This window comes from Halioglobus maricola, from assembly GCF_009388985.1.
GTDB classification, from domain to species: domain Bacteria; phylum Pseudomonadota; class Gammaproteobacteria; order Pseudomonadales; family Halieaceae; genus Halioglobus; species Halioglobus maricola.
Genome location: NZ_CP036422.1, coordinates 4,159,242 through 4,216,707 on the forward strand (window position 1 = coordinate 4,159,242; position 57,466 = coordinate 4,216,707).

Sequence of the window (57,466 nt, forward strand, 5' to 3'; positions counted from 1 at the left end):
GTAGCATTGGCAGCCGCGCGCTCGAGGATAGCCATATCGAAGCGCTCCTCTTGTGCCCTGATCCGACCAAGTCGCGCCTTGGTCGTGGGGTTCACCGAGATGACACCGCAGTACTCGGGCATGTTAGCGGCGAATTCTCCAGTACCGATCTCGTCAGCGAGGCGCACGATATCGCCCTTGTCGCTCGCCACCAGCGGGCGCAACACCAGGCGCTCACTGACTTCGTCAATCACCGACAGATTACGCAGGGTCTGGCTACTCACCTGCGCTACAGCCTCGCCGGTCACAAGCGCGTCGATTTCGAGCTCAGCTGCGATTTCATTGGCGACTCGCAGCATCATCCGCTTAAGAATCACCCCCATCTGGCTGTCTTCGACACGGGTCAGCAATTCGGCGACAACCTCCTCAAAGGGCACGCTGATGAACAGTACGCGCTGGTGACAGCCATATTTTTGCCACAGGTAGAGCGCTACTTCTTTCACCCCCACCTCGTGATCACGACCCCCGAGATTGAAGAACAGGAAGTGGCTGCGCATACCGCGCTTCATGGTCAGATAGGTGGCGACAGGTGAATCGAAGCCGCCGGAAATCAACGACAGAACCGGATCAACGCTAGCTACCGGAAAGCCCCCCAGGCCCCTATGTCGCTGCACAATCACGAACAGGGTATTGCGGCTGATCTCCATCTCTACCTGCACATCAGGCGCCTTGAGCTTGACCCCCGCTGCCTCGGTTCGAGCCAGGAGTGCGCCGCCCACCTCGCGTTCGACCTCCACCGATTTGAAGCTGTGGTCACCGTTACGCTTACAGCGCACCGCAAAGGTTTTGCCGGCAAGCCTCTCGGCATATATGGGGAGCACGAGCTCGACGATTTGGTCTTTCTCAGGCAGGGCGAATTCCGCGACCTCCAGGATGTAGGAAATTCCGGCCACATTGCGCATGGCTTCGATCATCGCTGCCAACAGGCCAGCATCCTCCACCGCAGTGTGAATCTGCAGTTTGTCCCAACCGTGCTTGATCTGGACTTCGGGGTCGTACTCCCGCAGTACGGCATTCAGGTTCGAATGCAGCTTGGCCACCAGGCGCTTGCGCACCGGCCGGCTCTTGATCGTAATTTCGGAGAAAAACTTGACAACAAATTTCATCGGGGCGATAACGCTATGGCCTGTTCGGGCGCGTATTATACGGCTATCGACGATTTTTTGATGCAGCGTAGACATATCCGCGGCCACACCCCCAGAATGGCGCACCATATTAGTGCGCTAACGCACCAAAATAGAGCGCAAACTCTCGATCAACAATGGTTGAACGTAGAAACTCACTATTTTTCAACAGGTTATATTAGGCACCTTTTTGGCACAGCTCTTGCTATCCTTGTCTTTGCCAATTATTCGGGGCCCCTGCTAAGGCTGGGCCCGGAAAAACATGCACGCTGGCCAGCCCGCTGGCCAAACACAATCCCATGGAGGAAATGAGATGTCAGAGAACACTCTGAACCTGATCAAAGAAAACGAAGTACGCTGGGTAGACCTGCGCTTCACTGACACACGCGGCAAAGAACAGCACGTAACCATCCCCACCTCTGAAGTCAGCGAAGACTTCTTCGAGGGCGGCAAGATGTTCGACGGCTCTTCCATTTCCGGCTGGAAAGGCATTAACGAATCCGACATGATCCTCATGCCTGACGACTCGGCCTCTGTTCTGGATCCCTTCACCGACGAAGCGACTGTCATAGTACGCTGCGACATCGTTGAACCCACCACCATGCAGGGCTACGAACGCGATCCCCGCTCCGTGGCCAAGCGCGCTGAAGAGTTCCTGAAGTCCACCGGCATTGGCGATACTGCATTCTTCGGTAACGAGCCCGAGTTCTTCGTATTCGACGATGTGAAGTGGAAGGTCGACATGTCCGGCGCCACTTACGCCATCTCCTCCGAAGAGGCCGCATGGTCTTCCGCAGAGCACTACGACGACGGCAACATCGGTCACCGTCCAGGCGTCAAAGGCGGCTACTTCCCCGTACCTCCTGTCGACTCCCTGCATGACATCCGCGCCGCCATGTGTGGTGCAATGGAACAGATGGGCCTGGAAATCGAAGTGCATCACCACGAAGTTGGCACCGCCGGCCAGTGTGAGATCGGCATCCGCTTCAACACCCTGGTGAAGAAAGCAGACGACACCCAGATCCTCAAGTACTGCGTACACAACGTTGCTCACGCCTACGGCAAAACAGCGACCTTCATGCCCAAGCCCCTGGTTGGCGACAATGGTTCCGGCATGCACGTGCACCAGTCCATCGCTAAAGACGGCGAGAACACCTTCGCTGGCGACGGCTATGCCGGGCTGTCCGATACCGCTCTGTACTACATCGGCGGCATCATCAAGCACGCTCGCGCACTGAACGCCTTTACCAACGCGTCTACCAACTCCTACAAGCGCCTGGTTCCCGGTTTTGAAGCTCCAGTCATGCTGGCTTACTCAGCTCGCAACCGCTCTGCTTCCATTCGTATCCCTTACGAGCCAAGCCCTCGCGGCAAGCGCATCGAAGTTCGCTTCCCGGATCCCACTGGCAACCCTTACCTCGCCTTCGCTGCAATGCTGATGGCCGGTATCGACGGTATCCAGAACAAGATCCACCCTGGCGATGCGGCGGACAAGGACTTGTACGACCTGCCTGCTGAAGAAGCCCTGGCGATCCCAACCGTAGCCTCCAGCCTGAACATGGCTCTGGAAGCTCTGGACGCGGACCGCGAATTCCTGACTTCTGGCGGCGTTTTCACCAACGACATGATCGATGGCTACATCGAACTGAAGTCCGAGGAAATTGAGAAACTGGACATGACCACTCACCCGGTCGAGTTCGAGATGTACTACTCCCTGTAAACAGGCAGTAATACCGGAAAAGGCCCGCTATATGCGGGCCTTTTTTATTTCTGCTAGGGTAGGTGTATCGCAATCAAAACGGGGCAACCCTGTGAAGAGATCAACCATTACACTACTGGCGCTGGCACTGGCCTCCAGTCAGGCCTGGTCGCAGATCTACAAAACGACCGACGAGAACGGCAACGTCAGCTTTACCGACACCCCACAGCCCGACTCCAATACCGAGCAGGTCCAGCTGCAGCAGACCAACAGCACCGCGCCACCACCCGTCATTCCCAGCTACACCGGCCAACCGGAACCGGCTGACGAAGACGAAACCTCAGCCGGCAGCGTCCCCACAGCTGCAATTACTTCTCCGGAGCCTGAGACCACCATCCCCATGGGGCCCGGCAACTTCAGTGTCAGCGCCTCCGCTGCACCAGGCCTCGGCAAGGGACAGGCGCTGCAACTGTTGATCGATGGTGAACCCCAGGGCGAGCCGCAGGTCAGTGGCTTCTGGGACCTGACCAATGTGTTCCGCGGTGCACACGACCTGGTCGTAGAAGTCGTTAGTGCCGAGGGTGCAACGCTCTCCTCCTCAGCCCCGGTACGCGTGTACGTCCTCAGGCCGTCCATTAACTAGGCACGGCCAACGCCCCGAAGTAGACATCTCCCTAATTTGCATGCACCATAATGGTGCATGCTCGCTTTTGCCTGCGCCTCCCACTGAACGAGGAAAAGGCGCCCTGACCGCAGAAGCGCTAAAACCCCCAAGATAGTGAGCACTTACATACCCGCAGCGCACTATTTTCTAGCATTGCAGAAAGAATATGCGAAAGTGACCCAAAGTGGCGTCATTTTTGCTTTCGGTATATCGAATGACGGCCGCAAATTTGGGCGAGCCGGGCCAGGATGCGGAATGCAAGCCACCCAAGACATACTCGACAATCTCAGCACCTCAATCATCGCCCTGGACGGGGAGATGAGAGTGGTCTCGCTCAACAGCTCGTGCCAGGATTTGCTCGAATCTTCCGAGGGCCGCGCCTTGGGGCAGCCCATGGGCAAACTCGTGGCTAACCCGGAGCCGCTGCTGGAGGCGTTGCAACAAGTCCGCGCGACCCGCAGCCCGACCTCCCGCCGCAGCATGCCACTGGAGTTACTCAGCGGCAGAGAGCTACAAGCTGATCTGATCATGACACCGGTAGGCGACGGTAGCGGCGCTGTAGACCTGCTGCTGGAACTACAAGCAGTAGACAGACTGCTAAAAATCAGTCGGGACGAAAATCTGATTCACAGCCAGGAGACAACCCAGGAAATGATTCGCGGCCTCGCCCACGAGATCAAGAATCCTCTGGGGGGCGTCCGCGGCGCAGCCCAGTTGTTAGCCCGGGAATTACCCGATGATGGCTTGACCGAATACACCAATATTATTATCCGCGAGGCAGATCGCTTGCGCGACCTGGTGGACCGCCTACTCGGCCCCAATCAGCAACTGAAAAACCAGGCCCTGAATATCCACGAAGTCTTCGAATATGTGCGGAACCTGATCATTGCCGAGGCCGACAACCGGGTAGAATTTGTTCGGGATTACGACCCCAGCCTGCCCGACATCTACGGCGACCGGGGCCAGTTGATCCAGGCCGTGCTCAACATTGTCCGCAATGCCCTGCAGGCCTGTGAAGGAAGAGACGACAGCGTAATCACACTGCGTACCCGCCCGCAGCGACAGTTCACAATCGGGACAACGCGCCATCGCCTGGTTTGCCGGATGGACATCGACGACAACGGTCCCGGGATTCCCGAGGACATGTTGCACACCATTTTCATGCCCATGGTGACCGGGCGTGCCGAAGGCACGGGCCTGGGACTCACCATCGCCCAGTCTATTGTCACCCGACACGGCGGCCTGCTCGAGTGCACCAGCGAGTCAGGCACAACACGTTTTAGCATTTACCTACCAATGGAAACCAAACATGTATAAGCAGGCGAAAGTCTGGGTTGTTGACGACGACAGCTCGATACGCTGGGTCCTTGAACGCGCCCTCAATCAAGCCGGCATCGACAACGAGAGCTTCGTCGACGGCGACCAGCTACTCAGCCGCCTGGCCAGCGAACAACCCGAGGTCATCATCAGTGATATCCGCATGCCAGGTATCGATGGCATCGAACTGCTGGGCCGCATCAACAGCGCTCATCCCGAGCTGCCCGTCATCATCACAACAGCCCACTCAGACCTGGACAGCGCAGTAGCCTCCTACCAGCAGGGGGCATTCGAATACCTGCCAAAGCCCTTCGATCTTGACGAAGTTGTCGCCATTACCGAGCGCGCCCTGGCGCACGCGCGGGAGACCAGTCACGAACCCGCCCCGACGGAAGAGCTGCCTCAAACTGAAATCATTGGTGAGGCGCCTGCGATGCAGGAGGTGTTCCGCGCCATCGGCCGTCTCGCCCACAGCAATATCACCGTATTGATCAACGGCGAGTCGGGTACCGGCAAGGAACTGGTTGCCCATGCGCTGCATCGCCACAGCCCGCGCGCTACCAACCCCTTTATCGCCTTGAACATGGCGGCCATCCCCCGCGACCTGATGGAATCCGAGCTGTTCGGCCACGAGAAGGGCGCTTTCACCGGGGCGAACAACAAACGCGAGGGCCGGTTTGAGCAGGCCAACGGCGGCACACTGTTCCTCGACGAAATCGGCGATATGCCCGCCGAGACGCAAACCCGCCTGCTGCGTGTGCTGGCGGACGGCGAGTTCTACCGCGTAGGTGGCCACACCCCGGTAAAGGTGGACGTACGAATCATCGCCGCCACACACCAGGATCTTGAAGCCCTGGTGCGCAAGGGCGATTTTCGCGAGGACCTGTTCCACCGCCTCAACGTCATCCGAATCCACATTCCCAAGCTGGCAGAACGCCGCGAGGATATCCCGCGCCTCATGCAACACTTTTTCACCAAGGCCGCCGAGGAACTTGGCGGAGAAACCAAGGTGTTGCTGGCGGAAACCGAACAGTACCTGAGTTCGCTGGACTGGCCTGGCAACGTACGCCAGCTGGAGAATACATGCCGTTGGATCACGGTGATGGCCTCCGGTCGTGAGGTCCACCTGTCAGACCTTCCCCCGGAATTGAGCAAGGACGAAGTGGCGCAGGCCACTGACCGCGGCGAGGCAGACTGGAAGGATCTCCTGCAGCGCTGGGCTCGCAATGAATTGATCCAGGGTAAGGATCATATCCTGCAGCAAGCGACACCTGCCTTCGAACGAGTGATGATTGAGGTAGCGCTGCAGCACTCTCAGGGCCGCAAACGGGATGCTGCAGAGCTGCTGGGCTGGGGGCGAAACACCCTCACCCGCAAGATGAAAGACCTGCAGATGTAGCCTGAGCAGCTGGCCGCAGGTAGTATGCGGTCATGCTGCACATCGTCCTTTACCAGCCTGAAATACCGCCCAATACCGGCAATATCATGCGCCTGTGTGCAAACACGGGCTGTTCATTGCACCTGATAGAACCGCTGGGTTTTGATCTGGAAGAGAAAAAACTGCGCCGGGCGGGGCTGGACTACCGCGAATTTGCGGATGTGAACACCTACGCCGATTTGGATGCGCTGCAAGAGGCTCACCCCGCAATGAGACTGATGGGAATGACCACCAAAGGCTCAACGCCCTACCACGAGGTGACCTACCGGGAGGGCGACGCCCTGCTATTCGGCCCGGAAACCCGCGGCCTGCCGGCAAGCATTCGAGACAACCTCCCCGCAGAACAACGCATCCGTATTCCGATGCGGGAAAACAGCCGCAGCCTGAATCTGAGCAACGCCGCGGCTATTGTCACCTATGAGGCACTGCGGCAATTGGGCTTCCCCTCACTAGGCTAGACATCATTTAACTGCGCCCACAAAAAAGGGGGCCGCAGCCCCCTTTCCATCACGCTTTCACCGGCGCTTAGTGAGCCGCCGGGGCCTCGCCTTCGCCAGCCTGCTGCTGAGCCTGGGCCAGCGCCTGCTGGTACAGGGCATCAAAGTTGACCGGCGCCAGCATCACGGGTGGGAAGCCGCCTTTCACGCACAGAGTATCGATAGTCTCGCGAGCGTAAGGGAACAGGATGTTGGGCGCAGCGGTGCCCATCACACGACGCAGGTCTTCGCCCTCGAAGCCCTGAATATTGAAAATACCGGCCTGCTGTACTTCAGCCAGGAACGCGGTTTCTTCTTCGATTTTGGCCGTGACAGTAATAGAGAGAACAACTTCAAAGTTGCCTTCGTCATCGACCTTGTCACTTTTAGTATTCAGATCAACGCTGACCTTTGGCTGCCACTGCTTGCGGAACACTTCCGGTGTTGAAGGAGACTCGAAAGAGATGTCCTTGGTGTAGATGCGCTGCATCTGAAATTGGGGTTGAACCTGTTCGTCGGCCATGTTGCCGTCCTCCTTGGGTTTATTTGTAAACGGCGCTTATGACACCAATTTAAGTAAATCGTCGAGCTTCCCCTGCCGCTCAAGCAGGGCCAGATCGTCGTAGCCACCCACGTGGCGCTCGCCGATCCAGATTTGCGGCACCGTATGGCGGCCGCTCTTTTCCATCATTTCCCGCCGTAAACCGGGCTCTGCGTCTACGCCAATATCGGTGTAGGCCACATTTTTGCTATCGAGCAGAAAGCGAGCGCGAATGCAGTATGGGCAGAACCGGGTCGAGTACATGGTCACCTGAGTGCTCATGCCACGTTACCCGTTGTTGACCACGGGTAACTGAAGATTCTTCCATTCCATCATGCCGCCAGTCATCACATTGACCCGGGCAAAGCCATCGGCGTTGAGCTTCTTGCCCACAGCGCCGGCGGATTGACCCATCTTGCATACCAATACAATGGGTTTGTCTCGGTAGTTTTCAAGGAGGCCGGTGTTATTCATCAGCTTGGTGGTGGGGATATGCATCGCATCCACAATATGGCCGGAGCGGAATTCTGCCGTGTCGCGCAAATCAACAAACACACCTTCTTCGCTGTTCACCACATTGATAGCCTGCTGCGGCGAGAGCGAGGTACCCGATTTGCGGGTTTCATGCAGGAACAGCATGACCATGACAACCAACAGGGCCGCCACCAACATCCACTGCTGGGCAAGAAATTCAAAAAATAGAGCCATGACTTAACTTCAATAAATGAGCTGGGAACCCGCGCCGGACAAGGCCTGCGGGGGAATGCCGAAAGGGCGCAAGTATACAGCTTCATCACCGCTGCAACCAGCCCCGGTAATCCTTGGCAAAACCAGCGTCTACGCGGCTCCCGGCGGTGCGCACAGCGGGCGGACAGGGTAAAATGCCCGGCTCCAATTATCTTGTTGCCGGACCACCCATGAGCGATACCCAGAAACTGCCCACTGTACTGATCATTCTCGACGGCTGGGGCCATCGAGAAGAGACCAAAGACAACGCGATCGCCCATGGCGATACCCCGGTATGGGACCGTCTGTGGCGCGAGGCCCCGCATACCCTGGTCTCAGGGTCTGGCCTGGATGTCGGTTTGCCTGAGGGCCAAATGGGCAACTCCGAGGTGGGTCACATGAGCCTGGGGTCAGGCCGCGTGATCTACCAGAACATCACCCGTATCGACCAGGCCATCGCCGACGGCAGTTTCGATGAGAACCCGGTATTCACTGCGGGTATCGACAAGGCCGTCGCAGGCGACGGCGCCGTTCACCTGTTCGGCCTGCTCTCCCCCGGCGGTGTCCACAGCCACGAAGAGCAGATCTTCGCGGCCGCGCGATTGGCCGCCAAACGCGGCGCGAAAAAAGTGTATCTGCACGCCTTCCTGGACGGCCGCGACACGCCACCACGCAGCGCCGGCCCCTCGCTGGAAAAGGCCGACGCCGTATTTGCAGAGATTGGCTGCGGCCGGGTTGCCAGCGTCACTGGTCGCTACTACGCCATGGACCGGGACAATCGCTGGGACCGCATGGAGCCAGCGTATCGCTTACTGACTGAGGGCGTAGCAGAGCACACTGCCGCCTCCTCAGCAGAGGCTCTCAACGCAGCCTACGAGCGCGACGAGAACGACGAATTCGTGCTCCCGACGGTTATCCGCGCAGAGGGAGAGGAATCTGCCGCCATCGTCGATGGCGACTGCGTTATGTTTATGAATTTCCGCGCCGACCGCGCCCGCCAAATGACCCGCGCCTTTGTCGACGCTGACTTTGCCGGTTTCGAACGCGCTGTGGTGCCGCAACTGGCCGCCTTCGTGACGACCACAGAGTATGCAGCCGATATCGATGCCCCTGCCGCCTTCCCCCCGGAAGCGCTGCAAAATGTGCTGGGTGACTATCTCGCCCAGCGCGACATGACCCAACTGCGCATCGCTGAAACGGAAAAATACGCCCACGTCACATTCTTTTTCAGTGGCGGCCGCGAAGAGAAGTTCGCGGGCGAAGATCGTGAATTGATCCCTTCACCTGATGTCGCCACCTATGACCTCAAGCCAGAGATGAGTGCCTTCGAGGTGACTGACAAGTTGGTGGCCGCCATCCGTTCCGGCAAATATGACCTTATCGTCTGCAACTACGCCAATGGCGATATGGTGGGACATACCGGCGATTTCGCCGCCGCGGTCAAGGCCGTGGAGACCTTGGACCACTGTCTGGGTCAGGTTGAGGCAGCCCTCGTAGACGTGGGTGGCCAGGCACTGGTCACGGCCGACCACGGCAATTGCGAGCAAATGATCGACTACGATTCGGGCCAGAACCATACCCAGCACACCACCGAACGGGTGCCGCTGATCTACATTGGCCAGAGGGACCTCAAACTGGACAGCGCGGGCGGCATTCTCGCCGATATTGCCCCCACCCTGCTGGACTTGATGGACCAGCCCCAGCCACCCCAGATGTCTGGTCGCAGTCTGGCCTCCGCTGCGGCGAGTGACGCCCGCTGAAACCTTCGGCCGCAATAACTCTGCTCTACAGCGGCCTGCTGGGCCTTGCGCTGGTCATTGCCACAAGCAGTTGGGCGCAGTCAGACGAGGAGCGCGCCAGGGCTGAGATGAAGCAGCTCAAAACTGACATCTCGCGTATCAATCGCGAGATTAGTTCCGCCAGCTCCCGCCGCAGCAAGCTGCAGAGCCAGCTGAAAAAGGCGGAAACTGAACAGGCCAGTATCCAGAAAAGCCTGGACACCACCCGAAGCGACATCCGCCAGCAGGAAAGCGAACTGGCGACCCTGCAACAAGAACAGAAAGGCCTGCGCAGCGCCCTTTCCGAACAGCAATCGCACATCGCGGTTGAACTGCGGACCGCCTGGCAGATGGGCCAGCAAGGCCAGATTAAAGTGCTGCTCAACCAGGAGAGCCCCGACACAGTGGCCCGGGCAATGGGCTACTACCGTTATTTTTTCCGTGCCCGTAATGAATTGCTGGAGCAGTACCGCCAGACTCTGGAACAACTGGTGGCGAACGAAAAGCTTATCGACGAGGCCATCGCCTCACTTGAGCAACAATCCGCAAACCTACAACGCCAGCAACAGCGGCTCGCCGCGGCGCAGGAGACCCGGCAACAGGCCGTTGCCCAGCTGAATAGCAGCATCGCCGACAAGGGCGCCGAGCTTAAACAGCTCGAACAGGACCAGAAAGAACTGCAACAGCTGATAGAAGCCATCGAGAAGGCGGTGGTCAATCTGGAAGTGCCCGACAACTATCAGGCATTCAAAGAGGCCAAAGGCAAGATGCCCTGGCCCGTGTCCGGTCGCGCCAGCCACCGCTTCGGCAACTCTCGTAATCAGGGCAAGATGACGTGGCAGGGCGTAAAAATTCCGGGCAAAGCCGGTACAGAAGTCAAAGCGATTCACCACGGTCGCGTCGTCTATGCCGACTGGCTGCGCGGCATGGGGCTGCTGCTAATTATCGACCACGGCGACGGGTACATGAGCCTGTACGCGCACAATCAGACTCTGCTCAGAGAGGTCGGTGAGTGGGTGACGGCCGGCACCACCATCAGCACCCTGGGTGACAGTGGCGGCCTCGAGCGGCCGGCTCTGTACTTCGAAATTCGCCAGAACGGCAAGCCCACCAACCCTGCTAAATGGTGCCGCCGCTAGGCTCCACAAGATCAGGCAATGGGTTACACTAGCCAGCCAAGAGCATTCGTGGCCCCGGAGCCACTGGCGGTATCAATGGCCTTCGCAAAATTATTCAAAATCCTGATTGGCTCAGCGGCCATCGCACACCTGGCGCTTCCCGCCCAGGCAGCCGTGGAAGAAAACGCGGTGCTTCCGCTGGAGGACCTGCGCACATTTGCCGACGTCTACAACCAGATTCGTGTCGGCTACGTTGAAGACATTGATGACAGTACTCTGCTGGAATACGCCATCCAGGGCATGCTTATGGGCCTGGACCCACACTCGGTGTACCTCACCAAAGACGCTTTCCAGGATCTCCAGGATGCCACCACCGGCGAATTCACCGGCCTCGGCCTGGAAGTCGGCATGGAAGACGGCTACGTCAAGATAATCGCCCCCATCGACGGTTCGCCCGCCGCAGAAGCCGGCCTCCAAAGCGGCGATGTCATCCTCAAACTCGGCACCGCACCGGTTAAAGGAATGAGCCTGCAGGAAGCCATCGAACTTATGCGCGGCCCGGCGGGCACGGATATCGAGCTGAGCATTGGACGTCCGGGAGAAAGCCAGCCCTTCGAAGTCACCCTGATTCGCGACGTCATCAAAGTCGCAAGTGTGCGCCAGCGCTGGCTGGAACCCGGCTTCGGATACATTCGCATTGCCCAGTTCCAGAGCGCTACTGGCAAGGACGTAGCCAAGTCGCTGGATACACTCATGTCTGAACAGCCACTCAAAGGCCTCGTGCTTGATCTGCGCAATAACCCCGGCGGCGTACTCCGTTCCAGCGTTGAAGTTGCGAGTTTGTTCATGGACGGCGGCACAGTCGTGTATACCGAGGGTCGCCTGCCCAACTCTGACCACAGCTTTGATGCCAAAGCCACAGACACCACCGCAGGGACACCACTTGTCGTACTGATCAACGCCGGCTCAGCCTCCGCCTCGGAGATCGTCGCTGGTGCTCTGCAAGACCACAGCCGCGCTGTCATCATGGGTACCCGCAGTTTCGGTAAAGGTTCCGTGCAAACAGTGCTGCCTATTTCTGAATCTCGCGCGGTAAAGCTCACCACTGCGCTTTACTTCACCCCTAACGGCCGCTCGATTCAGGCCGAGGGCATCGAACCGGATATCGAAATCGAGAGAGCGCGGGTAACCGCCTACGACAACTCTCGTCGCGTGTCCGAAGCAGATTTATCCGGCCACCTGAACAATGCGAACGGTGACGGTCAGAAGAAGAAAGAGAAGAAGCCCGCCAATGAGTTGCTGGCTCGAGACAACCAGCTTTACGAGGCGCTGACGCTGCTCAAAGGCATCAATATCCTCGGGATGCGCGAGCGCAACAGCGCTGAAACTGACTCGGAGCAGGGTGAATCCTGACCGATCGGCTGACAATTCTGCCAGCACTGCTGTGCTTGCTGCTGGCATACCCCGCACACACCGCTGAACACTGGACCCAGGCCTGCCTGGAACCACCCCCCTCCTCTCTCGCCGCCCGCGATCCTCGCGCCACCGTAGTATTGATCATCGACGACCTGGGCCATCAACTGCGCAACGGCATGGCGATGGTCGAGCTACCGGGCAAGCTGAACCTGGCTGTGCTGCCGCACACACCGCACGGTCGCCACCTGGCCGAGGCGGGATACGCCGCCGGTAAGGAAATCATGTTGCACGCCCCGATGAGCAATCACGGCGGGATTGCGCTGGGACAAGGGGGGCTGACCGCCTCGCTCTCGCGAGAGGAATTTGACCACGCGCTGAGCGCAGCTATTGAAGACATTCCCCACCTGCGCGGCATCAACAATCACATGGGCTCAGAGCTCACGGAAATGCCCCTGCAAATGGGCTGGGTGATGCAGCAATTGTTGATGCGCGAACTGTATTTTGTGGATTCGCGCACCACCGTCAACACCGTGGCCGCAAAAACCGCTGCACAGTTCAGTGTCCCCCACCTGTCCCGGACAGTGTTCCTGGACAATGAACGCAACGCCGAGGCTATCGGCAGACACTTCGACAAATTGCTTGCGCTGGCTGAAGAGCGCGGCCTGGCGGTGGGCATCGGCCACCCCTACCTGGAAACCTCAGATTTTTTGCGCGAAGCGATACCCGCTATGGCCTGCCGCGGAGTCGCCCTGGCCCTGGTATCCGAAGTTTTGCAAGAGGCGGAGCCGGACGGCCTGCCCCCTCAGAATAGGTACGACCCGGCCTCAGAGCCTGACGTCGATGCCGCGCTCGGCCATATAGGCCTTGGCCTGGGGCACGCTGTATTCCCCAAAGTGAAAAATGCTGGCCGCGAGCACCGCGTCGGCGCCGCCAAGCGTGATGCCCTCAACCAGGTGGTCGAGGTTCCCAACGCCACCTGATGCAACCACCGGGATCTCCACCGCGTCAGTAATAGCGCGCGTGACCCCCAGCTCGAAACCATTTTTGGTGCCGTCGCGATCCATGCTGGTAAGCAGGATTTCGCCGGCACCAAGCTCAGCCATTTTGCGCGCCCATGCTACCGCATCGATACCTGTAGGCTTGCGACCACCGTGGGTAAAAATCTCGTAGCGCGGTTCGCCGCCCACATCGTCAACGCGCTTGGCGTCGATCGCGACAACAATACATTGAGACCCGAAGCGCTCGGCAGACTCACGCACCAGTTCCGGGTTGTGAATGGCGGCCGTGTTGATACTGACCTTGTCGGCACCCGCGTTGAGCATGGTGCGGATGTCGTCCACCGAGCGGATGCCACCACCCACAGTGAGCGGGATAAAAACATTCTCGGCAATCTGTTCCACCGTGTGCACAGTGGTGTCCCGGCCCTCGTGGCTCGCCGTGATATCGAGAAAGGTAATTTCGTCAGCGCCCTGTTCGTTATAGCGAATAGCGACCTCAACCGGGTCGCCGGCGTCGCGGATATCAACGAAGTTGACGCCCTTGACCACGCGGCCATTTTCGACGTCCAGACAGGGAATAATACGTTTCGCCAGGCCCATTGCCGCTCCCTCAGCTCTGGCCGTCCCAGGCCAGAAAATTTTTCAATAATTTGAGACCCGCGGTATGGCTCTTCTCCGGGTGGAATTGGGTGGCAAACAGATTGTCGCGCGCCAGCGCTGCGTCTGCGGCCACGCCATAGTCGAGTGCACCTGCTACCAGCGCACGATCTTCCGCATGTACATAGTAACTGTGGACAAAATAGAACCGCGTGCCATCGTCAATGCCGTGCCACAGCGGGTGGTCACGTGTCTGGCGCACACTGTTCCATCCCATATGAGGCACCTTCAGGCGCTCGCCCGCGGCACCCGTCAGCGGGTTGCCAAAATAACGAACATCCCCCGGGATGAGGTTCAGGCAGTCGACGCCATCATTTTCCTCGGAACGGGCCATCAACGCTTGCATGCCCACGCAGATCGCCAGCACCGGCTTGTGCTGTTCCACCAGTGCATCGGCCAACAGGCTGTCGCACTCCAGGCGTCTGATTTCAGCCATACAGTCGCGCATTGCGCCCACGCCAGGGAACACCACGCGATCGGCCTGACGAATCTGCTCGGCGTCATGGGTGACCACTACCTTCTCTGCCCCCACATGCTCAAGCGCACTGGCTACCGAGTGCAGGTTGCCCATGCCGTAATCAATGACCGCGACAACACCACTCATGGGCTCAGAGCACACCTTTGGTGGACGGTGTCACGCCCGCCATACGAGCGTCTTCCGCCAGCGCCATACGCATGGCGCGGCCGAAGGCCTTGAAGATCGTCTCCGCCTGGTGGTGGGTATTGTCGCCGCGCAGGTTGTCCACATGCAGAGTGACTGCAGCGTGGTTCACAAAGCCCTGGAAAAACTCCATGAACAGGTCCACGTCAAAGCCGCCCACAGATGCGCGGGTGAATTCGACGTTGAAGGTAATTCCCGGCCTGCCGGAGAAATCGATCACCACGCGAGACAAGGCTTCGTCCAATGGGCAGTAGGCATGGCCATAGCGCATGATCCCTTTCTTGTCGCCAACCGCTTGGGCGAAGGCCTGGCCCAGGGTGATGCCAATGTCTTCCACCGTGTGGTGATCATCGATGTGCAGGTCGCCCTTGGCTTCGATCTCAAGATCGATCAGTCCGTGGCGCGCAATCTGGTCGAGCATGTGTTCGAGGAACGGAATACCGGTATCCAGTTTGGCCACACCTGTGCCGTCCAGGTTCACCGCGGCGGTGATCTGGGTCTCTAGTGTGTTGCGTTCTACAGCGGCCTTGCGCTCAGCCATGGTCCTCTCCCAAGCGTTTCTTCGGAGCCTGCCCCCGAAACGGCCGCCATTATAAGGGAACAAGTCCTTGAATTCACTGGCAGAAATACCCCTCTCCCGGTACCCTTTCGGCCATCATGCCCACAGTAAACTTCGCCACCCGCCTCCTCGATTGGTTCGACCAATATGGCCGTCATGACCTCCCCTGGCAGGAGAACACCACCCCCTACCGGGTCTGGGTCTCAGAGATCATGCTGCAGCAGACACAGGTCAAAACGGTGATTCCCTATTTTCACCGCTTTATGGAAACCTTCCCGTCGGTCGAGAAGTTGGCAGCAGCGCCAGAAGACGAGGTCCTGCACCTGTGGACGGGGTTGGGCTACTACGCTCGCGCCCGCAATCTTCACAAGGCGGCAAAGAAAGTTGCACAGGAACTGGACGGCGACTTCCCCAGCTCGGTGGAGGGCCTGGAGCAACTACCCGGGATTGGGCGCTCTACTGCAGGCGCGATTGTCAGCATCGCCAACGGCCAGCGAGCGACCATTCTCGACGGCAATGTTAAACGGGTGCTCGCCCGCTACGCCGCAGTTGAGGGCTGGCCTGGAAAGACGGCGGTGCACGAGAAATTGTGGAAGATCGCCGACGGATTCACACCGAATGCACGAAGCGCCGACTATACCCAGGCGATCATGGACCTGGGGGCCACGCTATGCACGCGCAGCAAGCCCCGCTGCCAAGATTGCCCACTGCAACACGATTGTCAGGCTCATGAGCAGGGTCGACAGGCGGATTTCCCGGGGAAAAAACCGAAAAAAACACTCCCGGTAAGAACGACCCGTTTCCTCATGATCCGCGACAACTCGGGCGACCTCTGGCTGGAAAAACGCCCCGCGCCCGGTATCTGGGGGGGGCTCTGGTGCTTTCCGGAAGCGCCAGACCTGGATCCAGTGGCAGCCAGTTGCGACCTCACCGGCCAGAATCCCGCCTCAGCGGAGACGTGGCCCGTCTTTCGCCACACCTTCAGCCATTATCATCTGGACATCGAGCCAATACTGGTTGAACTCGGCACCGCGCCGAGCGCAGTGATGGAAGCCAACCGACAGCTCTGGTATAACGTGCGCCATCCGCCCCAGATTGGGCTCGCGGCTCCCGTTGTCGGGCTGCTGCAACAATTAGCTGTTGAGGAGTAAGCCATGTCTCGCACTGTATTCTGCAAGAAATACCAGGAAGAACTGGAAGGTCTGGACGCGCCACCTTACCCCGGCCCGAAGGGTCAGGAAATTTTCGAATCCGTCTCCAGGAAAGCCTGGCAGGACTGGCAGGCGCACCAGACCATGCTGATCAACGAAAAACACCTATCGCTGGTCGACCCCGAAGCCCGTAAGTACCTCCAGCAGGAAATGGACAAGTTCTTTGCCGGCGACGAATACGACCTCGCAGAGGGCTATGTACCCCCCTCAGAATGACTCTTGACTCCAGCAAGTCATACAGGTTTAATACGCGCCTCTCGCGTTCCGCGACTTGGCCCGGATAGCTCAGTTGGTAGAGCAGGGGATTGAAAATCCCCGTGTCGGCAGTTCGATTCTGTCTCCGGGCACCATATTTAGAAAAGGCCTCGTCAGTAATGACGGGGCCTTTTTATTTACAGCGCTGGAAATTTTGACCACCGTCCTGTCACCGGGATAGCGACTCCCCGATCACACTATTCGCTTCGACAAAAAGCTCTCGCAACTGACGCCGGTTTTGTGCAATTTGGGAATGCGTCCTCCGGGCATTGGCAAGCACACCCAGCGCCCCGCGGGTGTCCAGAATGGCTCCGAAATCTACCTCTATCGCAATCCCCTTGCCCGAGGGGTGAGGGACGGTTCGCGAAATATCAAACATTTCTTCATCGCTGAAACCCAGGCTATCGCCCAGATTACGCCAATAAGCGTTTTGATCGAACTCAATCTCAGCTTCAATAGACACCAGTAACGATCGAAGATCGCTGTCACTGAGTAGAGAGAAATCGCCCGCCGCCACAAGCGCCCGGTAGCCCGCCATATTGAGTGACATCGGCGGCACCTGTTGCATCGTCATCACGGCCCACTTGAACCGCTCTTCATCTTCAGGCGCCAGAGCCTCAGACTTGACAGCACCAATAGCGAACATGAGGTCTCCTGCCATCTCTTCATGCCGCTCTGCCATCATTGTCAGTATGTCGATGTTCCTGTTGAAATCAGTTTGCAGCTGTTCGAGGTATTCTCGCTCCCTGATCGCGTCCTTTCGATTTTCGTTCCATCCATCGATTTGCAGACCCATAAACAAGCCGAGAACAACAACGAAGAAATCGAGGACGACGGCTGTCCAATTCTGGCTGGAGACATGTTGTTGAAATCGCCTGAGCAACATTGGGCTGTGTGTCCATTTTATTTTTGCGCGTGATGAATGACGCTGCAGATAGAGGGTAATTCTAAATCGGGATTTTCGCCACAGGCTTCAAAAGTGTCCATGGGGACATATTGTCCGCTTTGGGGCCAAGAGCTGCCATTCACCAAGCGAGAACGATCCAAATCATAAGGGCGATGACGAGAAATGCCCAAATTGACCTTTCAAGCTTATCATCTGGGTGTTCCAGTCTCTTGATGTAGATATAAAACGGCTCCCTGAGCGCAAAAGATCTCAATATGGCTATTAAGTAAATGAGGGCCAGGCTAACACCCAAAAACCGTGTAGTGGGCACATTTGAGGAGTAACTCCAGAGCAGCGCCATCACTCCTGCCCAAGCGATAGCGGCAAGAATGTAACTAAGGTTTCGACTAGACAACATTGGGGCCATTACCCGACATTGTATGCTGGCTCGAAACTACGAAGCCAGACGCTCATCACAATGGTCAGCCATATGCCCGACATGACGAACAACAGCAGATTTCTAAGTAACCTGTGGCCTGGATGTACGAGTGACGATAAATAGATGCGCATTGGCTCCCTCGTTACATACGAGGCCACAAGGTATATCCAGAACCACCACCCGACCCACGAAGTGATGAAGAAGCCAGTAGTGAAGTACTCTGGCCTTGCTGCACGCAACAGTACGGTAAGAATCAGCGCACCAATGACTGATATTCCAAGAAATAGGTTACTACTAACAGTGACTGGGCTGTTCGACATGCTTCCTTGCGCCGATATTTGTGAATGTCCGCTTTGTGGACGTTTGCAGCCTGCAATGTATCACAGGCTACCCAGGGCAGCTAAGGGGCCAAAAGCGGACGCACGTTAACGCCGAGGCACCGAGTGCGGAGAAATCCTTGACTGGACTTACTATGTTGTTTTCTTTCGCCGTACATTTTTAACCAGATAGGAGTTACCTGGGCCTCGCTTTAACTCAAACAGGTCTATGGCCTTAACTAGAGTACTCAAGTTTTTGTAACCGTAGTTTCTAGTATCGAAAGAGGTCTTGTTGGATATATGTGAACCGACAGGACCTAGGGCCGCCCAACCGTTCTCATCCTCCGTCGCTTCAATTGCCTGGCGCAATAGATTTATTAGCTTCGTGTCGGATTTGATGCTTTTCGTTTTCGTGGTCTTTGTCTCGCCACTTTTTGATTCCTGATCAAGGAACAAAAACTTGGAGCACGCATTAACAAATGGTGCTGGGGCTTTTCTCTCACCAAAACCGAGAACTACCTTACCCTCAGCTAATGCACGAGTGACCATTGGGGTGAAGTCACAATCAGAAGAGACGAAGCACATTACGTCAATATTCTTTGTATACATTACATCCATCGCATCAATCACGAGTGCGATATCTGATGCATTCTTGCCTTTTGAAAGATCATACTGTTGTACAGGTTGGATAGCGTACTCATGCAATAGATCTTCCCAGCCCTTGATCGATGATTTTTTCCAATTCCCATACGCCTTTCTTATTGTTACGACACCGTACTTCGCAACCTCACTAAGAACATCTTCAAACTTGCTAGCAGGCGCGTTGTCTGCATCAATGAACAGTGCAATCTTCTGTTTGGTTTCATCCATCTAAGCAGGCCTCTCTGTCGCTTGCGTAAAAGGTGGGGTCGGTGAAAGAGTCAGTGTGCATCGAAAATCCTTTTCAATGTGAAGGGCAGCTTTGTGGACGAAAGCGGACGTTCCCAAATAGTGACAACATCAAATCATTCAATCAATTATTCAGTGCTACTCGGTTACAGTGATACTCGGGCAATCAGCTTAATTAGCTGATTTTCAATAGTATTTAAATTGGCCAGAAAAATTGAAAACCTCCGTGGCATTAGCTCGATTCAGTCTCCGGGGACCATGAATTAAGAAGGCCTCGTCTATTATGACGGGACCCTTCTATTTTCTGCTCTAGCCCAGCTACTGAACCTCCAGATAAATCGTAGTGGAGCCAAATCCATCACGAACAAAGCGTACATCAAGGTTTTCATCCGGCATGTTCTGCGAAATCTCATTCAGTATTCGCCCGCCTCGGTTACTTTGTATCATAGAATCCGAGGTTTCCTGCTGGTACGTGACCTTACAAACAGAGCCCTTGCAATAAACATCATCCAGCGTTACATCTAACTCTGTTGATTCAAAAGTCTCGTGGATAGACTCTGTATACCCGTAATCCCCCCCCCGCTTGCTGACGCAAACCTTTCCTCTGCCTCGTAACCCGCATGGTAACTATTGTCGAGACTTGAGGAAAAATGCTCAGCCAAAACGCCGATGCCGTTGCCCTCAACGGAATCAACACGCACTACGTCGACAGACAATGCCTGAACCACATTCTCCAACCCTACCAACCTCGATTCGAGAGAATCAATGTCAAGCGCGGCAGGAACAGAGGGCTCTACAATATTATTGTTGGCCACAGGCAGAGAGAGGCGAGTCTCGAGATCTCGTATAGCTTCGGCATTGCTGTGCACTCGTTCGAGAATAGAGTCTGCTGGTATCGAGGGAGCATCGCTCTCCCCGCCAACCAGCCCAACCGCTAGCCAGGCGGAGGTCACCGAACAAGCAACGGCTACACAGAAGTATTTCAAGTAATTCATGTTCATTACTCCATAGCAATGAGGCCGATAGTCGTCCGGGGTGGCATGGTACATACAAGGTCGAATCTGTTAGCTGAATTAGATCGACGAAGCCCCATCCATTCCAGCGAATTCGAGATTCCTGGTGGAAAGCTCTTACTCTTACGAACATTGCGCTGAACCCAGTCTCCTTTATCTAACTCACGCAGATCGCAGTAGATTGTTTGGCTAAAATTGGCTGCATTAGTCGGCCTTACGATGAGATTGAACGTAGGCGCTGTCATATCGGTTTGAATGGGACACGACACTTTAATTTCCTTGTCATAAGATACATTTTGGATTCCCCCATCTTTGAATCTCAAATACCGATCCTGATTGTGAGGCGCGAATCCTTTACATATATGCCCACTCATAGCTACCACATCTGCTGAGGCCATTGGAGAGAAGCTGGCAATAGCCGCGCATCCAAGAAGCCCAGAAAGTAACCCAAGAATACCTTTATTCATTTTTACTCCTTAAAAAAAGAAATTTTTGATGTAAGGCTCGACACAGAGCCAATAGAGGCCTCTTCTCACAAGCCTATATTCTTCAATATGACTACGACTGTTTCACATAGCATTCGCTGTCGAAACAGCGAACTGTTAGTGTCTCTTCATCACCACATGCCAACTGCCAAACCTCACTTTCTGCAGTAACTTCCAGCAATGAAACTGCTTCTTGACACTCCATACCCTGAGCAAGCGCCTTTACGTCTTTGCGGTGCTTTGCTCCAGAATCACGAACGTCTTGGCGAGCTTCTTTCTTCGCAACTGTGTCTGCACCTTGGACTATCTCTTCTGGAGACATCGATTCGATACCGCAGTTTTTTGCTACCGAATTTTGACGCAAGGACTCGTAATCACCCTTTAGCTGTGCATACTCTCCTGCTTCAGGACCATCTCCACCCTCTAAAGCAAATAGTGCCGGCCAGAATAGAACCAAACCAACTCCCATTTGCCAGTTGTCAGCTGTTCGCTCCGATTTCAGCCGGTTATAGAGTTTTGTCGTTCGCTGACCGACATAGCCCATTTCTTGTGAGATCTGGGAGCAGCTGTATCCTTGGTATTTGAGTGGGGACACATAAGCAGAGTCAATCTTGTCAGGGTGGCTCGCACAACCAGTCGTCAATGCGGCTACAGTAATTCCGAATGCTGCTATTGCAGATTTCATAACCTACCTCCTTTTTGGTTAACAGCAGAATCGCTGCCATGCGAGCAATATATGGGCTAAAAGGGGTAGAAGATGTGATCAAGAACGACAGTGGATTGACTCCCTGCGCCATAAGGAACAGGGTTAACCGAAGTAAGGCCAGCTATCAGAAAGAGCCTAGTGCTGAACTATTACGGACAATAGAAAATCAGGCGATACCAAGGGCCTCGTCAGCTATGACGGGGCCTTTTTTTCATGCCCCCGAATGCTCAATTTTTTCCAACACGGATGCCAACACAGCTTCAGGCGCCTCCACCTGAGGATAGTGTCCCACCCCCTCAAGACGGACAGTATCGGGGTTGGGAATCAGTGCTTCATAGCGGTCCACCAAATGCCCCCCCGAAACGGGATCCAACACGCCGTCCGTAAGGCGAATAGGAATCTCCGCCTGTTGCAGTGCACCCACCCAACGTTCGCGGTTGGCGCGACGCTCGGTAATGTAGTGAATAAGGCGATGCATGACCTTGTGCCCGTCGTTGTACTGGATCAGTTCCCAGAACTCATCAATTTCCTGCTCACTAGGGGGAGTGTCAGGGCCAAATACTTTTTTCAAATTCTTCGAAAGAGTGCCTCGCTTCATTAACTTGACCAGCAATCCACCGATCGGGCTACGCAACACTTTCTGCATAAACACAGCGTGATGCGTTTCGGGGAAAAGCCCTCCGTTGAGCAGGTTGAGCGTTTTCATGTGGAAACCGAGTGAACCCTCGTTTTGCCGCGCCAACAGTTCCTGGGCCACAGTGTCACCGTAATCGTGTGCCAGAACGTGGCACTCGCCGACACCCAGCCTCTCCAATAAGCGGCAATAAAGATCTGCCTGAAAATAAAGGCTGTACGGTTGCTGGGGTTTATCGCTGTAACCGAAACCCAGCATGTCCAGAGTGATACAGCGATAACGCGCGACCAGTTCTGGCCAGATCTTGATCCAGTCCCAACTCGAGGTGGGGTAGCCGTGGATAAGCAGCAAGGGCTCACCCTCGCCCTCCACTCGATAGAAGATTCGGTGCCCTTCGTGCTCGAAATACTCGCCGGTGTCGCGCCACTGTTGCAACTTCATGAAACTATACCTGTCAGCCCTGTTAATTTATTCTGTTGGTCAGTCACTACTTCGCCTAGCCAATATGCCCAGATTCATTAGAAGAATAGCAGCTCTCTGCCTGGCAACGATGTTCGCCCAGCCTCTCTGGTCGAAGGAATCTCCTGAACCCACATTCGAAGAGCGCCCCATCCGCAATAGCAGCACCTATCCCTCCCTTGAGGAACGGGAACTGGGCAATCCGGTGATCAAGAAAACTGGCGAACCTGCTATCTGGGAACACCCCCTGCCGTTTTTTGCCCAGGACGTCATCGATCTCGGCTTCGAACTGCCAAAACCGTTCGGCCTCGCGGTAATACCCAACCGGATAGTACAGGAGCTCAGCCTCTCGGATCTCTCGATACGCTTCAATGACCAACCTTGGGAAGACATCGATTTTGTTACCTTCGACACTCCTGAGGCAAGCAACAACAATGTCCAGCTCAAGTTCGACGCATGGGTCTTCCCCTTCATGAATCTATATGCCGTGTATGGCAAGATGCGCGGCGAAGGCGACATACCCATCGAAGTGGAAGGCCGCGGGCTGCTGGAATATATCGGCATTAATTGCGACGGCATATTAGCACCCGCTGCTTGTCAGAGAACCATTCGCGGCACTGCCGAACCGGACTACGATGGCGAGAGCTTCAGCCTGGGCATGAACCTGGCTATGGGCTGGGAGCGTTTCTTTGTCACCCTGCCTCTTACCTACACCTGGAGCGACGTCAATATATTCCCGGAAAAGGTCGAGACCATCTTCATATCACCACGCTTTGGCGTGACCGGCGATGTCGAGGAGATGGGCACGCTAGCCGTTTTCATCGGCGCCAGTTATCTCAAGGCTGACGTGGATGTCACCGGCAGCCTGGAATTCGACACCAGCGGGATTCCCGGCCTCGGGGACCAGACCACCCTCGATTTCGAAATCACCCAGAAAACAGCCGATCGCTGGAACTACCTGCTTGGCTTCAACTGGGACATCACTCGCAGTTGGTCGGTCATGGGCGAGATCGGCGCCGGTGGAAGTCGGCAAAACTTCCTTGCGTCGGTCACCTGGCGTTTCTAACATTCTGACGGAATACACCTATGCAGCTCCTTCGTACCGCGTTGATCGCGTCCAGCTTTGCCTTAGCCCTGCCTGGGCAGGCCGCCCCATTGAGCAACGAAGCACTGTTGACCCACTACCATCATCTCCATCGGAACCCTGAGCTATCGCTGCAGGAAAAGGAGACCTCCGCCTACCTGGCACGTGAACTAAAAGAGTTGGGATACGAAGTCACCACCGACATCGGCGGCCACGGCATCGTCGCGATACTCGAGAACGGCAGCGGCCCAACCCTTATGTTCAGAGCGGACATGGATGGCCTCCCCATCCCCGAAGCGACCGGGTTGCCCTACGCCAGCCAGGCCACCGGCATTATCCCCTCGGGTGATGAAGTTCCAGTCATGCACGGCTGTGGTCACGACGTCCACATGACGGTACTGCTTGGCGTTGCCAGCCAACTTGCCGCCCGGCGCGACGAATGGCAGGGCACGCTGATGCTCGTAGGTCAGCCCGCAGAAGAAGTGGGCAAAGGCGCCAAGGCCATGCTGGAGGATGGTCTGTTCACTCGCTTCCCCAGGCCTGAATACAATATGACCTTGCATGTGAGCGCGAGCCTTCCCGCTGGCCAGATAGCCTGGGTGAGCGGTTTCGCTATGGCCAACGTCGACTCGGTGGATGTGACTGTTTACGGCCAAGGGGGCCACGGCGCCTATCCACACAAAACCAAAGACCCCGTGGTTATGGCCGCCCAGATTGTCACCTCGCTGCAAACCATCGTCAGCCGTGAACTATCACCACTGGATTCGGCAGTGGTCACTGTGGGTTCAATCCATGGCGGTACCAAACACAACATCATCTCAGACGAAGTGAAACTGCAACTGACCGTGCGCAGCTACTCCGACAAGTCTCGCGCTCTTTTGCTACGTCGAATAAAGGAAATAAGCCAGGGCGTTGCGCGCACTGCAGGTATGCCCGAGGATCGTCTACCAGTGGTGGAAGTAAAAGATGAATACACGCCAGCCGTTTACAACAACCCGGCGCTGGTCGCCAAAATTGCGCCGCTATTGGAGCGGAGCCTGGGCGAAGATGCTGTCGTGGAAACAAGCCCTGTGATGGGCGGGGAGGATTTCTCACGCTACGGCCGCACCGAACACAAAATTCCCGGCAGCCTTATGTGGCTGGGAGCAGTAAAGCCGACAGATTACGCGGCATCAGAACGCGGTGAGCACTCACTCCCGAGCCTGCATTCAGCCAAATTTGCGCCAGACGCGGCGCCCGCGATTGAAACCGGCGTGAAAGCCGTCAGTGCAACATTGTTGGGGTTGTTCAAGCCCTGAGGGAGAATGGAGGCCCTGGAAGCGGGCCTCCCAGATCATCCTAGCCCTGGCCCATGGCCTTGCTCGCTTCATCAGCGGCATCGGAGGCTGCATCAGAGGCATCATTGGCGGCGCCTTCTACGGCATCTGCCGCGTCATCGGCCATGTCACCGGCTGCGTCGACAGCATCTTCAGCCATTGCCTGAGCGGTGTCCGCCGCTTCATCGATCGCTTCGCCAGTCGCCTCGGCCGCATCGCCAATCGCGTCACCAGCATCGGACATTGCCTCTCCGGTAGCTTCTACTGCGTCGTCGGCAGCTTCTTCTACAGCATCGACAGCATCAGAGGCAGATTCGACAACAGTATCAGCAGCTTCTTGAACAGAGGAAGTTGCGGATTCAACGTCTTCTTTACTGCACGCGGAAATGGATACTGCGAGAACAGCCGCAAATCCAGCGGCAAACAATTTGTTGATATTCATATCTATCCCTAAGCTTTGTGCGCCGGACTCCGGCACATTTTGATTTATAGTGTCAGCCTGCATTTACTTACTACCGCACAGGAGAGAACGAGCCTATAGCCCCGCTCTGCACATGTAAAGCGGTCAGAATACGCTTGCACACCATCCCAAACCCGAGGAATAACCCATGGCTAACATCCAAATCCGCCCTGCAAAGCCCGAAGACAGCGGCCTCATTTACCGCTTTGTCCGGGAATTGGCGATTTACGAGAAAGCGCTGGAAGAAGTCGCTACAGACGAGGCTGGCCTGCGCGAGGCACTGTTTGGTGCCAAGCCTCTGGCCCACGGCTTGATCAGCGAAATTGACGCGCAGCCAGTAGGGTTTGCGATTTACTTCTACAATTTCTCAACCTGGCTGGGTAAGTACGGCATTTTCCTGGAGGACTTGTATGTCTCCCCTGAGTACCGCGGCCATGGCGCGGGCAAGGCATTGCTGCAACACCTGGCAAAGCAGGCGGTCGCTGAAGGCTGTGGCAGGTTCGAGTGGAACGTACTGGACTGGAACGAACCGTCAATCAAGTTCTATGAAGCCTGTGGGGCCGTGGCCATGAGCGAGTGGATAGGCTATCGACTCAGTGGTGACGCACTTACAGCATTTGCGACAAGCGAATAAAGCCTGTTTAGCTCAGGCGAATGGAAGCCGCTCCTCTTGCTTCAATCTTGCCAATAGCAATTGCCTGTGTGTAGCCAGCTTCGTGCAGTGAATGACAATAGGCCTCGGCGCGCTCTGCCGGCAGTGCTACCAGAAGGCCGCCACTGGTCTGGGGGTCGAGTAACAAACTCACCCCGTCCGCCCTCTTCGCGGCGGGATCCGGGAGCACCTCAGCCGTCATCATCTCAGCATTAGCCGCGTGCATTGAGCTGCGCACGCCGCCGGCGAGATGGTCGCGGGCGCCAGGCAAGGAGGGAACATGTTCAGCGCATAATTGGGCACTCACCGTTTCATCCAGCATCTCAAGCAAGTGCCCAAGTAGGCCGAAACCGGTGATATCAGTGCAGGCCCGCGCACCATGGGCGAGGGCCAGCTCAGCAGCCCGACCATTGCCCTGCAACATCATATCGATGGCGCCGCGAATCTGACGGCCATCCGCCAGTAAACTCATCTGGGCAGCAAACAGCACACCTGTTCCCAATGGCTTCGTCAGCACCAGCTCATCGCCGGGCTGTACGCCACGCTTGGGTAATAGCCCGCGGCTGGGATCCATCGGTTGGCCATTCACCGTGAAACCAAGCTGGAGCTCCGACCCCTGCATACTGTGTCCGCCCGACAACAGACAATCGACCCGACTGAATTCGTGCAGTGCACCGCCGAGAATTTGTTCCAGTTCCCGTTGCAGCAAGCTGCTGCGAGCGAAAGGCAAGGTCATAGCCGCCAGCGCAGAGATTGGGCGAGCACCGCAGGCATAGAGATCGCTGAGCGCATGATTGGCTGCTATACGGCCCATCAGCCAGGGGTCGCTGACCATTTGCCGCAGCAAGTCAATGCTCTGCACCAGTGGCTGATCGCCCTGCGCTGGTATCGCCGCAGCATCGTCGCCAGTGGGCACGCTGTGCCCGGGGAACTCAAGCGTCAGCTTCGAGAGTGTCGCCGCCAACCCTCTCGCGCCTACCTTGGCGCCGCAGCCACCACAGTGCGGCTTGCGCTCAGGGTCTAGCGCGCCAGGCAATGCCTGCGCCGGATCACCCGACGGCATCGCAGGCAAGGCTTCGAACCGCCCCATGAATTCACGATCAATACGGTCCTTCCAGCGCCATACCCATTCGCCGGAAGCGAAGAAAGGCCCGCGGTCTGCCGCCGCTTTGCGATCGCCAAGAGACACCAGCGACAAAAAACGATGTTGAGGCCGGTGCTCGCGCAGGGCAGAGCCCATCAAGCTCGCATGTAAATTCGCGGCGAGCACCGGGCCCTGCCGCACAGCATAAACGCCCGCCTTGGGCCGGGGATGCTCAACCTGGGTAGCGATATCGCCCGCGGCAAAGACATCAGGGTCGTCCACCGACTGCAGCGCGTTGTTGATCTTGAGAAACCCTCGCTCGTCACAAGCAAGGCCACTGGCCGCAACCCAGGGCGCCGCTGCTGCGCCGGTGCACCAGAACAATTTGTCGTATGGGTGGCGACGGCCATCGGCCAGCAACAAAGCATCTTCCTCCACCCGGTCGACACGGCTGGAGAGCTGCACATTTACATTCAGGTCTTGCAGAGCGCGCTCGGCCGCAGCTCGCGCCCCGCGATTGTAGCCCTGCAGTATCTGGTCGCCGCCACAAATGAGATCGAACTGGACATGCTTGTCAGCTAGCGTATGGGCCATAGCCAGCACCAACTCAACACTCCCAGCGCCGCCACCCACGACCGCCACTCGGGGCATTTGCGAGTGTGCGGTGAGCTGGTCCTCGAGTTCACGCCAGCGTCGCCACAGCCCAGCCACGGGTTTGACCGGCACCGAGAAAGCGCGCGCGCCGGGAACAGAATCGAGCTCTGGCTGCGAGCCTATATCGATACTGAGCAGGTCGTAGTGCACCGACGGGCGTCCGGCCAGTTGCAGTATCTTGTTGCGGGGATCGAGGCCAGTGACCTCTGCCTCGAGAAATCGTACACCGGCCCACTGGCACAGCCTGGCGAGGTCGATGTGAGCGTCCTCGAACGTGTAATGGCCAGCCACTAGCCCAGGCAGCATCCCTGAGTAAGGCGTATGACTGGAAGGGGAAATCAGGGTGATACGCAGGCCGGCGACAGGTTTCATTGCCAGCATGCGGAGAGCCAGCGCGTGGGCGTGCCCGCCCCCGACGAACACCAGGTCGCTAACGAGTTCGGGCTGGGCGCGCATTCAGGAATTCTCCTCGCACCAGTGCACAACCTCATCGCGACTACCCGTAAACAGCACGTCACCGGCGCGCTGCTCCAACTGGTATTCGTACATAGGATCGTAATACTTCGCCAACAGGAACCCAATCCACTCGCGGTGGCCACCCAGATCGCCACTCTCAGCCTGATCCGCAAAGGCATCTGCCATCACCGCGCTCATTCGCTGGTGGCGTTCACCGCCCAGGCGCTTGCGGATTCTTGCCAGGTCGTCCTGCAATTTCTCGGCGTGGAGCTTGTGACCTTCATCGCCGTGGAGTGCGCGGTAACGCCTGCCCAGATCCAGGATGTAATCCTCGATAACGATATCTATCCGTTCATCAAGGCTCTGCTCGACTATCACCATGGGGGCGTTCTTCATACTGTCCCGCAAAACTTCGGGTACAAACAAACGACCAATCAGGCGCCCCTCATCTTCCAGGAAGACTCGCGGCCCTGCGGTATCCAGTAACTTCAGCAAGGCAATACTGAGCAGGTTCTCAAAATCTATCTGGCTGGGCTGCGGACTCGGCATCTGGCCGAACGTTGAACCGCGATGATTTGCCAGGCCCTCCAGATCAATGCAGTTTTGCAGTGCCCACACGACCCGGGTTTTGCCGGTGCCGGTCTTGCCACTGATCAGGACGATGTTCGCGGCAGCAACCGAGCGCTCCAGTTCATCAATCAGGAAACGGCGCATGGCCTTATAGCCACCGCGAATCAGGGGATAATCAATACCTTCATCGCGCAACCATTGGCGCACAGTCTGGGAGCGGAGGCCGCCGCGAAAACAATAGAGATAACCGTCGGGGTTGGCCCGGGCAAATTCACACCAGGCAGCAAGGCGCTCCGCCCGCGCTTCGCCGCTGACCAGGCTATGGCCGAGGGCGATCGCAGCATCCTGACCATCGCGCTTGTAACAGGTACCCACCTTGGCCCGCTCGACATCAGTCATCAGGGGCAAACTGAGGGTGTTGGGGAATGCGCCCTTATCGAATTCCAGCGGCGCCCGCATGTCCATCATGGGCGCATCGGTAAGGAACAGCGCGCGGTAGTCTTCCGTATCCGGGCGCTGGCTCAAGGCCTACTCCGCTTCGCCGCCGAAGATGGCTATAACACGCTCCTGCAAGCCCGTGACAGCGTCTGCCATCAGGGCAAAATCTGCGTCGAGGCGCGCAGCGTTGTCAGCTTCAGGAATTTCGTCATTCTCTTTCATAAGCTCTTCGGAAAACTTGAGGCGCCTCAGGCACAGGTCTTCAGCCAACACCAGTTTCACTCGATCCTCCCACTGCATGGCCAGACGCGCTACCTGTTTGCCAGCGTTAAGGTGAGTTTCCACCTCTTCACTCAACAAATCAACGCCGCGGCAGCGCACTACACCACCCTCTTCTCCCAGTTCTCGCAACTCGCATTCCTCGCCCAGGACGAAATCGTCGGGTAAGTTCTGGTGAGCCAGCCAGCCCGTCATCGTGGCGGACGGAGCATTGTTCACCTGGGGCAAGACCACCGGAAAACTGCCGATGCATTCACGCAGCAGATTAAGTAGCTCCTCTGCCCGCGCGGCACTGGCCGCGTCGACAAAAACCCAGTTGCTGCGGGTATCGATATAGGCAAAAACCGCACTGGATCTGCTGAACGCCCGGGGAAGGCAGTCCTGGATGATCTCGTCTTTAAGCGTGAGACGCTCCTTGCGATACACCTTACGGGCCTGCTCGTGCTCGATGTGAGCCACCTTTTCTTCTACTTGCTCGCGCACCACGGTAGAGGGCAGGAGTTTTTCTTCCCGCTTGAGCTTGATCAGCAGCCGGCCACTTGCGGCATGGGCCAATTCACCGGCTTCCTCCCCCAGCGGCGGCACCCAGCCCAGGGAGAGAGCCTGCGACTTGGCACAGGGTTCAAACGCGCGCTGGGCAAGTTGTTCACCGAGTTGCTCTGCGGATAGATCGAAAGGGGTCGTGAGACGATAGGCTCTAATATTCTTGAACCACATAATTATACTGCTCTGGCAAAAGCGGCAAATTGTAACCCAGCGGCGGGGCAAAAAGAGAGCCGTGTACAAATTGTTGTCCCTCCGGAGCACCTGGGACATTGTTTTTAGCCGCCGCAGACAGTCTAATTTGCATCCTGAGGAATACAGCACCGGAAGAACCCATGAGCGACACCAAAAAAGCGACCCCCACCCAGCCACGCCACGCCCGGGATATCACCTCCTGGGATCGGGAAACTGACGTGGCGGTCGTCGGTTTTGGCGGCGCAGGTGGCTGCGCTGCGATCGAGGCGGCTGACGCCGGCGCGTCCGTCACTATTTTCGAAGTCGCCAGTGCAAGTGGTGGCTCGACCGCCATGTCCAGTGCCGAAATCTACATGGGTGGCAATGGCGGGACCCGCGTGCAAAAGGCCTGCGGTTTCGAAGATTCGACCGAGGATATGGTCACCTACATGATGATGTCGGCCGGCCCCCAGGCCGATGAAGCCAAGATTCGCAATTATTGCGAGAACAGCTCCGCCCACTTTGATTGGCTCGCCGGACTGGGTGTGCCGTTTAAAGACAGCTTCCATGCAGAGCGCGCCATCATGTGCCTGACCGACGACTGTCTTCTCTACACCGGCTCAGAGAAAGCCTACCCTTTTCGCGAACAGGCCAAGCCCTGCCCACGCGGCCACAATCTCGAGATCGAGGGTGACAATGGCGGGCCATTGTTTATGAAGATCGTGACCGAGAACGTGGAAAAACGCGACCTTATCGAGGTCGAATACGAGACACGGGCGCTGGCGCTGATTGTTAACGACGATAGCGAGGTGGTCGGCCTGGTCATCCGTCAGGGTAAACAGGAACTCAATGTGCGCGCCCACAAGGGTGTCATTCTGTGCGCCGGCGGTTTCAACATGAATGAGGAAATGGTGCAAAAGTACGCGCCGAAACTGCTGCGCGGCAACACCCCCATCGGTAATCCCGGCGATACCGGCACCGGCATCATGATGGGAATGTCCGTGGGTGGCGCAGCCATCAATATGCACGAGGGATTCATCAGCATTCCCTACTATCCGCCAGCGAGCATTACCGGGGGCATCCTGGTCAACGACAAAGGACAGCGCTTCATTAACGAAGACGTGTACCACTCGCGCCTGGGGCAGGCCGTGCTGGACCAGCCCGGCGACCGCTTCTACTTCATCCTCACCGTGGAACAGTACGGCGACTACGAGAAGTTCAATTTTATGGGCGCTAGCATCGCAGGAACTGGCGAAACAATCGCTGAACTCGAGGAAGAACTCGGCCTGCGCAAAGACACGCTGGCACATACGATCAACATCTACAACGAGGATGTCGAAGCGGGCACAGACTCCCTGTTCCACAAGGCCCCAGAATGGCTCGAAAAGCTCACACTCCCACTCGTAGCACTGGATCTCACTCCTGGCCGAGGCGCATTCGTGCCCTATTTCACCCTTGGCGGCCTCGACACCCTGCCCACTGGAGAAGTGGTGGATCCGCAGCGCAATGTCATCACGGGGCTCTATGCAGCCGGACGAACCGCCTGTGGCGTGGTGCGCAGGGCCGACGGATATTCCAGCGGCATGTCCGTGGGCGATGCAACCTACTCTGGACGCATGTCAGGCAAGCAGGTCGCTACTACTCGCTGATCCCTTGCGCCGCCAGCGCGGCGCTTCTACCATGAGGCTCCTAGAACGAAGCGCCCGGAGACTCACATGAAGTACCTTCACACCATGGTTCGTGCCCGCGACCTGGACGAAACCATGGATTTCTACTGCAACAAACTGGGCCTGGTGGAAGTCAAACGCTACGACAGCGAAGCCGGCCGCTTCACCCTGGTATTTCTCGCCGCTCCCGGCGACGAGGTCGACCCCGAAAGCGGCCTGGGTCGCATCGCGCCCTGTATAGAGATCACCTGGAACTGGGACCCCGAATCGTACGAAGGCGGGCGCAACTTCGGCCATCTGGCCTATGAAGTCGAAGACATTTACGCCAGCTGCCAGAAGCTGATGGATGCTGGTGTCACCATCAACCGCCCACCCCGGGACGGCGGTATGGCGTTTGTCCGCTCCCCCGACGGTATCTCGATCGAATTGCTGCAGCAGGGGGATGCGCTGCCGCCAGCAGAACCCTGGGCGTCCATGGAAAATACCGGTAGCTGGTAAATCGTGCGCAACAGCATCGCCACACGCCTGATCGTTCTGCTCACTCTGTGTGCAGCGCTGATCGTCGGCGGTGGCATGATGGTGGACTATCGCCTTTCCCGGGCAGAAATTCTCGAACGCCTTGACCAGGAGTCCAACGAACGCATCAAAGCTGTACTGGGCGATATCGAAAACTGGCTCAGCGGCGTTGAGGCCGCGACCGGATTTCTGGGCCAGATCCTGACCCAGCGTGAATACAGTGAGGAAGGGCTGAAACAGATGCTGCGGGACCTCGTACAAAACAACGAGGAAATTTACGGCGGCGCCATCGCACTTAACCCCGCATTCGCGCAAACGGACTCCGGCTACTCGCCCTATTTCTACCACAGCGACGCCGGCGTCGCGTTTGCTGACCTGGCGAACGCCGAGGCGAACTATCAAGACCAGCCCTGGTTCGTGGACCCCATCGAGGCGGGGACATCTATCTGGTCGGAACCGTATTACGATACCGGCGGCGGTGAGGCATTGATGACCACCTATTCCGTGCCGGTGTATCGATTCGATGACCAGGGTGAGCGCTTTCTGTACGCCGTGGTCACCGCCGATGTACTCGTCAAGGAACTACATCGGGTACTGCAGTTACTCCACCTCGGAAAACACAGTCACGGCCTGATGCTGAGTAACGAAGGCTTGCTGTTAAGCAGCCGCAGGGATGCAGACCTTCTGCGTCACTACTCCGAGGTAGCCGTACCTCAAGGCAACCTGGATGCCTGGCACGAAATGCTCGAACGGGTAAGGGCTGGCGACAATGTCAGTCGGGAAATCGAATGCCCAGAAATCGATGGCCGCTGCATCCTGAGAATCGGCGCCCTGCGCTCCAACGGATGGCCGATCGGTATTGTCTACTCACAGGATGAAGTGCTGGAACCACTCCACGATTACCAGCTGAAAACCGCGATTATTAGCGCCGTTACGCTACTCGCTATGGCGCTCGCGGTTTACCTGGTCACTTACCGAATCACCCGTCCACTGGCCTCACTCAGCACAGCTAGCGCCAACATCGCCAGAGGCGATATGGACTCACCACTGCCGCCAGCTCAAGGCAATGATGAAATAGCCACCCTCGTGCGCAGTTTCGGTAGCATGAGCCAGGACCTGAAGACCTATATCGCCGACCTCGAGTCGGTAACCGCGTCGCGCAGCCGCCTGGAGGGCGAGCTCGCCGCTGCCCGCGAGATTCAGATGTCGATGCTGCCAGGCGCAGGCGAGGCCTTGCTCCAGGAGGATGGGGTCGATCTGTGGGCCCGGGTCCAGCCTGCGAAAACCGTCGGGGGTGACCTCTATACCTACTATCGCGGCAACAACCATCTATTTATCGCGGTAGGCGATGTCAGCGACAAGGGCGTGCCAGCGGCGTTGTTTATGGCGCGGGCCATCAGCCTGATCCAACAGCTGTCGGGCACAGCCACACCGCCACATCAGGCCATGGCCGAGCTCAACAACGCGCTCGAACGCGATAATCAAAGCTGCATGTTCGTGACGCTCTTCCTGGGCGTGCTGGATATCCCAAGTGGCCGCTTGCGCTTTGCCAGCGCGGGCCACACCGCACCCAGCCTGCTGCGCCAAGGGGGCGTGACCGTGATTGGCCAGGACACAGGCCCCGCACTGGGCCTGGCCCGGGACCAGAACTATCCAGACAACCTGCTCCAGCTGCTCCCCGGCGATCGGCTCGCTATCTACACTGACGGTATCGATGAAGCTTTCAACGAAGAGGGAGAAATGTTCGGTGTCGGCAAATTCAATCTCGAACTTCTGAAATGTGCCGACCAGGATATCGCTACAGCCGGTGCCACACTGTTCGACTCGGTTGCGCACCATGCGGGAAAACAACCTCAGTCCGACGACATCACCTTGTTGCTGCTGCAATACCCTCAGGCAGATACGCCCCCGGCGCATTGCCACTTCCACTTGGGTTCAGGCCTCACCGGCCGGGTCCAGGCCTGGATGGAGCCTGTTCTCGAAGCCTGGGGAATTCCCTCCGACAGCGCCATGGAACTCCATCTGGTGACTGAAGAAATCGTGACCAATGTACAGAAGCACGCAGGACTTCCTGCAGAGGAAAAAGTTCTGCTGGAGCTGCGCCTGCAGGCGCGCACACTAACGCTACTGGCGAAAGACAACGGCATCGCATTCAACCCGCTGCTCGATGCCCGGCGCGCCGAGTTGGGCGCAGAGATCGAATCTGCCGAGATCGGTGGCCTTGGTGTACACTTGGTCACCAGACTGACCGATCGGCAACACTATCAACGCGACGGCGAGCACAACGTGCTCTCCATTGAAAAGGACTTACCCGTATGGACCTGACCACCACCGTTTCTATTGACGAAGAAAGCTCAGTAGCAAGGGTAAAACTGGACGGCGCCCTGAACACCGATACCGCTCCGGCATTTGAGTTGCGGCTACAGGAAGTGGTTGAGGCCGGCTACCAGCTGACCGTGCTGGACATGAAGGAACTCGACTACATCAGTTCCGCAGGCTTGCGCGTTATATTCAAGGCCGCCAAACAAACTCGCTCAGACGGTCGTAGCCTCGCCGCAGCCAATCGCAAGCCCCACATCGACAAGGTGTTTGAAATCCTCAAGGCTCTGCCAGACATGGCAGTGTTCGCCAACGAACAGGAATTGGACGAATATCTGGATGCCATGCAGAGCAAGGCCAAAGGCGAGTAAAGCGAGGCGCCTTTAGCTGCGCAGAAAGTTCACTATCCAGCGCGCCACCCGATCGCCCTGTTCTGCAGTCGCCAGCGAAGCCATCCCCTCTTCATAGATCTTCTCACCAATCATCTCGCGGCGGAGGTTCATGATTTCTGTCGAGTAGCCCGGGGTAAACTCCGGGTGACCCTGGAAAGTGAGGATGTGATCTCCGATTTGTACCACGGCGTTCTCACAAAAATCGCTGCTCGCCAGTACCTCGGCGCCCTCAGCGTTCTCCACGACCTGGTCCTGGTGGCTCACCAGAATGTGAAAGTCGGGGTTTTCACCGTCGTGCCAGCCTGGTGCCGTCGAAAAGCTATGGGTGTGCAGGCCCTGCCCCCAACCCTTACTCGATTTTTCGGTCTTCCCTCCGAGGGCCTGCGCCACCAGTTGATGGCCAAAGCAGATACCCACAAGCTTCTTCTTGCGTGCATTGATTTCACGAATCAGGTCCATGGATCTGGCTATCCAGGCTTTGTCCTCATAGACCGACGATTTACTGCCCGTCATCAGGTAAGCGTCGACCTCGTCAACATCGGCGGGAAACTGCCCTTCCTCCACGTCATAGGTGACAAACTCCAGGTCCGGATCAACCTCGCCGAGGAGCGAGGTGAACATATCGGGATACTCACCGTATTCGCGCACGAACTTCGGGTTGACCGCGTCTGTCTTGAGAATACCTATCTTCATCGTTCACCAGTCCATATGTAGCGGGCCAATCCCGGCCCGAAAAAGGCATCATAGGAGAGCACTCGGCCAGGTGTCTATACCACCTTAGGGCGCTGATTTGTCACGGAAAATACATGAATCTGTAACCCCACTGCCACACCCCGGAGCGATCCTGATGGCATGGAAATACTAGGTAAGCTACAAGAACTGGAGATGCGGCTACTGGCACGCGTGTTTCGCCAGACCGAGCGCCGCATGGTCATTCCCCTGGCGCGGGCCATTTCCCACTCGGGAGATGGTTATTTACACGTACTCGTGCCGCTGCTGCTATGGTCTCTCGCCCCGGCGGGCTTCTCCAGCCTACTACCCCTGCTGGCACTGGCCCTGCTCATTGAGCGCAGCGTTTACTGGTGCGTCAAAAACGGCCTGCGTCGTCCTCGGCCCCAGGAGGCAGTGCCGGGATTCCGCAGCCTGATTCACGCCAGTGATCAATTCAGCTTTCCTTCAGGACACAGTTCCGGCGCCTTCTTGCTGGCCACCTGCCTGTTCCTGGTTTACGGCCCTGTTGCCACCCCGGTGTACCTGTGGGCATTCACTGTCGCGCTCTCACGCATCCTGCTGGGAGTGCACTTTCCAGGCGACACACTCGCCGGTGCGCTCATGGGAAGCGGTATCGCCATAATCGCCGCATCAATACTGGGCTTGTCCTGACATGAAAATTCTCTACGGCGTTCAAGGCACTGGCCAAGGGCATATCAGCCGCGCTCGCGCTATGGCACTAGCACTCAGGGAATGGCCGGTAGAGGTCACCTGGCTCTTTTCCGGCCGCCCCCGTGAGGCGCTCTTCGACATGGAGTTGTTCGGAGACTTCGAGTACCGCCATGGTCTTACTTTCACCACCTGCGCGGGCAAGCTTCACTACACACGCACCGCACTGGACAATAACGTATCCCGCTTTCTGGCAGAGTCTCGCGACCTGGAACTGGATCGCTACGATCTGATCATCAGCGATTACGAACCTGTGATCGCGCGTGCTGCAGCTAAACAGGGCCGCAGACTCATCGGCATTGGCCACCAGTACGCCTTTGGCACAGACACCCCACGCGCGGGAACCAGCTGGCTGCAGGAAAAGATAATGTCCAGTTTTGCCCCGGTAGACGTGCCGATCGGGCTGCACTGGCACCCCTATGCCGACAATGTCCTTCCCCCTATTCTCGACCTGCCTGAGCTGCCGCTAGAGAACGGCGAGCACATGGTGGTGTATCTGCCTTTTGAAGATCAGGGCCTGGTCACCGAGGTTTTGCGCCAGTTCCCACTTCAGAAATTTGTGCAGTACTCGTCGGCACTAGGCAATTCAGAACACGGCAATGTCAGCTGCCGCAAGGCCGATGTGACAGGTTTCAAGTCGCACCTTGCCAGCTGCAGCGGCGTCATCTGCAACAGCGGTTTCGAGCTCATCAGTGAATGCCTGCAGTGGCGCAAACCGGTGCTCACGAAACCACTGGACGGTCAGATGGAGCAACACTCCAACGCTCTGGCGCTGCACCAGCTTGGCTACGCGACGACCACCTCAGTGTTCGATGTAGCCAGCCTTGGCGAGTGGCTGGAGCGGCCGCATGTCACCGCAGACATCCAGTTCCCCGATGTCGCCGAAGCGCTCGCTAGCTGGCTGGCCGCTGGCGCCCAGGCATCACCGGCGAGTCTCAACCAGCGCCTGTGGGGCGAGCAGCTTCCTGCGCGCATTCCCCCACCCCGCCCCGGCCCAGATATCACCCAGAAGCTCACGGCAATCGCCTGACGCCGCACCTTGGGCTGACGCCTGCAATCGGTTAAGGTGGAGCGCCCAAATCGCCATGGGCTTAAAGATTTTGATCATCCGTCTCATCTACATCACCGCACTGCTGCTCGGCGCGACTCTCGCGAACGCCAGCGAATACACCGGCAGCGATAGCTGCAGTGGCTGCCACGCAGAAGAACACGCGTTGTGGCAGGGATCCCACCACGATCTGGCTATGCAGGTCGCGAACGAAGAGACCGTGCTCGGAAATTTCGACAACGCGACTTTCGAGTACAACGGTATCACCAGCCGCTTCTTCCGCGATGGCGATCGCTTCATGGTGCGCACTGACGGCGAAAACGGCGAGCTACAAGACTTTGAGGTGGCCTACGTATTTGGCGTGACACCTCTACAGCAGTATCTCCTACCCCTGGATCGCGGCAGGTTACAGGCCCTGAGTATCGCCTGGGACGCCCGCCCGGCAGCAGAAGGCGGCCAGCGCTGGTACCACCTCTACCCGGACGAGCCGATCGATGCGAATGACCCCCTGCACTGGACTGGTCCCTACCAGAATTGGAATACCCGTTGTGCCGAGTGCCACAGCACCGATTTGAAAAAGAACTACGATGCCAGCACTCGCAGCTTCAACACGACGTATGAAGAAATTGATGTTTCCTGTGAAGCCTGCCACGGCCCTGGCAGCAAGCATCTGGAAGACGTCCATGCCGGTGGCTTTCCGGTAGACCTCGCCCAGCGCGGGCAATGGGAATTTCCCGAGGAAGGCGCCATTGCCCAGCGCACTGAGCCACTGGATTCCCGCACCCAGGTCGATAGCTGCGGCCGCTGCCACGCAAGGCGCGGCACGCTCGGTGACTACCACTACGGTGCTGACCTGCTCGATACCCACCGTCTGTCTGTGCTGCAGTCGCCTCTGTATCACTACGATGGCCAGATCCTCGACGAAGTCTATGTGTACGGCTCCTTCCTCCAGAGCAAGATGCACCAGGCGGGCGTTGTCTGCAGTAACTGCCACGAACCCCACAGCGGTGAAATCAGAGCGCCGGGTAACGGCGTTTGCGCGCAGTGTCACAAGCCCGCCACTTACGACACCCCAGACCACCATTTCCACGAAACCGGCAGCAGTGGCGCTTCCTGCGCAAACTGCCACATGCCCGAGAGCACCTACATGGGTGTAGACCCACGTCGCGATCACAGCATGCGCGTCCCTCGCCCCGACCTCTCTGTCGTCATGGGAACACCCAACGCCTGTAATCAGTGCCACACTGACAAGAGTGCCGAGTGGGCTCTTGAAGCACTGCGTGAAAAAGGCGTTCAATACCGCGACACTGGCAGCCACCCCGCTCGGTACTTCGCCCTGGCGAACCAGGGAGATGCCCGCGCCCTGCCTGCCCTCGCCCAATTGGCCAATGACCCTGGCGCCGCACCGATCTGGCGGGCGACTGCGATGGAGGCGTTAGGACAGAACGGTGGCAGGGAAGCGACCCAGACCATGGCCGCCCTGCTCTACGATGACGACGCCATTATTCGCACCAGTACCGTGCGCTCCCTCGACTTTATCCCACTGCAGCAACGCTACCAGGTGCTGGTCCCGCTACTGAACGACCCGGTGACCTCGGTGCGCATGGAAGTGGCCCGCCAGCTTGCGAGCGTGCCACTGGATCAGATCCCGGAGGAGCAATCCAAAGCACTGGAGCGCGTGTTCCGTGAATACGTCACCGTCATGAACCAACACGCTGATATGCCCAGCGTGCAACTGCAGCTGGGGATGTTCTACGCCAATCGCGGCGACACACCTTCAGCCGAGAAGGCCTATCGCGAGGCCCTGACACTCAACCGGCAATTGATTCCGGGATACCTGAACCTGGCGGATCTGCTGCGCGGTCAACAGCGCGACGATGAGGCTCGGGAACTGCTGCAGCAGGCTATTGTGATCTATCCAGAAAGCGGCGCGGCCCTGCACGCTCTCGGCCTGCTGGAAACTCGCAGCGGGGACAGTGCAAAAGCATTGGACTATCTATCACAAGCAGCCCAGCTGGAAACCGCGGGCACCCGCCATCGCTTCGTCTACGCCATCGCCCTGCACGACCTGGGCGATCCGCAACAGGCAATACGCGAACTGGAGAAGTTGCTCTCGGATGTACCATCTGACGAACAGGTGTTACTGGCACTGGCAAACTACAACGCGGAAACCGGCCAGAAGGCGCGCGCCAAGGCCTATGCGCAGAAGCTGGTGCGGCTGTATCCGCGCAACCAGAACTATCAGCAGTTACTGCAGGGGCTCTAACTGAAAATAGGCGTCGAGCTGGGCCTCGTACTCGGCGCGTATCGCCACCGACTCATTCGCCAGCTGATGGCCAGCTTCGTCGAGATAGGCAATTCGGCTGCCGGGATATAGTTTTTGAATAGCGCCCATGTTGTAGCGCCAATCTACCGTGCCATCGCGCCGGCCCTGAATAACAAACACCGGGCCTACACCCAGGTCCTCCAGCGGCAGGTCTGCCAGCCAACGCTGCAAGGCTCCCAGCCAGTCCAGCGATACCCGACGGTACTGCAATGGATCGCGGCGCACGAAGGCGAGAAAATCCAGATCAGATGAGTTGCTGTTGAACTTCCGGTTCAGCGTTTCCACAAAGGGGCTCAGCAGAGTACGCGCCAGCTGTACGCCGCGCCATCCCGCCGGCCGCACCAACGGCGCAAGCATGGCAGCTTGCTGAAAAGGCCACTCATAGCGACGGGCAAACTCGGTAAGGGCCGCGCAGCCCGTACTCTGTCCCATCGCAAAGAGCGGCAGGTCCGGTAATTCAACCGCGTTAAGCACCGCGGCTATCGCATCGCCATAGTCGCTGAAATCACCAATGACCGCCCGCTCGCCCGTGGAAAGTCCATGGCCGGGTAAATCGAAAATCAGGACATTACAGCGGCGCGATGTCGCGTAGTCGATCACCTTGTCGTAGATGCCGGTGTGGTCGTAGTAGCCATGCACCAGCAGCAGGTTGGCCACGGCATTGGGCTGCAGCCAGAGCTGGGTCATCAGCTGGTATTCACCCGAGTTTACAAAACCCGAGTGGTATTCATTACTGGCGGGGAATGTCAGATTGTAGAAAGAGAGGTAAGCGGAAAGAAGGGCGCTATCTGCAGCACCCTGAGGATAGGGTAGCAGGGCGTCGCGCAAGCGATTCAATGCTGATTGCTGCACGTTGCGCCCTCAATTCAATCAGTTGACCTTGGGCGTGAGCTCGCCGGCGTCGTACATCATGTGAACAGCTTCCAGCGAGCTCACCTTGATCTTGTCCGCGGCGCCCGCCGTGTTGAAGGCCTCGTAACGCGCAATACAGATATCGCGCATGGCATCGGTGGTCTTGGCGAGGAATTTGCGCGGATCAAACTCGGCGGGGTTCTCAGCCAGGAAGCGACGCACCGCACCGGTTGAAGCCAAACGCAGGTCTGTATCGATATTGATCTTACGCACGCCGTGACGAATACCTTCCTGGATCTGTTCAACGGGCACACCGTACGTCTCGGGGATTTCTCCGCCAAACTCGTTGATCACCGCCAGCCAATCCTGGGGCACGGAAGAGGAGCCATGCATGACCAGGTGAGTGTTGGGGATTCGCCGATTAATCTCCTTGATACGATCAATCGCCAGGATATCGCCAGTGGGTGGGCGAGTGAACTTGTAGGCCCCGTGACTGGTGCCGCAGGCAATAGCCAGCGCATCTACCTGAGTCGCTTTGACGAACTCTGCGGCCTCTTCGGGATCTGTCAGCATCTGTTCATGGGTCAGCTTGCCGGCGGCACCAATGCCGTCTTCTTCACCGGCTTCACCAGTTTCCAACGAGCCCAGGCAACCCAATTCGCCCTCCACAGAAACGCCGCATGCATGCGCCATCTCGACAACCTGACGAGTCACCTCGACGTTGTAGTCGTAATCCATTGGCGTCTTGCCGTCGGTACCCAGAGAGCCATCCATCATCACCGACGAAAAGCCAAGTTGAATGGAGCGCTGACATACCGCAGGCGACGTGCCATGGTCCTGATGCACCACCACAGGAATGTGGGGGAACTCATTCATGGCTGCTTCCATCAGCGCCCGCAGAAAAGGTGCGCCAGCGTATTTACGGGCGCCGGCAGATGCCTGCATGATCACCGGTGAATTCGTAGCGTCCGCCGCTTCCATAATGGCGCGGGTCTGTTCCAGGTTGTTCACGTTGAATGCTGGGACGCCGTAGTCGTTCTCGGCGGCGTGGTCCAGCAATTGGCGCAAGCTGATCAAAGCCATGTGGGGTTACCTCTGCGGTGATAATGTTGTTGTGTGTTTAGTCGTTCGCCCGGGATTCGAGCATCGCGACTGCCGGCAGCACTTTACCTTCAACGTATTCCAGGAAGGCGCCGCCACCGGTCGATATATATGAAACCTTATCGGCGATACCGTACTTGTCAATTGCCGCCAGGGTATCGCCGCCGCCTGCAAGAGAGAACGCATCGGATTCAGCGATCGCCTGAGACAGGGCTTCGGTACCCGCGCCAAACTGGTCAAACTCGAAGACCCCCACGGGACCATTCCAGAGAATGGTGCCGGCGGTTTTGAGGATCTCAGCAATTTCAGCGGCGGCATCGGGGCCGATATCAAAAATCATATCGTCTTCTGCGACCTCGCCAGCTGCCTTGAGTTCTGCAGCGGCGGTTTCGGAAAACTCCTTGCCAGTGACCACATCTGCAGGCACCGGGATATTGGTCTTGGCCATCAGCGCCTGGGCATTGGGGACAAGGTCGTGCTCGCACAGGGACTTGCCCACGGGCTTGCCGGAGGCGGCGAGGAAAGTATTGGCAATGCCTCCGCCGACAATCAACTGATCGACTTTATCCGACAGTGTCTCAAGTACCGTTAATTTAGTGGAAACCTTGGAGCCGCCCACGATCGCAACCATCGGACGCGCGGGTGCGGACAGGGCCTGCTCCAGTGCACTGAGCTCTCCCTCGAGCAGCGGACCGGCGCAAGCCACCGGGGCATATTTCGCCACGCCGTGAGTAGACGCCTGAGCGCGATGGGCGGTGCCAAAAGCGTCCATGACAAACACATCACACAGGCCTGCATAGGCGCGCGCCAGGCCCTCGTCATCTTTCTTCTCACCGGGATTAAAGCGCACGTTTTCCAACAGCGCGACCTCACCGGCATTGAGTTCAACGCCCGACTTCCAATTCTCTATGAGGCTCACTTTTTGATTCAACAGGCCCGCCAGATGGTCCGCCACAGGTGCCATCGAAAACTGGGGTTCGAACTCACCTTCTGTGGGCCTGCCCAGGTGTGACATCAGAATAACTTTTGCCCCGGCATCCAGTGCCAACTTGATGGTAGGCAGGGCTGCGCGAATGCGCGCATCAGAAGCAACGGCCCCGTCCTTGACCGGCACATTCAGGTCTTCGCGGATCAGCACCCGCTTGCCCTTCAGGTCCAGGTCTTGCATCAATTTTACGTTCAGGGACATAGGGTAGGTCTCCTATAAACTTGTCCAGTGAGCGGCCACGTCCAACATGCGGTTGGCATAGGCCCATTCGTTGTCAAACCAGGTAAGCACCTTCACCAGACGCTTACCACTGACACGGGTCTGGCTGGCATCGACGATACTGGAGCGAAGGTCCTGGCTGAAATCACAGGACGCCAAAGGCTCTTCAGTATAGCCCAGCACCCCCCGAAAACGCGCTTGCGCTGCGTCATGCAAAATACGGTTTATCGCTGCCACATCCGTGTCCTGCAAGGTCTGGACTGTCAGGTCCATCGCCGAGACATTGAGTGTGGGCACCCGCAGCGCCTGGGCACTAAAGCGGCCCGTCATCTGCGGCAGGATACGCTCGACACCGCGGGCAAGTCCCGTATCAATCGGGATAATCGAGTGTGAGGCGGCTCGTGTCTTGCGCAAGTCCGTGTGGTGATACGCGTCCAGCACGGGTTGGTCATTCATCGCCGAGTGGATGGTGGTAATGGTGCCGGTCTCGATGCCGACGCTGTCACTCAAGGCCTGGATAATCGGCACGATGCCATTGGTCGTACACGAGGCTGCCGACGCAATGCGGTGCTCAGCGCTGAGCTGCTCCTCGTTGATTCCGAAAACTACCGTCGCATCCACATCCGCCTGAGCTGGCTGGGAAAACAGCACCCGTCCAGCGCCACGAGCGAGATGTTGCTCGGCGGTAGCCCGGTCGCTAAAGGCGCCCGTGCACTCGAGCACCAGATCGATCCCGAGCTCACCCCAGGGCAGGGCATCAATCGTGTCGTGGCGCAGCAATTCGATGGGCCGGCCATCAATCGTGAGCCGGCTGTCATCACCTTCTATCGCGCCCGGGAAGCGACCGTGGGTGGAGTCGTAGCGAGTCAGGTGGGCTACCGTGCCGGCATCGGCCAGCTCATTGATCGCCACAACCTGCAGGCACTCCTGCAGCGGGCTCTGCTGCAGGGCCCGTAAAACACAGCGACCGATGCGGCCGTAGCCATTGATCGCCAGACGGATCATCGACAAATCCCGCTATCAGTCCAACAGCACGTCTTCGACTGCGGCAACCACGTTGTCCACAGTAAACCCAAACTCCTTGAACAGGTCGCCGGCAGGCGCAGATTCACCGAAGCTGGTCATACCTACGACACGGCCGTCCAGGCCGACAAACTTGTACCAGTAGTCAGCGTGCAGGGCCTCAACCGCGACGCGAGCAAGCACATCGGAGGGAAGCACGGCTTCGCGATACGCGGCATCCTGGGCTGCGAAGATCTCGGTACAGGGCATAGACACCACACGTATCTGCTTGCCCGCGCTCTCCAATCGCTCGGCCGCTTCCATAGCCAGGTGGACCTCGGAACCGGTGGCAATGACGATGGCATCCGGCGTGCCCTCGCAGGCTTTGAGGACATAACCGCCGCGGGCGATGTCTGCCAGTTGGGCCGCATCGCGATCCTGGTGAGGCAAGCCCTGGCGCGAGAAGATCAGTGAGCTGGGGCCGTCCTTACGCTCTACCGCTACCTTCCAGGCTACGGCAGATTCAACGGTGTCACACGGGCGCCAGGTATTCATGTTTGGCGTGGTGCGCAGCGAGGCGACCTGCTCTACTGGCTGGTGAGTGGGGCCGTCTTCGCCAAGACCGATGGAGTCGTGGGTAAATACAAAGATGGACTGCTGCTTCATCAGCGCGGCCATGCGCACGGCATTACGCATATATTCCATGAAGACAAGGAAGGTGGCCCCATAGTTGATGAAGCCGCCGTGCAGGGCAATGCCGTTCATCATGGCAGCCATGCCAAACTCACGCACCCCGTAGTAAAGATAATTGCCACTGGCGTCGTCCTTGCTGACACCCTTGGAGCCGCTCCAGATAGTCAGGTTGGATCCGGCGAGATCGGCAGAGCCACCCAACAGCTCCGGCAACAGTGGGCCGTATGTGTTGAGGCAGTTCTGAGAAGCCTTGCGAGACGCAACACTCGCCCCCTCTGCCTGACACTGTGCGATGTAGGCGTCGGCTTTCTCGCTGAAATCAGCAGGCAGATCGCCCGCCAGGCGACGCTTGAGTTCCTCGGCCAGCTCAGGGTGCGCCGCTTGATAGGCTGCGTAAGATTCATTCCACGCCTGCTGCGCTGCTGCCCCTTTCTCTTTTGCATCCCAGCCGGCGTAGACTTCATCGGGAATAACGAAAGGCTCATGGGGCCAGTCGAGAGCGACACGAGTAGCCGCAATTTCATCACCACCGAGGGGCGCGCCGTGGCAGGACTCTGTGCCTTGCTTGGCGGGAGAACCCTTACCGATAATTGTCTTGCAGCAGATCAGGGTGGGTTTGCCGGGCTCGTGACGAGCGGCCTCGATAGCTGCCTTGATCTCGGAAGAACTGTGGCCGTTTACATCGTTGATGACCTGCCAGCCGTAGCTGCTGAAGCGGGCCGGGGTATCATCGGTAAACCAACCCTCGACTTCACCGTCGATAGAGATGCCATTGTCATCGTAGAACGCGATCAGCTTGCCCAGGCCCAGGGTGCCGGCCAGCGAGCATACCTCGTGGGAGATGCCTTCCATCAGGCAGCCATCGCCGAGGAATGTATAGGTGTGGTGATCGATGATCTCATGGCCATCGCGATTGAACTGGGCGGCGAGAATTTTCTCCGCCGCGGCCATGCCAATAGCGTTGGCGATACCCTGCCCCAGCGGGCCGGTAGTCGTTTCCACGCCGGGCGTGTAGCCGTATTCCGGGTGCCCCGGGGTTTTACTGTGTAGCTGGCGAAAGTTCTGGATCTCTTCTATCGGCAGCGCGTAACCAGTGAGGTGCAGCAGGGAGTAGATGAGCATGGAGCCGTGACCGTTGGACAGCACAAAGCGATCGCGATTGGCCCACTCCGGATCGGCAGGGTTGTGCACCATGTAGTCGTTCCACAGCACCTCCGCGATATCGGCCATACCCATGGGAGCGCCAGGGTGGCCGGAATTGGCCTTCTGGACCGCGTCCATGGACAGGGCGCGGATAGCATTGGCGAGTTCAGTTCGAGAGGAAGACATCGGTATCTCCGTGTTGGCGGGTGGGGCCGGATTTAAAAGGGCCGCCATTTTCGCGTAACAGGGCCCGAACAGCAACGAAAATTCCCGCCAGAAGGCCCGCCAATGCTGCCATATCAATATATTTCGATGCCAACATTTGGGCTATATCAAATTATTTTGATATACATTGATTTCCCTGCTAGAATCCCGCGCCATGTCATCCGTCGAAGAAGCCGTCTCCAGCCCGGGCACAGCCCTGGCCAACGATCTGGCAGCGCTGTGCAAAGCCAGCGCTGACCCGTTGCGCCTGCAGGTTTTGCGTGTTCTGCGAGAGGATTCTTTCGGTGTCTCCGAACTCTGCAGCATCTTCGAGATACGCCAACCTGCATTGAGCCATCACCTCAAGGTGCTTGCCAGCGCAGGCCTTGTAGCGACCCGCCGCGAAGGAAACGCCATCTTTTACCGCCGCGCGCAGTTGAGCCAGCGCCCTGAGCTGGAGACGCTGCAAATCGCTCTGTTCGGCACCGTTGACCAGATCGAACTACCCGCCGCAACCCAGCAGGCCCTGACCACACTGCATGCGCAACGCGAGGCCAACTCGCGCAACTTCTTTCGCGACAACGCGCAGAAGTTCCGCCAACAGCAGGATCTGATTGCCAGCTATGAACAATATGCCGGCACCGTCGCGGAAGTATTGCGCAACGCCCCGCTGGAGAAGCGCGGCACCGCACTGGAAGTGGGGCCCGGTGATGGCAGCTTCCTGCTCGAGCTCGCCCCCCAGTTCGAGCGCGTTATCGCCCTCGACATCGAAGCGATAATGTTGGAGCAGGCCAAACAGAAAACCACGGAGGCAGGCGCCAGCAATATCGAATTTGTTCACGGCGACACCGGCAGTGATGAGCTGCAGCCGCTACAGGCAGACTGCGTCGTTATCAATATGGTGCTTCATCACACCCCCGACCCCGGTCAGATCCTCAGTGATGTAGCAAGCCACCTCGCGCCCGGCGGGGTCGTACTGGTGACTGACCTTTGCGCCCACGATCAGGGATGGGCGCGCGAGAATTGCGGCGATCTGTGGCTGGGCTTTGACCCGGCACAGCTCACCGGGTGGGCGGCGAGCGCCGGACTCACAGACTTAAACAGTGCCTATCTGGCGCAACGCAATGGATTTCAAGTACAGGTGCGCCTCTTCGGCCACCCTGGATAATTACGTAAGAAGGAAACACCTATGAGTGAGTACAATATTTTCACGTCGGAATCGGTTTCTGAAGGCCACCCCGACAAGATGGCGGATCAGATATCTGACGCCATCCTCGACGCCATCCTGGCGGACGACAAGCACGCTCGCGTCGCGGTCGAAACCATGGTCAAAACCGGCATGGCGGTCGTTGCTGGTGAAGTGACTACCTCTACCTATGTGGATCTCGAAGACGTTGTTCGCCAGGTCATTCTGGATATCGGTTACGACAGCTCAGACGTGGGCTTCGACGGCGCCTCTTGCGCCGTGCTCAACGCCATTGGCAAGCAGTCCCACGATATCGCCATCGGTGTCAACGAAGGTGAAGGTGCCCACGAAGAACAAGGCGCTGGCGACCAGGGTCTGATGTTCGGCTACGCCACCAGGGAAACCCCGGTGCTGATGCCTGCACCCATCTACTACTCTCACCGCATGGTGGAAAAACAGGCCCAGCTGCGCAAAGAGGGTGTTCTGCCCTGGCTGCGCCCCGACGCCAAGAGCCAGGTAACACTGCGCTATGAAAATGGCGTACCCGTCGCCATCGATGCGGTGGTGCTGTCTACCCAGCACGATCCAGACATCAGCCAGAAAGATATCCACGAAGCGGTAATGGACCTGATCGTCAAGGAAACCCTGCCCGCTGAGTGGCTGCACGCCGACACCAAGTACCACATCAACCCTACCGGCCAATTCATCATTGGCGGTCCGGTTGGCGACTGCGGCCTGACCGGCCGCAAGATCATCGTAGACACCTACGGCGGCATGGCCCGCCACGGCGGTGGCGCATTCTCCGGCAAGGATCCGTCAAAAGTTGATCGCTCTGCCGCTTACGCTGGTCGCTACGTGGCCAAAAACATTGTCGCGGCCGGCCTGGCCGACCGCTGCGAAATCCAGGTGTCCTACGCGATCGGCGTAGCAGAACCCACATCCGTTTCGGTGAACAGCTTCGGCACCGGCAAAGTCAGCGACGAGAAAATCTCCGAGCTGGTCGGCGAGCACTTCGACCTGCGCGCCAAGGGCCTGGTCGACATGCTGGACCTGAAACGCCCGATCTACCGCAAGACAGCCGCCTACGGCCACTTCGGCCGCGAAGACGCGGATTTCACCTGGGAAGCAACTGACAAAGCTGACGCGCTAAAAGCCGCACTGTAATTAAAGGAGCACATTATGAGCACTGCAGAAAAAATCGAAACCACAGCCGACTACAAAGTCGCCGACATCTCACTGGCCGATTGGGGCCGCAAAGAGCTGGACATCGCCGAGGGCGAAATGCCCGCGCTGATGGCCCTGCGCGCCAAGTATTCAGAGAGCAAGCCGCTCGCTGGCGCGAAGATTCTGGGTTGTATCCATATGACCATCCAGACTGGCGTTCTGATCGAGACACTGACCGCCCTGGGCGCCGAAGTGCGCTGGTCTTCCTGCAACATCTTCTCTACCCAGGACCACGCTGCTGCAGCCATCGCTGCCGCCGGTGTTCCCGTGTTCGCCTGGAAAGGTGAGACTGAAGACGAGTACGACTGGTGTCTGGAGCAAACCATCCTCAAGGATGGCCAGCCCTGGGACGCCAACATGATATTGGACGATGGCGGCGACCTGACCGCCATGCTGCATGAAAAGTACAGCACCATGCTGGACACGATTCACGGCATCACCGAAGAAACCACGACCGGCGTACACCGTCTGCAGGAAATGCTGGAAGCCGGCACCCTGAAAGTGCCCGCAGTCAACGTGAACGACTCTGTCACGAAGTCCAAGAACGACAACAAGTATGGCTGTCGCCACTCTCTGAACGACTCTATCAAGCGCGGCACAGACCACCTGCTCGCTGGCAAGAAAGCGCTGGTTATCGGCTACGGCGACGTGGGCAAGGGTTCCGCCCAGTCGCTGAATCAGGAAGGCATGATTGTTAAGGTCGCGGAAATTGATCCCATCTGCGCCATGCAGGCCTGCATGGACGGCTTTGAAGTTGTTTCCCCTTACCTCAACGGTATCAACCTGAGCAACGACGAGTGCATCGACACCGCACTGCTGGGTAACACCGACCTGGTGGTGACCACTACAGGTAACTACAACGTGTGCGACGAGTACATGCTGCGCGCCCTGAAGAACGGCGCGGTTGTATGCAACATCGGCCACTTCGATAACGAAATCGACACGGCCTACATGCGTCGTAACTGGGAGTGGGAAGAAGTTAAGCCACAGGTACACAAGATCTACCGCGACCAGGCAGCCAACGATCACCTGATCCTGCTGTCCGAAGGCCGCCTGGTAAACCTGGGGAACGCCACCGGTCACCCCTCACGCATCATGGACGGTTCTTTCGCCAACCAGGTATTGGCCCAAATCTACCTGTACGAGCGCAAGTTCGCCGATCTCGAGCCAGAGATGAAGCCCGCCGCCCTGGCAGTAGAAGTGCTGCCCAAGAAGCTGGACGAAGAAGTTGCGGCCCACATGATTGGCGGTTTCGGTGCGGTACTGACTAAACTGACCTCCGAGCAGGCTGAGTACATCAACGTCAATGTCGAGGGCCCCTTCAAGCCCGAGGCCTACAAGTACTAAGCGGTACATAAGGAGACACTGTGGCCAAGCCAAGAATCAGCTTTGAATACTTCCCGCCGAAAACCGATACGGGCAAGGACAAGCTGCTGAGCGAGACCACCCCGGCGCTAAACGAGTTGAACCCTGAGTTCTTCTCGGTGACCTACGGCGCCGGCGGGACCACCCGGGACACAACCCTGGGTGTGGTCTCAACCATGCGCGAGGCAGGCATTGACGTCGCACCCCACATTAGCTTCGGCGGGGACGACGAGGACACCATGGCGGAGTTGCTGCAGACCTACAAGGAACGCGGCATCAAACGTCTGGTAGCTTTGCGCGGTGACATGCCTTCGGGCATGGGCGCCGCAATGCAGCTGGTGTACGCCAATGAACTGGTGGAATTTGTCCGGGACAAAACCGGCGATCACTTCAATATCGAAGTGGCCGCCTACCCGGAGATTCACCCCGAGTCCAAGAACTATGACAGCGATGTGCAGTTCCTGAAAAAGAAGCTGGATGCCGGCGCCAACAGCGCCATCACCCAATACTTCTACAATGTGGAAGCGTACTTCTATTATCTGGACCAGTGCATGGCGGCGGGTATCGACAAGCCCATCTATGCCGGCATCATGCCGATTACCAACTACCAGAATCTGGCGCGTTTTTCCCGCAACTGCGGCGCAGAAATTCCCCGCTGGATCTGCCAGAAGATGGAGGGCTATGGTGATGATCAGGAGTCTATTCGTCAGTTTGGCCTGGAAGTCGTCACCCAGCTGTGCCAAACCCTGATGGACTCAGGCTGCCCCGGCATTCATTTCTACACCATGAACCAGGTTGAGCCCACCCGGGCGATTTACAACAGCCTGGGACTTTAAGCAGCAGACCCCATGGGCACGGCCTTGGCCGTGCCCACTTTCACGTCTTCTCCCTCACGATTTGTAGTAGCATGCGCCAATGCGCATTCCCCGTATTTACACCCGCCAGGCATTGCAGCCCAACAGCGAAATTGAGCTGGAGCCCGGCCCGAGCCAGCACCTTGCCCGCGCCTTGCGGATGCAGATTGACCACCAGTTGATTCTATTCGACGGCACCGGTGGCCAATATCCTGCGAGTATCACAGCGGTAGGCAAGAAGCAGGTTGCTGTAAAAACAGGAGCATTTGACGACCGCGATGTAGAATCGCCTCTCTCCATTCATCTGGGGATCGCCATCTCACGAGGCGATCGCATGGACTGGGTGGTACAGAAGGCGACAGAGCTGGGTGTTGATCGCATCACCCCCCTGCTGACAGAGCGCACTGAAATGAAGCTCAAGGGCGAGCGTGCCGAAAAGAAGATCAATCACTGGCAGCAAATCGCGATCAGCGCCTGCGAACAGTGCGGGCGCAACATAGTGCCCGACATTGAGCCTCTCTCTGTTTGTGGCAACTGGGTTTCATCTGTCCAAGCCGAGACAAAGCTGGTGCTGCATCACCGGGCAGACAACATACCCGCCGGCAGTTCGGCACCGGAAAATATCGCATTGCTGATAGGCCCGGAAGGGGGTTTGAGTGCCGATGAGATTGCGGCTGCAGAAAGTGTTGGCTTTCTATCGCTGCGACTCGGCCCCCGGGTATTGCGCACCGAGACAGCCCCGCTGGCCGCGATCACCATCCTCCAGTCCAGGTGGGGCGATATGTCGCTAGAAAGCCAGCCTCAGTCGTAGGCCCAACACCCAGATTGAACTTTCCGCAGGATTAACGGCTGGATTGCGGATGTACTGCACATCCGGGGTGATCGCGAGCTCTTCGAAAAGTTGGATACGGTAGTACGTTTCCAATGTCGTCTGCTCAGGCAAATCCGGCCCATAGGTGCTCTCCATCGGCACTCCCCAGTTGAGCCCGACACCCAGAAGATTGCCACCCGGCACTTTCCTCCAGGCGAAGCCGGTGCTCACACTCTCCTCGAGAATCGAACCCCCGTCATCGGCATAACCACCGCGCAAAAATACAGTCCAGTGCCGATTGAACAATCGGCTCCATGAGAAGTTGGCACCCCAACCCTCTTCCACGCCGGCTTCTTCGCGTTCATCCGTTTGCCACAGGCTGATATGGACGTTGTTGAGAAAGGCCGTCTCGCGGCTGCTGTTCCAGCCTATATCAAGATGTTTAAAGTACTCTCGATCACTAAAGAACGTATCGAATGTCTCACTGGGATCATGCGGATCCGAATTGGTATCGGCAAAACCACCGATCACATATAGCTGGTCCGTCAGATAGCCCCCCACTGCCACACCCAGGCCCTCGTTAGGCACCGGCATAGAGGCGCTGCCGGTAGAAAAGGCGTAATTGAAGAAGTCCGTCCACGGGCTTGCCAGTGTATAAACATCCACATAATCGCTGGTATCAAGCCAGCCACCCAGAACCACGAGGTTGCCGTCGAACATCCGTTGACGCCAGTACAGGTTGGTCAGGCGCAGCTGCTGATCGCTGAGGGTCAGGTGCAAGAGGCCGGCATATCCCACCTCACTGGCCAGGCCCTGGGGAGAAACACTGCTGCCATAGGCATGCCGGTGCTCTACCTTCCACACCAGTGCACCGGAATCCGCACCCTCCCCATCGTAGGCCTGCCAAACGCCATAAAAACGCAATGCACCGCCGGCGCCGCTGTCATCACCCGGGCTCTCAGTCGCATAAAGATAGGCCGAAATGTAGTCAGTGCTCCAGCTTACGCCGACGGAGGTTTCAATCTCCTTCTTGCGCGCCTGCCAGGCATCTACCGTGCTGCTCTTGAAAAGCGGGTCTCCCGGCAGGGCATCAATACCGATGCGACGCTCCACCTGGTCGGGTCCGGCGATGCTAAACCAGCGCACCCACTCTCGCAGTGTTTCCGGGCTGCACTGTTCAAGCTCCAGTTGCGTGCAGGCCAACTCCTCCAGGTCTTCTTGCTGAATTTCATCAGCGGCTGCGCTCACTCCAAACAGGCCGGAGAGCCCAGCGAACACCGCGCATAACAGTCTAATCGGCACGGTCCCAGCGAGCGTGCGCCCATTCCAGAAATTCGGTTACCGCGTGGACGGTGTGATCGGTGCGCACCGAGTGGAACACCTCGAAAGCGTGCTGAGCGCCGGGCAGTTCAGCATAAGCCACCGGCTCTTTGGAGGCCTGCTCCAGCGCCGCTACAAAATTCTGCGCCTCCTCCACCCACACCAGGGTATCGTGGCTGCCGTGCACCACGAACATCGGCGGCGCGTTGTCGCTCACATGCGTGAGGGGAGAGCCCGCTTCCCACAGCTCCGGGTTTTCTTCGCGGCTAACCTGTAACACCTTGTCAGCGAGTATTTTTTCCATCGACATCTCGGGGCGAATACCATCCCGATCCAGGAAATCATAAACGCCATAGAAGGGCACTGCCGCCTGGATACTGGTATCAGCATCTTCAAAATCAGGCTGGAAGGGCGCGTAATTTGGCGTGAGGGCTGCCAGTGAGCTCAAATGGCCACCGGCTGAACCGCCTGTAATCGCGATGTAGTCCGGGTTGCCGCCATATTCAGCAATATTTTCCCGAATCCAGGCAATGGCCTTTTTGACATCAACAATATGCGCCGGGAATGCCGCCTTGGGGCTAAGCCGATAATTGATAGCAACGCAGATCCAACCCCGTTCGGCCAGATGATACATAAGGGGCAGAGCTTGTTGCTCTTTCTCGCCAATCATCCAACCGCCGCCGTGAACCTGCAGCAAAACGGGAAATCCGCCCTCACGGGGTTGGTCCGAATGGTAAATATCGAGCCTGTTGCGATCTCCGGCATCACCATAGGCAAGGTGCGAGTGAACCCGTACACCTCGTCTCTTCATGGCAAAGGGCTTAAGCCAGGACCCTGCGCTGATGCCGTCTTCCAGCAACTTATGGCGCTCAGTGGGAATCTCGTTGCGATAGCCCTCGCCCAACCCGCGGCGCAGTGCCAGCCCTAGGACGCGTGGAGAATCCATGGCCTGCACATGCAAGTAAACGAGGCCAAGCCAGGAAAGGGCAAAGAGGCCGAGTCCTATCTGAGCCAATGGCTCACCGAGCAAGCCGCTGAATGCGAGCAGAGCGGTCAGCCCTATTTGCCAGATGAGGTGAATGAGCGCGAGCTCACCCGCCAACCAGGCCGCAAGGAAGTACAGCGGGGCCAACCAGTACACTCGCCGCGCCTGGACGATCGCCGCCCAGGTGAACATTACGGAAACGATTGCCAGAAAAAAGTAAAACCCTGCCACTAGATATCTCCACCGGTTATAACAACACCCAGTTTAGGTGAGGTATCTGGATTTCACTAATGTCTTCTCTTGCGCGCGCCAGAGCCATTGCGTAACGTAGCAATCCCACTCTCTGTCGGAGCCCGATATGGCCATCAAGCTGGGCGTGGTGATGGATCCCATCGCCGAAATCAACTACAAGAAAGACACTACCATGGCGATGCTCTGGGCCGCCCAAGCGCGCGACTGGCAGCTCTACTACATGGAACAGAAAGACCTTTACCTCCGCGATGGCGAGGCCCGGGCCAGTATGTCTCACCTCACGGTATTTCGGGATCCGGACGCCTGGTATGACATGGACGAACCGCAGGATCTGCCCCTGTCAGACCTCGATGTCATCCTCATGCGCAAAGACCCACCCTTCGACAACGAATTCATCTACACCACCTACCTGCTCGAAGATGCAGAGCGCAAGGGAACACTGATCGTTAATCGCTGCCAGGGCCTGCGCGACAGCAATGAGAAGGTATTCGCTACCCAGTTCCCGGAGTGCTGCCCACCCGTATTGGTAAGCCGCGAAATGGCGCGCCTCAAAGCCTTTCACGCTGAACACGGCGATGTGATTTACAAACCCCTGGACGGCATGGGTGGCAGCGCGATCTTCCGCGCCAAACACGACGATCCCAATGTAAACGTGATTCTCGAGACTCTGACTGAGTTCGGCACCCAGACCATCATGGCACAGCGCTACATCCCCGAAATCAGCGAGGGCGACAAGCGCATCCTGGTAGTAGGCGGCAAGGTTGTACCCTACTGCCTGGCAAGAGTGCCATTAGCCGGAGAGACTCGTGGGAATCTCGCAGCGGGCGGCTCCGGTCGCCCCCAGCCGCTGACCGAGCGAGATCGGCATATCGCCGAAACAGTGGCCCCCGAGCTCAAGAAACGCGGCATCCTGTTCGCGGGTCTGGATGTCATCGGCGACTACCTCACCGAAATCAATGTCACCAGCCCGACCTGTATCCGCGAAATCGACGCGGGGTATGATCTGGACATAGCAGGCCAGTTGATGGATTGTATCTCCGACGAGCTCAAACAGAGGGGCTGATAAGCCAGCGATGTACTATTTCGAGGCGTCGGCAGGGAGTAGCCAGCGCATGCGCAATGCGCTGCTGGCCGCCCTCGGCCTGCATCTGGCCCTGATCGCCGCTGTTACCTTCGAGTACAATTTTTCGGCGGCGAGCAAGAAGCCACAGATCGAAGTCACCCTTGCCACTCGCCCGGCCGACAATGCGCCCAGTGAGGCCCGGCATATCGCCCAGGCCAATCAGGAAGGGAGCGGCCAGGAGGCCGAACTCGACCTGGTCACCAGCAGCAATAACCAACTTCCAATGCAATCTCCCACACCTCAGCAGGCCGCACCGCGTCGGATGGAAAAGGACGCGCAGGCCACCGGCGATCTACTGACGACTACCGCAGCGACGCAGGAACAGGTCGCCCTGGAACAAGCCGAGCGAGAGCAGCGCCACAACCCCACCGACGGGATCAGCCCGGAGATGGATCGCATCAACCAACAGCTGGCAAGCCTTCAGGCTCAACTCGATGAACAGACCCGCGCCCAGGTCAAGAAGCCACGGGTGCGACGACTCACGGCTGTCTCCGCGCGCCAGGCCGCCGATGCGGCCTATCTTGCAGACTGGCGTCAACGGCTGGAAGCGGTGGGCAACAAATACTATCCCGAAGCATCTATCCGCTATGGCCTGTACGGCGACCTGCGCCTGCTCGTCGCGATTCGCAAGGATGGCACCCTCGGCGCCATTCAGATTCTGGAATCTTCAGGCTACGCAGTGCTGGACGAAGCGGCTATCAAGATCGTCCGTATGGCAGCCCCTTACTCTCCATTTCCGCCGGAACTCGCGGCCACAACCGACACCCTCGAGATTATCCGCACATGGCAATTTCAGGAAAACGAGCTAAGCTCAAACCAACAGCGCCGACGCTGAGAAACACGATGGAGGGCCGCGCCAGCTCATGCCTGGAAGAAGCGAAGTTACCACTGCCAGGAGCAGCGACAGTTTGCGGGATCACTTCCTGCTGGCTATGCCGAGCCTGAGCGAAGGCATTTTCTCCCAGAGCATTACCTATATTTGCGAGCACGGCGAGAGCGGCGCCATGGGCATTGTCATCAACCAGCCTCTGGACCTTTCCGTCGAAGAAATTTTCGAACACCTGCAAATCAACTCCCTGCGCGACTTTTCCACCATGCCGGTAATGGCCGGAGGTCCCGTACAGATTGACCATGGCTTTGTACTCCACCGTCCCGGCCAGGATGAATGGGAGGCGAGCCTCAAGGTCACAGACGAAATAACCCTGACGACATCGCGCGATATCCTGCGCGCAATCGCGCACGGTACCGGGCCGAATGAGCACCTGATTGCGCTGGGCTATGCCGGCTGGTCCGCCGGGCAACTCGAGCAAGAGCTCGCCGAAAACAGCTGGCTGACCCTACCTGCCGATAGCGACATCATCTTCGCTACGCCCCATGCGCATCGTCTTGGGGCAGCCGCCGCTCTGCTCGGCATCGACATGAACCTCATCTCTGGCGAAGCGGGGCACGCCTGATCCAGACCGCACGCACAGTCATGGCTTTCGACTACGGCCTGCGCCAGATCGGTGTAGCGATGGGCAACGTCTTATTGGGCACCTCTCAGGCACTGCCGATTCTCAGGGCTAAAGATGGCATACCCGACTGGCAGGCGGTGGAAACGCTGGTAAAAGAGTGGCAGCCAGACCTGCTACTGGTGGGTGAGCCGATCAATATGGACGGCACTGAAAGTGAACTCTCAAAGCGCGCCAACAAATTCGGCCGACGTCTGCACGGGCGTCTGGGCCTGGCGGTAGAAATGGTGGATGAACGGCTCAGCAGTTTTGAGGCCAAGACACTGAGCCGCGAGCGAGGTCACAGCGGCGATTATCACCGCGAACCTATCGACAGCCTGGCTGCAGAGCTGATCCTGCAGACCTGGCTGAGCGAACGGGACTAACTACGCCCCATAAAGCGGCCTTCGTCTTCACCCTCATCAAATGAAAGGCTAAGTTCGTCGGCTTCTCCGGTGCCAATACCACGGTCGTGCATCTTGATCTGCAGGCGAACGTCGTTGGCAGAGTCGGCGAAGCGAATCGCATCCTCCTTGGAGATAAGTCCTTCCTTGTAGGCCTTGACCAGCGATTGGTCCAGGGTCTGCATACCCAGTTCGGTAGACTTGGCCATCAATTCCTTGATCAGGTGCACTTCACCCTTGCGGATATAGTCAGCGATCAGGGGTGAATTCAATAGCACTTCCACGACCGGTGTTCGGCCCTGGCCGTCCTTGCGCGGCAGCAACTGCT

General features: G+C 57.7%; 55 protein-coding genes, 1 tRNA gene and 1 pseudogene (2 of these 57 only partly in view). 31 read left to right on the forward strand and 26 right to left on the reverse strand.

All coding sequences use genetic code 11. The annotated features are described in order from the left end of the window. Positions 1-1,145: the 5' portion of a tRNA uracil 4-sulfurtransferase ThiI gene (gene thiI / locus EY643_RS18820; protein WP_153240701.1), read on the reverse strand. It extends 304 nt beyond the left edge of the window; 1,145 of the gene's 1,449 nt are visible here — the first part of the coding sequence; its start codon is at positions 1,143-1,145; its stop codon lies off the left edge, out of view. Positions 1,146-1,476: 331 nt separating this feature from the next. Here thiI and glnA point away from each other — a divergent pair, with 331 nt between their 5' ends. The 5 genes from glnA to trmL all read left to right on the forward strand — a co-directional run bounded on the left by glnA (position 1,477) and on the right by trmL (position 6,739). Next, positions 1,477-2,883, forward strand: a complete 1,407-nt coding sequence (glnA, locus tag EY643_RS18825; RefSeq protein WP_153240702.1) for a glutamate--ammonia ligase — start codon at positions 1,477-1,479, stop codon at positions 2,881-2,883. 91 nt (positions 2,884-2,974) lie between these two features. Beyond that, positions 2,975-3,505: a DUF4124 domain-containing protein gene (locus tag EY643_RS18830; protein ID WP_170287473.1), complete on the forward strand. Its 531-nt coding sequence runs from the start codon at positions 2,975-2,977 to the stop codon at positions 3,503-3,505. 276 nt (positions 3,506-3,781) lie between these two features. Then, entirely contained in the window at positions 3,782-4,843 is a 1,062-nt protein-coding gene (gene glnL, locus EY643_RS18835; protein WP_153240704.1) for a nitrogen regulation protein NR(II), read from the forward strand. Then, positions 4,836-6,242 (forward strand): nitrogen regulation protein NR(I), encoded by a 1,407-nt coding sequence (gene ntrC, locus EY643_RS18840; protein ID WP_153240705.1) that lies wholly within the window; start codon positions 4,836-4,838, stop codon positions 6,240-6,242. Before glnL ends, ntrC begins: the two co-directional genes overlap by 8 nt. Positions 6,243-6,274: 32 nt before the next feature. Then, the gene (trmL, locus tag EY643_RS18845) at positions 6,275-6,739 is read left to right on the forward strand and encodes a tRNA (uridine(34)/cytosine(34)/5-carboxymethylaminomethyluridine(34)-2'-O)-methyltransferase TrmL (RefSeq protein WP_153240706.1); all 465 of its coding nucleotides are present in this window, start codon (positions 6,275-6,277) and stop codon (positions 6,737-6,739) included. 67 nt (positions 6,740-6,806) lie between these two features. On the opposite strand, the gene secB is transcribed toward trmL, so the two are convergent. The 3 genes from secB to EY643_RS18860 are packed head-to-tail and all read right to left on the reverse strand — an operon-like array spanning position 6,807 to position 8,006. Then, complete coding sequence (secB, locus tag EY643_RS18850; RefSeq protein ID WP_153240707.1) at positions 6,807-7,280, reverse strand: protein-export chaperone SecB; 474 nt, start codon at positions 7,278-7,280, stop codon at positions 6,807-6,809. 36 nt (positions 7,281-7,316) lie between these two features. Beyond that, positions 7,317-7,580, reverse strand: a complete 264-nt coding sequence (gene grxC / locus EY643_RS18855) for a glutaredoxin 3 (protein WP_153240708.1) — start codon at positions 7,578-7,580, stop codon at positions 7,317-7,319. A gap of 6 nt (positions 7,581-7,586) precedes the next feature. Further along, positions 7,587-8,006 carry a rhodanese-like domain-containing protein gene (locus EY643_RS18860; protein WP_153240709.1) on the reverse strand — a complete coding sequence of 140 codons (420 nt, stop codon included), beginning with the start codon at positions 8,004-8,006 and terminating at the stop codon, positions 7,587-7,589. A 209-nt stretch (positions 8,007-8,215) separates the two neighbouring features. Here EY643_RS18860 and gpmI point away from each other — a divergent pair, with 209 nt between their 5' ends. The 4 genes and pseudogenes from gpmI to EY643_RS19835 form a co-directional block, all read left to right on the forward strand. Further along, positions 8,216-9,784 (forward strand): 2,3-bisphosphoglycerate-independent phosphoglycerate mutase, encoded by a 1,569-nt coding sequence (gpmI, locus tag EY643_RS18865; protein ID WP_153240710.1) that lies wholly within the window; start codon positions 8,216-8,218, stop codon positions 9,782-9,784. A 107-nt stretch (positions 9,785-9,891) separates the two neighbouring features. Beyond that, a complete protein-coding gene (locus EY643_RS18870; RefSeq protein WP_153240711.1) occupies positions 9,892-10,941 on the forward strand; it encodes a murein hydrolase activator EnvC family protein in 1,050 nt (349 codons plus the stop codon). 75 nt (positions 10,942-11,016) lie between these two features. Continuing rightward, entirely contained in the window at positions 11,017-12,333 is a 1,317-nt protein-coding gene (locus EY643_RS18875) for a S41 family peptidase (protein WP_153241128.1), read from the forward strand. Between the two features lie 185 nt (positions 12,334-12,518). Continuing rightward, a pseudogene (locus EY643_RS19835) lies at positions 12,519-13,046 on the forward strand (divergent polysaccharide deacetylase family protein); the annotation flags it as partial. A 114-nt stretch (positions 13,047-13,160) separates the two neighbouring features. Here the strand turns inward: EY643_RS19835 and hisF are convergent. From hisF to hisB, 3 genes are read right to left on the reverse strand one after another with little or no spacing between them, the layout of a single operon-like run. After that, on the reverse strand, positions 13,161-13,934 hold the full coding sequence (hisF, locus tag EY643_RS18885) for an imidazole glycerol phosphate synthase subunit HisF (RefSeq protein WP_153240713.1): 774 nt from the start codon (positions 13,932-13,934) through the stop codon (positions 13,161-13,163). A 10-nt stretch (positions 13,935-13,944) separates the two neighbouring features. Continuing rightward, on the reverse strand, positions 13,945-14,595 hold the full coding sequence (hisH, locus tag EY643_RS18890; protein ID WP_153240714.1) for an imidazole glycerol phosphate synthase subunit HisH: 651 nt from the start codon (positions 14,593-14,595) through the stop codon (positions 13,945-13,947). Between the two features lie 4 nt (positions 14,596-14,599). After that, positions 14,600-15,193: an imidazoleglycerol-phosphate dehydratase HisB gene (gene hisB / locus EY643_RS18895; protein WP_153240715.1), complete on the reverse strand. Its 594-nt coding sequence runs from the start codon at positions 15,191-15,193 to the stop codon at positions 14,600-14,602. A 116-nt stretch (positions 15,194-15,309) separates the two neighbouring features. Here hisB and mutY point away from each other — a divergent pair, with 116 nt between their 5' ends. From mutY to EY643_RS18910, 3 genes are all read left to right on the forward strand, one after another. Continuing rightward, positions 15,310-16,362: an A/G-specific adenine glycosylase gene (mutY, locus tag EY643_RS18900; RefSeq protein WP_153240716.1), complete on the forward strand. Its 1,053-nt coding sequence runs from the start codon at positions 15,310-15,312 to the stop codon at positions 16,360-16,362. Positions 16,363-16,365: 3 nt separating this feature from the next. Further along, positions 16,366-16,638, forward strand: a complete 273-nt coding sequence (locus EY643_RS18905) for an oxidative damage protection protein (protein WP_153240717.1) — start codon at positions 16,366-16,368, stop codon at positions 16,636-16,638. A 58-nt stretch (positions 16,639-16,696) separates the two neighbouring features. Further along, a tRNA-Phe gene (locus EY643_RS18910) sits at positions 16,697-16,772 on the forward strand. 74 nt (positions 16,773-16,846) lie between these two features. Here EY643_RS18910 and EY643_RS18915 read toward each other — a convergent pair. From EY643_RS18915 to EY643_RS18940, 6 genes are all read right to left on the reverse strand, one after another. Then, entirely contained in the window at positions 16,847-17,563 is a 717-nt protein-coding gene (locus EY643_RS18915) for a hypothetical protein (protein WP_153240718.1), read from the reverse strand. A 909-nt stretch (positions 17,564-18,472) separates the two neighbouring features. Next, positions 18,473-19,189, reverse strand: coding sequence for an NYN domain-containing protein (locus EY643_RS18920; protein ID WP_153240719.1), 717 nt, complete (start codon positions 19,187-19,189; stop codon positions 18,473-18,475). Between the two features lie 539 nt (positions 19,190-19,728). Beyond that, positions 19,729-20,202, reverse strand: coding sequence for a hypothetical protein (locus EY643_RS18925; protein WP_153240720.1), 474 nt, complete (start codon positions 20,200-20,202; stop codon positions 19,729-19,731). A gap of 5 nt (positions 20,203-20,207) precedes the next feature. Beyond that, on the reverse strand, positions 20,208-20,687 hold the full coding sequence (locus EY643_RS18930; RefSeq protein WP_153240721.1) for a hypothetical protein: 480 nt from the start codon (positions 20,685-20,687) through the stop codon (positions 20,208-20,210). 91 nt (positions 20,688-20,778) lie between these two features. Further along, positions 20,779-21,390, reverse strand: coding sequence for a hypothetical protein (locus EY643_RS18935; RefSeq protein ID WP_205743104.1), 612 nt, complete (start codon positions 21,388-21,390; stop codon positions 20,779-20,781). Positions 21,391-21,622: 232 nt separating this feature from the next. Continuing rightward, entirely contained in the window at positions 21,623-22,486 is an 864-nt protein-coding gene (locus tag EY643_RS18940) for an alpha/beta fold hydrolase (protein WP_153240722.1), read from the reverse strand. A gap of 64 nt (positions 22,487-22,550) precedes the next feature. Between EY643_RS18940 and EY643_RS18945 the strand changes: the two genes are divergently transcribed. Continuing rightward, positions 22,551-23,570 (forward strand): hypothetical protein, encoded by a 1,020-nt coding sequence (locus EY643_RS18945; protein ID WP_153240723.1) that lies wholly within the window; start codon positions 22,551-22,553, stop codon positions 23,568-23,570. A 20-nt stretch (positions 23,571-23,590) separates the two neighbouring features. After that, the gene (locus tag EY643_RS18950; protein WP_153240724.1) at positions 23,591-24,886 is read left to right on the forward strand and encodes a M20 metallopeptidase family protein; all 1,296 of its coding nucleotides are present in this window, start codon (positions 23,591-23,593) and stop codon (positions 24,884-24,886) included. 40 nt (positions 24,887-24,926) lie between these two features. Here the strand turns inward: EY643_RS18950 and EY643_RS18955 are convergent, their stop codons facing one another. Next, entirely contained in the window at positions 24,927-25,346 is a 420-nt protein-coding gene (locus EY643_RS18955; RefSeq protein ID WP_153240725.1) for a hypothetical protein, read from the reverse strand. Between the two features lie 166 nt (positions 25,347-25,512). Between EY643_RS18955 and EY643_RS18960 the strand changes: the two genes are divergently transcribed. After that, positions 25,513-25,998: a GNAT family N-acetyltransferase gene (locus tag EY643_RS18960; RefSeq protein ID WP_153240726.1), complete on the forward strand. Its 486-nt coding sequence runs from the start codon at positions 25,513-25,515 to the stop codon at positions 25,996-25,998. A gap of 7 nt (positions 25,999-26,005) precedes the next feature. On the opposite strand, the gene selD is transcribed toward EY643_RS18960, so the two are convergent. Genes selD through rdgC form a run of 3 tightly spaced genes read right to left on the reverse strand, consistent with a single transcriptional unit; the run spans position 26,006 to position 30,214 of the window. Further along, positions 26,006-28,210 carry a selenide, water dikinase SelD gene (gene selD, locus EY643_RS18965; RefSeq protein ID WP_153240727.1) on the reverse strand — a complete coding sequence of 735 codons (2,205 nt, stop codon included), beginning with the start codon at positions 28,208-28,210 and terminating at the stop codon, positions 26,006-26,008. Continuing rightward, positions 28,211-29,305, reverse strand: a complete 1,095-nt coding sequence (gene mnmH / locus EY643_RS18970; RefSeq protein ID WP_153240728.1) for a tRNA 2-selenouridine(34) synthase MnmH — start codon at positions 29,303-29,305, stop codon at positions 28,211-28,213. A gap of 3 nt (positions 29,306-29,308) precedes the next feature. Next, positions 29,309-30,214, reverse strand: coding sequence for a recombination-associated protein RdgC (rdgC, locus tag EY643_RS18975; RefSeq protein ID WP_153240729.1), 906 nt, complete (start codon positions 30,212-30,214; stop codon positions 29,309-29,311). A 161-nt stretch (positions 30,215-30,375) separates the two neighbouring features. Between rdgC and EY643_RS18980 the strand changes: the two genes are divergently transcribed. The 4 genes from EY643_RS18980 to EY643_RS18995 all read left to right on the forward strand — a co-directional run bounded on the left by EY643_RS18980 (position 30,376) and on the right by EY643_RS18995 (position 35,087). Continuing rightward, entirely contained in the window at positions 30,376-31,863 is a 1,488-nt protein-coding gene (locus EY643_RS18980; RefSeq protein WP_153240730.1) for an FAD-dependent oxidoreductase, read from the forward strand. A gap of 66 nt (positions 31,864-31,929) precedes the next feature. Continuing rightward, positions 31,930-32,379, forward strand: a complete 450-nt coding sequence (locus tag EY643_RS18985; RefSeq protein WP_153240731.1) for a VOC family protein — start codon at positions 31,930-31,932, stop codon at positions 32,377-32,379. Positions 32,380-32,382: 3 nt separating this feature from the next. Then, complete coding sequence (locus tag EY643_RS18990; protein WP_153240732.1) at positions 32,383-34,722, forward strand: SpoIIE family protein phosphatase; 2,340 nt, start codon at positions 32,383-32,385, stop codon at positions 34,720-34,722. Then, positions 34,713-35,087: an STAS domain-containing protein gene (locus tag EY643_RS18995; RefSeq protein WP_153240733.1), complete on the forward strand. Its 375-nt coding sequence runs from the start codon at positions 34,713-34,715 to the stop codon at positions 35,085-35,087. The genes EY643_RS18990 and EY643_RS18995 overlap by 10 nt, the downstream gene beginning before the upstream one ends. Positions 35,088-35,099: 12 nt before the next feature. Here the strand turns inward: EY643_RS18995 and EY643_RS19000 are convergent, their stop codons facing one another. Further along, on the reverse strand, positions 35,100-35,801 hold the full coding sequence (locus EY643_RS19000) for a glutamine amidotransferase-related protein (RefSeq protein ID WP_153240734.1): 702 nt from the start codon (positions 35,799-35,801) through the stop codon (positions 35,100-35,102). A gap of 159 nt (positions 35,802-35,960) precedes the next feature. Between EY643_RS19000 and EY643_RS19005 the strand changes: the two genes are divergently transcribed. The 3 genes from EY643_RS19005 to EY643_RS19015 are packed head-to-tail and all read left to right on the forward strand — an operon-like array spanning position 35,961 to position 39,862. Further along, on the forward strand, positions 35,961-36,491 hold the full coding sequence (locus EY643_RS19005) for a phosphatase PAP2 family protein (protein WP_205743105.1): 531 nt from the start codon (positions 35,961-35,963) through the stop codon (positions 36,489-36,491). A 1-nt stretch (position 36,492) separates the two neighbouring features. After that, positions 36,493-37,578: an MJ1255/VC2487 family glycosyltransferase gene (locus EY643_RS19010; RefSeq protein ID WP_153240735.1), complete on the forward strand. Its 1,086-nt coding sequence runs from the start codon at positions 36,493-36,495 to the stop codon at positions 37,576-37,578. Positions 37,579-37,633: 55 nt separating this feature from the next. Beyond that, positions 37,634-39,862, forward strand: a complete 2,229-nt coding sequence (locus EY643_RS19015) for a tetratricopeptide repeat protein (protein WP_240732766.1) — start codon at positions 37,634-37,636, stop codon at positions 39,860-39,862. Here the strand turns inward: EY643_RS19015 and EY643_RS19020 are convergent. Genes EY643_RS19020 through tkt form a run of 5 tightly spaced genes read right to left on the reverse strand, consistent with a single transcriptional unit; the run spans position 39,845 to position 46,106 of the window. Continuing rightward, positions 39,845-40,774, reverse strand: a complete 930-nt coding sequence (locus EY643_RS19020) for an alpha/beta hydrolase (RefSeq protein WP_153240736.1) — start codon at positions 40,772-40,774, stop codon at positions 39,845-39,847. The genes EY643_RS19015 and EY643_RS19020 overlap by 18 nt on opposite strands. 18 nt (positions 40,775-40,792) lie before the next feature. Then, the gene (fba, locus tag EY643_RS19025; RefSeq protein WP_153240737.1) at positions 40,793-41,857 is read right to left on the reverse strand and encodes a class II fructose-bisphosphate aldolase; all 1,065 of its coding nucleotides are present in this window, start codon (positions 41,855-41,857) and stop codon (positions 40,793-40,795) included. A gap of 37 nt (positions 41,858-41,894) precedes the next feature. Then, the gene (locus tag EY643_RS19030; RefSeq protein WP_153241135.1) at positions 41,895-43,058 is read right to left on the reverse strand and encodes a phosphoglycerate kinase; all 1,164 of its coding nucleotides are present in this window, start codon (positions 43,056-43,058) and stop codon (positions 41,895-41,897) included. A gap of 18 nt (positions 43,059-43,076) precedes the next feature. After that, on the reverse strand, positions 43,077-44,087 hold the full coding sequence (locus tag EY643_RS19035; RefSeq protein ID WP_153240738.1) for a type I glyceraldehyde-3-phosphate dehydrogenase: 1,011 nt from the start codon (positions 44,085-44,087) through the stop codon (positions 43,077-43,079). Between the two features lie 15 nt (positions 44,088-44,102). After that, positions 44,103-46,106 (reverse strand): transketolase, encoded by a 2,004-nt coding sequence (tkt, locus tag EY643_RS19040; protein ID WP_153240739.1) that lies wholly within the window; start codon positions 46,104-46,106, stop codon positions 44,103-44,105. 193 nt (positions 46,107-46,299) lie between these two features. Between tkt and EY643_RS19045 the strand changes: the two genes are divergently transcribed. The 5 genes from EY643_RS19045 (at position 46,300) to EY643_RS19065 (ending at position 51,564) form a co-directional block, all read left to right on the forward strand. Further along, positions 46,300-47,292 carry an ArsR/SmtB family transcription factor gene (locus EY643_RS19045; RefSeq protein WP_153240740.1) on the forward strand — a complete coding sequence of 331 codons (993 nt, stop codon included), beginning with the start codon at positions 46,300-46,302 and terminating at the stop codon, positions 47,290-47,292. Positions 47,293-47,313: 21 nt separating this feature from the next. Then, the gene (gene metK / locus EY643_RS19050) at positions 47,314-48,474 is read left to right on the forward strand and encodes a methionine adenosyltransferase (protein ID WP_153240741.1); all 1,161 of its coding nucleotides are present in this window, start codon (positions 47,314-47,316) and stop codon (positions 48,472-48,474) included. 15 nt (positions 48,475-48,489) lie between these two features. Next, on the forward strand, positions 48,490-49,881 hold the full coding sequence (gene ahcY / locus EY643_RS19055; protein WP_153240742.1) for an adenosylhomocysteinase: 1,392 nt from the start codon (positions 48,490-48,492) through the stop codon (positions 49,879-49,881). A gap of 20 nt (positions 49,882-49,901) precedes the next feature. Continuing rightward, entirely contained in the window at positions 49,902-50,735 is an 834-nt protein-coding gene (gene metF / locus EY643_RS19060; RefSeq protein WP_153240743.1) for a methylenetetrahydrofolate reductase [NAD(P)H], read from the forward strand. Positions 50,736-50,814: 79 nt separating this feature from the next. Continuing rightward, entirely contained in the window at positions 50,815-51,564 is a 750-nt protein-coding gene (locus tag EY643_RS19065) for a 16S rRNA (uracil(1498)-N(3))-methyltransferase (protein ID WP_153240744.1), read from the forward strand. On the opposite strand, the gene EY643_RS19070 is transcribed toward EY643_RS19065, so the two are convergent. Next, positions 51,541-52,866 (reverse strand): carbohydrate porin, encoded by a 1,326-nt coding sequence (locus tag EY643_RS19070; protein WP_153240745.1) that lies wholly within the window; start codon positions 52,864-52,866, stop codon positions 51,541-51,543. The genes EY643_RS19065 and EY643_RS19070 overlap by 24 nt on opposite strands. After that, complete coding sequence (locus EY643_RS19075) at positions 52,856-54,100, reverse strand: alpha/beta hydrolase (protein ID WP_153240746.1); 1,245 nt, start codon at positions 54,098-54,100, stop codon at positions 52,856-52,858. Before EY643_RS19075 ends, EY643_RS19070 begins: the two co-directional genes overlap by 11 nt. Before the next feature lie 127 nt (positions 54,101-54,227). Here EY643_RS19075 and gshB point away from each other — a divergent pair, with 127 nt between their 5' ends. From gshB to ruvX, 4 genes are read left to right on the forward strand one after another with little or no spacing between them, the layout of a single operon-like run. Continuing rightward, positions 54,228-55,184 carry a glutathione synthase gene (gene gshB, locus EY643_RS19080; RefSeq protein ID WP_153240747.1) on the forward strand — a complete coding sequence of 319 codons (957 nt, stop codon included), beginning with the start codon at positions 54,228-54,230 and terminating at the stop codon, positions 55,182-55,184. A gap of 49 nt (positions 55,185-55,233) precedes the next feature. Continuing rightward, the gene (locus EY643_RS19085; protein WP_240732767.1) at positions 55,234-56,079 is read left to right on the forward strand and encodes an energy transducer TonB; all 846 of its coding nucleotides are present in this window, start codon (positions 55,234-55,236) and stop codon (positions 56,077-56,079) included. 28 nt (positions 56,080-56,107) lie between these two features. Then, complete coding sequence (locus EY643_RS19090; protein ID WP_153240749.1) at positions 56,108-56,698, forward strand: YqgE/AlgH family protein; 591 nt, start codon at positions 56,108-56,110, stop codon at positions 56,696-56,698. A gap of 20 nt (positions 56,699-56,718) precedes the next feature. Next, the gene (ruvX, locus tag EY643_RS19095) at positions 56,719-57,120 is read left to right on the forward strand and encodes a Holliday junction resolvase RuvX (protein ID WP_153240750.1); all 402 of its coding nucleotides are present in this window, start codon (positions 56,719-56,721) and stop codon (positions 57,118-57,120) included. On the opposite strand, the gene EY643_RS19100 is transcribed toward ruvX, so the two are convergent. After that, a protein-coding gene (locus EY643_RS19100) for a PilT/PilU family type 4a pilus ATPase (protein WP_153240751.1) crosses the window boundary here: on the reverse strand, positions 57,117-57,466 show its 3' portion. 796 nt of this gene lie beyond the right edge of the window; only the last 350 of its 1,146 coding nucleotides appear in the window; its start codon lies off the right edge, out of view — the gene reads right to left on this strand; it ends in the stop codon at positions 57,117-57,119. The genes ruvX and EY643_RS19100 overlap by 4 nt on opposite strands.

Excerpts from the sequence above, each read along its gene's own strand:
- glnA (WP_153240702.1), top strand. The coding sequence starts at position 1,477 with ATGTCAGAGAACACTCTGAACCTGATCAAAGAAAACGAAGTACGCTGG.
- glnL (WP_153240704.1), top strand. The coding sequence starts at position 3,782 with ATGCAAGCCACCCAAGACATACTCGACAATCTCAGCACCTCAATCATC.
- ntrC (WP_153240705.1), top strand. The coding sequence starts at position 4,836 with ATGTATAAGCAGGCGAAAGTCTGGGTTGTTGACGACGACAGCTCGATA.
- trmL (WP_153240706.1), top strand. The coding sequence starts at position 6,275 with ATGCTGCACATCGTCCTTTACCAGCCTGAAATACCGCCCAATACCGGC.
- secB (WP_153240707.1), bottom strand. The coding sequence starts at position 7,280 with ATGGCCGACGAACAGGTTCAACCCCAATTTCAGATGCAGCGCATCTAC.
- grxC (WP_153240708.1), bottom strand. The coding sequence starts at position 7,580 with ATGAGCACTCAGGTGACCATGTACTCGACCCGGTTCTGCCCATACTGC.
- EY643_RS18860 (WP_153240709.1), bottom strand. The coding sequence starts at position 8,006 with ATGGCTCTATTTTTTGAATTTCTTGCCCAGCAGTGGATGTTGGTGGCG.
- gpmI (WP_153240710.1), top strand. The coding sequence starts at position 8,216 with ATGAGCGATACCCAGAAACTGCCCACTGTACTGATCATTCTCGACGGC.
- EY643_RS18870 (WP_153240711.1), top strand. The coding sequence starts at position 9,892 with ATGAAGCAGCTCAAAACTGACATCTCGCGTATCAATCGCGAGATTAGT.
- EY643_RS18875 (WP_153241128.1), top strand. The coding sequence starts at position 11,017 with ATGGCCTTCGCAAAATTATTCAAAATCCTGATTGGCTCAGCGGCCATC.
- hisF (WP_153240713.1), bottom strand. The coding sequence starts at position 13,934 with ATGGGCCTGGCGAAACGTATTATTCCCTGTCTGGACGTCGAAAATGGC.
- hisH (WP_153240714.1), bottom strand. The coding sequence starts at position 14,595 with ATGAGTGGTGTTGTCGCGGTCATTGATTACGGCATGGGCAACCTGCAC.
- hisB (WP_153240715.1), bottom strand. The coding sequence starts at position 15,193 with ATGGCTGAGCGCAAGGCCGCTGTAGAACGCAACACACTAGAGACCCAG.
- mutY (WP_153240716.1), top strand. The coding sequence starts at position 15,310 with ATGCCCACAGTAAACTTCGCCACCCGCCTCCTCGATTGGTTCGACCAA.
- EY643_RS18905 (WP_153240717.1), top strand. The coding sequence starts at position 16,366 with ATGTCTCGCACTGTATTCTGCAAGAAATACCAGGAAGAACTGGAAGGT.
- EY643_RS18915 (WP_153240718.1), bottom strand. The coding sequence starts at position 17,563 with ATGTTGCTCAGGCGATTTCAACAACATGTCTCCAGCCAGAATTGGACA.
- EY643_RS18920 (WP_153240719.1), bottom strand. The coding sequence starts at position 19,189 with ATGGATGAAACCAAACAGAAGATTGCACTGTTCATTGATGCAGACAAC.
- EY643_RS18925 (WP_153240720.1), bottom strand. The coding sequence starts at position 20,202 with ATGAATTACTTGAAATACTTCTGTGTAGCCGTTGCTTGTTCGGTGACC.
- EY643_RS18930 (WP_153240721.1), bottom strand. The coding sequence starts at position 20,687 with ATGAATAAAGGTATTCTTGGGTTACTTTCTGGGCTTCTTGGATGCGCG.
- EY643_RS18935 (WP_205743104.1), bottom strand. The coding sequence starts at position 21,390 with ATGAAATCTGCAATAGCAGCATTCGGAATTACTGTAGCCGCATTGACG.
- EY643_RS18940 (WP_153240722.1), bottom strand. The coding sequence starts at position 22,486 with ATGAAGTTGCAACAGTGGCGCGACACCGGCGAGTATTTCGAGCACGAA.
- EY643_RS18945 (WP_153240723.1), top strand. The coding sequence starts at position 22,551 with ATGCCCAGATTCATTAGAAGAATAGCAGCTCTCTGCCTGGCAACGATG.
- EY643_RS18950 (WP_153240724.1), top strand. The coding sequence starts at position 23,591 with ATGCAGCTCCTTCGTACCGCGTTGATCGCGTCCAGCTTTGCCTTAGCC.
- EY643_RS18955 (WP_153240725.1), bottom strand. The coding sequence starts at position 25,346 with ATGAATATCAACAAATTGTTTGCCGCTGGATTTGCGGCTGTTCTCGCA.
- EY643_RS18960 (WP_153240726.1), top strand. The coding sequence starts at position 25,513 with ATGGCTAACATCCAAATCCGCCCTGCAAAGCCCGAAGACAGCGGCCTC.
- selD (WP_153240727.1), bottom strand. The coding sequence starts at position 28,210 with ATGCGCGCCCAGCCCGAACTCGTTAGCGACCTGGTGTTCGTCGGGGGC.
- rdgC (WP_153240729.1), bottom strand. The coding sequence starts at position 30,214 with ATGTGGTTCAAGAATATTAGAGCCTATCGTCTCACGACCCCTTTCGAT.
- EY643_RS18980 (WP_153240730.1), top strand. The coding sequence starts at position 30,376 with ATGAGCGACACCAAAAAAGCGACCCCCACCCAGCCACGCCACGCCCGG.
- EY643_RS18985 (WP_153240731.1), top strand. The coding sequence starts at position 31,930 with ATGAAGTACCTTCACACCATGGTTCGTGCCCGCGACCTGGACGAAACC.
- EY643_RS18995 (WP_153240733.1), top strand. The coding sequence starts at position 34,713 with ATGGACCTGACCACCACCGTTTCTATTGACGAAGAAAGCTCAGTAGCA.
- EY643_RS19000 (WP_153240734.1), bottom strand. The coding sequence starts at position 35,801 with ATGAAGATAGGTATTCTCAAGACAGACGCGGTCAACCCGAAGTTCGTG.
- EY643_RS19005 (WP_205743105.1), top strand. The coding sequence starts at position 35,961 with ATGGAAATACTAGGTAAGCTACAAGAACTGGAGATGCGGCTACTGGCA.
- EY643_RS19010 (WP_153240735.1), top strand. The coding sequence starts at position 36,493 with ATGAAAATTCTCTACGGCGTTCAAGGCACTGGCCAAGGGCATATCAGC.
- EY643_RS19015 (WP_240732766.1), top strand. The coding sequence starts at position 37,634 with ATGGGCTTAAAGATTTTGATCATCCGTCTCATCTACATCACCGCACTG.
- fba (WP_153240737.1), bottom strand. The coding sequence starts at position 41,857 with ATGGCTTTGATCAGCTTGCGCCAATTGCTGGACCACGCCGCCGAGAAC.
- EY643_RS19035 (WP_153240738.1), bottom strand. The coding sequence starts at position 44,087 with ATGATCCGTCTGGCGATCAATGGCTACGGCCGCATCGGTCGCTGTGTT.
- tkt (WP_153240739.1), bottom strand. The coding sequence starts at position 46,106 with ATGTCTTCCTCTCGAACTGAACTCGCCAATGCTATCCGCGCCCTGTCC.
- EY643_RS19045 (WP_153240740.1), top strand. The coding sequence starts at position 46,300 with ATGTCATCCGTCGAAGAAGCCGTCTCCAGCCCGGGCACAGCCCTGGCC.
- metK (WP_153240741.1), top strand. The coding sequence starts at position 47,314 with ATGAGTGAGTACAATATTTTCACGTCGGAATCGGTTTCTGAAGGCCAC.
- ahcY (WP_153240742.1), top strand. The coding sequence starts at position 48,490 with ATGAGCACTGCAGAAAAAATCGAAACCACAGCCGACTACAAAGTCGCC.
- EY643_RS19065 (WP_153240744.1), top strand. The coding sequence starts at position 50,815 with ATGCGCATTCCCCGTATTTACACCCGCCAGGCATTGCAGCCCAACAGC.
- gshB (WP_153240747.1), top strand. The coding sequence starts at position 54,228 with ATGGCCATCAAGCTGGGCGTGGTGATGGATCCCATCGCCGAAATCAAC.
- EY643_RS19085 (WP_240732767.1), top strand. The coding sequence starts at position 55,234 with ATGCGCAATGCGCTGCTGGCCGCCCTCGGCCTGCATCTGGCCCTGATC.
- EY643_RS19090 (WP_153240749.1), top strand. The coding sequence starts at position 56,108 with ATGCCTGGAAGAAGCGAAGTTACCACTGCCAGGAGCAGCGACAGTTTG.
- ruvX (WP_153240750.1), top strand. The coding sequence starts at position 56,719 with ATGGCTTTCGACTACGGCCTGCGCCAGATCGGTGTAGCGATGGGCAAC.